Source organism: Vibrio sp. YYF0003, assembly GCF_036350715.1.
In the GTDB taxonomy this organism is placed as follows: Bacteria; Pseudomonadota; Gammaproteobacteria; order Enterobacterales; family Vibrionaceae; genus Vibrio; species Vibrio natriegens.
In genome coordinates this window covers 172,548-230,218 of the sequence record NZ_JAZDWA010000002.1, presented here as the reverse complement: position 1 = coordinate 230,218, position 57,671 = coordinate 172,548, and the positions used below count along the sequence as shown (strand labels likewise).

Below are 57,671 nucleotides of genomic sequence, written 5' to 3'. Positions count from 1 at the left end.
GTCTCGAATCAGAAAAAATTTTACGGGCAAAAGTCATCATTCCTTACCATACTGTTTTTAAAAGATTCGTCCGAATTTCAACAGCATTTATAAGGGTTACAACTCTGCAACAATTGTTTTCAATTTCATGGCCTTGTAGTGGCCAATTATCAACCAAATAATGGATATTGCAAGAATTGAGCGCGAGTTATGATTTTAGACGTGGCTAGAATTCTTTATAATGTCGGACACACTAATTGACTGGTATCCCAGTAAAAATTTCACAAGTGAATCTTGGATAATATATGAACAACGACTTTGAGAACGATTTCAACCTTGGAGGAAGTGTAGAGCGAGCTTTGTCTGGCAACTACGAGCTGAAAGCCGGGGCGGTTTTTAGCGAAGCATGGCGCGCCACCATTCAACACTTTTTGTCATTTTCTCCTGCGATTATCGTCTTGCTTTTGGTTCAGGTAGGCATTTTCTATATCGCATTGCAGCTACAACTGGGTGACCCAAGTGTCATTTTGGATGCAATACAAAACCCAGATTCTTTTTCAACCGACATTGTGTCTGCTGTTTATATCGCAAACTTTAGCTATGAAGTGATCAGCGCTCCGATTTACGCAGGCATCAGTTTAATGGCAATGAGTCACGTAGCAGGGCTAAAAACAAAACTTCGTCACGTGGGTAAAGGGTTACAATTTACGGTACCGGTTATTCTGGCAACGTTAATGAGTCTGACTCTTCAAGGGCTCGTGGGAATGCTTCTGGCTCCGTTATCGTTATACCTTTCTCTGGCATTCAGTCACTCTATCTTACTTATTTGTGAGAAACGCGTGCCGCCAATGCAATCGTTATTACTCTCACTAAGAGCAGTAAACAAAAAGATTTTCGTCGTTGCCATCCTGTACCTTGGCGTGATGTTCATGTTTATTATCGCAGCCATGTTCTACGGCATCGGGCTTATTTTGGTGCTGCCATTCTTCTTCCACATGAAGGGCATACTTTACCGTGAGATGTTTGGTATCAAGCTTAAGATAGTCGCGAAAGAGAAAAACAATGATAATGATCACGACGGCAAATCTCAGGTCTTCGACGCGTAAAGTATCATTTCAATGACAATCAATGGCGGCTTACAAATAGTCGCCATTTTTATATCAACACCAAACCCATGTGAAATGGCCTATCAGAAGCACAAGCTACGATTCAACTTGAATAAGAATCTGCGTGGGGAACCTCTCGTTTTGTTACTAATCACGTAACTTAACGCGGTAAAGGTGTTATAAGAATGCTCAGCATTGCTCAAACCAATATTGAGCACGAACACAATGACACAAACTAAAATAAATCAACGGTTCAAATGAAAAAGTTAAGCCTAAGTCTACTGGGTACAGCGGCGCTAATGTTAGCGGCCCCTGCAACACAAGCTCAAGAATACATGTTTACCTATTCGAAGCTTTACACTCAGTTAAAGAATAACAACAAGGAAGGCCACGACGATGTAAAAGTCGGCGTATTTTTCGTTAACGCAGATACTAAGCAGCTGTGTAACATTGAAAAAGCCTGGATGGAAAAAGAAGAGCACTACGAAGAATTCGTTATTCCAGCCTCCAAAGAACTTCCGCTTCCAATCGATAAAAACCTTAAATCGGCGAATCCTTTGGTCTTCGTTCAGACTCCTATAGACACTCGCTGCGATTACTCATTGGTTGTTATGACGAAAGAACCATTACAGGGTAACGTATCCTATGAACAGTTAGCGCCATTAATGCCTCAGATGCAAAGCATGTTAGAAGACTTAGGCGGCATGTTTGCTGGCTGGTTTACACCTGATGTGCAAGGCGTGACGATGGAATTCAGCAATGGCCTGGATAGCACGATTTTATTCTCTAACGGAACAGAAAAGCCAATTTTAAATGGCAAAGTACAAGTTGCTTTGAGCGAGATCGGTGAGGGTGGGACGATGACGCTGCCAGAGCCAACCATGCGAGTTCTGCCTTATCTACCCAAGGCGAAATAAGCCGCATCCATCTTATCGAAGAGCCGCTACAGCGGCTTTTTTCGTTTTAGGATAAACAAAACAATGGATTTATCCGTTCTCAATTAAGACAAATATTTAATCCTAAGTAAAAAGACCGTATAATCCACGCCCCATAGAAAACCACCTTAGGAAGTCCTACCGTCGATTTTATCGGCGATGTGAGAGCTCGCAATGAACCAGAAAGATACAAGAAAAGAAACCCTTGAATTCAACAAGCTTCAGAAACGCCTGAGAAGAAATGTTGGAAATGCCATTACCGAATACAACATGATTGAAGAAGGTGATGTTGTCATGGCATGTATAAGTGGTGGTAAAGATTCATTTGCGATGCTGGATATCCTGCTGAATCTTCAAAAAGCTGCTCCAATTAAGTTTGAAGTGGTTGCAGTAAACCTCGACCAGAAACAGCCAGGCTTCCCAGAACATATTCTTCCAGAGTATTTCGAAACGCTTGATATCCCTTACTACATCGTAGACAAGGATACTTACTCGGTTGTAAAAGAAAAAGTGCCAGAAGGTAAGACGACGTGTGGCCTGTGTTCACGTCTGCGTCGCGGTACACTTTATTCTTTTGCTGAGAAAATAGGTGCGACTAAGCTTGCTCTAGGTCACCACATGGACGACATCGTTGAAACCATGTTCCTAAACATGTTCCATGGTTCGCGTCTAAAGGCAATGCCTCCAAAGCTGCGTTCGGATGATGGTCGAAATGTGGTTATCCGTCCACTGACGTACTGCCGTGAAAAAGATTTAATCAAATACGCAGAGCACAAAGATTTCCCAATCATTCCTTGTAACTTGTGTGGTTCTCAAGAGAACTTGCAGCGCCAATCGATCAAAGCAATGTTGATTGAATGGGATAAGAAGACTCCTGGACGCGTCGAAGCGATTTTCAAATCAATTCAGAACGTAAGCCCAAGCCAATTGGCTGATAAAGAGTTGTTTGACTTTGTTAACCTTCCACTCGATCGCGAAGGTAACCGTGAAGAGTACGAGTTCAATGAAGCGGTAGTCTCTTCAACGAACATTGATGAATCTATGTTCATTGATGTGACAAACATCTGATTGAAATAAATTAAGAAAAGGAAGGCCGCAGTGCCTTCCTTTTTTAGTTTTGTACCCGATGAATAAAAATCCTCCTAAATGGGGGATTTTTGATAGCTATTGAATGGCTAGATTAAGTCGCCTCGTTTGGATCCAGTGGGCTGATGTAACCTTTTGGTTTCAATGCGAGAACATCACAGTTGATCTTATCAATCACATGCTCAGCCGTATTACCAATAAAGACGGCTGAAAGCCCTGTACGACCAGTCGTACCCAAAATAACCATCGCCGCATTTAAACGCTCTGCAGCTGCAGGGATAACATCTTCAGGCAATCCTTGCTCAACGATTGTTTGCTCTTCATTCAGCCCATGTTTTTGTCGAAGGGCTTTCATCGCGGTTAGGTGATGGCCACGAACAGCATCTGTGTACGTTGTTGGGTCAAATTCTGGTAGCTCGATGGTGATATTCGCTGGCGTCACCGGATACGCGTTAACAAGGAACGGTTCGGCATTCAAACGGCCGGACATCTCTTTCAAACGTTCAACCATCGAGTCATTTAAGTCAATGTGCGTTTCGTTTTCAGAGCCAATGTGAACAGAAGCCAGAATATTAGCGTGCTCCGGCCAGTCCGCATTTTTGATAAGCAGTACCGGGATAGGGCACTTACGCAGCAAATGCCAGTCTGTAGGTGTGAAAATCACAGACTCTAAGACATCATGTTTTCGAGTGCCCTTAATCAACAGATCGTGACTGCCTGCAAACACTTCACCTATGATGGCTTCGTAAGGGCGATTGTGCCAAACCACACACACGTCAAAGTCAAAGCTGTCGTCTAAATATGGCTGAGCAATTTTACGCATCCACTGCTCACGCTGATGGATAACGCCACGGCGCATCGCATCTCGTTCATCCACCGATAACATTGAAGTCATGTCATACGAAAAATCATAGATGGATAAAAAGAAAGTAATTCGGCTTCTTGATACGCTTTTTTGAGCTAATTGAACTGCTCTTGCGAGTGCCGGCTGATCATCACTATTGATGTTAGCAACAACTAGAATCTTACTGTATATACTCATATCTAAGCCCACTTTTATTGCAAGACCAATTACTGAATATAAAGTAAATCAGTATATTGGAGTACTCACTGTATATTTTTAATGTAGCTCAGTTTGAAGAAGATTTTGAGGACTTTTGAAGGGATTTTGCGAGAAACATGATGTGGCTCAGCTAAAAGCCACATCAAGTAATAGGAGAGGTTACTCTGTTGTGACGCCTGCAAGTTCCATTAGCGCATCGTGATCTAAGATAGTGATATATTTACCTTTTACACTTAAGATCTCAGATTTTTGGAAACGTCCCAACAGACGGCTGATCGTTTCAACGGTCAGACCAAGGTAGTTACCAATATCACCACGAGTCATCGTTAGGCGGAACTCTCTAGGACTAAAGCCACGTTGAGAAAAGCGTGTTGATAGGTTGTACAGGAATGCAGCCAGACGCTCTTCAGCGTTCTTCTTAGAAAGCAGCAGGATCATCTCCTGATCGCCTTTGATTTCGTTACTCATCAAACGCATAATTTGCTGACGTAGTTTAGGCATCTTACCTGACAAGTCGTCTAGAATTTCGTATGGAATTTCACAAACCATCGACGTTTCTAACGCTTGGGCAAAACTTGGGTGGCAGTCACCAGTAATCGCGTCAAAGCCCACGAGGTCACCAGCTAAGTGAAACGCCGTGATTTGCTCGTCACCTTGTTCAGTGATTGTATAGCTCTTGATTGTGCCAGAACGGATAGCGTACAAAGACTTAAGCTCATCGCCCGCTTTGAATAGCTCTTGGCCTTTTTGAATCGGCTTTTTACGCTCAATGATTTGGTCAAGCTGATCAAGTTCAGATTCATTCAGAGTGAATGGGATACACAACTGACTGATGCTACAATCTTGGCAGTGAATTGCACAACCACCTGATTGGACACGCTTTGTTGCAGGTTTTTCAGAAATCATAACAACCTTTCACTATTTGATATACATCAATATTTTAGCACTGCTTAATCCTAAAGGATAGCAAAAATATTGTGGGTATAGACTTTCAAGTTATATGAAACCAAGCATTTGCATGGCACCCGCCGCAGTATACGTTCCATAACTAATAAGAATTAATGCAGAGATGTTTCTAAATATTAATGATTTTTGTAGTTTCTGAAAGTAGCTTGCCCCGTAACTCACAGCAAGCATCGAAGGAAGGGTCCCCACGCCAAAGGCGAGCATGATCAAACCACCGTTTACTGCACTTCCGGAAACAGCCGACCACGTCAATGCCGAATAAACCAAGCCACATGGTAGCCATCCCCAAACAAAACCGAACGGCAGTGCATGAATTGCGCTTTTTAACGGAAGCAGACTCTTGCCAGCAGGAGATATAAACTTCCAAAGGCTCTGACCGAGTTTTTCCACCACGAGTAGACCTTGCCACCACTTAGCCACATAAAGAGCGACTAAAATCATAAATATTGCTGCGACTAAGCGAAGCCAAGCAAGAGAATGCGCTAACCCGCTTAGTTCACTCAATCCAGAAATAGCGCCACCAATAAGTGCGCCAAACAAGGCGTAGCTGGATAGTCGGCCCATGTTGTAGAACAGTGGAATGAGGGGGGAACTTTTGTCTTGTGACGAGCCCAGTGAGAGGAGAGAGGCAATGCCACCACACATGCCCATACAGTGACCGGACCCAACGAGTCCGATCATTAATGCTCCAATAAAATCAGGATTCATAGAGAAAGTTACGATTTCTTATTGTCTGATTTGTCTTCTTCATCAAGAAGAATGTTGTGACCTTGACGCTCGAGATCTTCAAACTGATCACTGCGGACAGCCCAAAGGAAAATAGCGACAGCAACGCATACCAGAACAATGGCAATGGGAATTAAGATATATATGCTTTCCATGTTAGCTTTCTCTATTTATTTCTCTTTTAGAAGTCGCAACGAGTTGGATACCACGATAATTGAGCTTGCAGACATCCCGACAACGGCAACATACGGTGCAACTAATCCCGCAACCGCCAGCGGCAAAATTAACAGGTTGTAGCCCAAAGACCAAGCCAAGTTTTCTCGGATGATTTTTCTTGTACGAAGCGCAAGCAAACGAGCTTCTAATAATTTCTCCAGATTATCACCCAGTAGCGTCATATCAGCGGATGCTTTTGCTACGTCTGTACCACCGCCCATCGCTACCGACAGGTGAGCGCCAGCCAGTGTCGGCGCATCGTTGATACCATCACCAACCATCATGGTAATGTCATCACTATCGAGGCTCTTAAGATACGCGAGTTTGTCTTCTGGTTTTGCAGATGCGATCACATGGTCGATACCGATTTCATCCGCAACAGGCTGAGCATTTTGTATTGAATCGCCAGTAAGTAATGTGGTCTTGATACCTGCTTCGGCAAAACGCTGGATAAAGGCCTGACTTTCTTCACGAATTGGATCACGATAATAAAACGTCGCGGCATGTTCTCCGTTGACCGACAAATACACTGCGTTACTTTCATCACAGCCTTCATTGACGACAAACGCGGCGCTGCCGATTTTCACGTCTTTACCGTTCCATAAGCCTTCGATACCAGAGCCAATAACGTTTTTCACCTCTGACACAACCACATCTTCGTTCGCGTACTGCGCAAATGAACGGGCAATAGGGTGGTTAGCATGAGCTTCCAGTGCAGCGGCTAGTGCGAGACTTTCAGACTCGGAAATTTCACCAAAAACACTCGTACGGCTGATTTCGATATCACCTTTTGTCAGGGTTCCAGTTTTATCGACGACAAGGTGATTCACTTTGCATAATGTTTCAAAAACGTGGCCCTTACGCAGTAAAATACCGAAGTTACCCATTCTTGACGTCGCACAAGTCAACGCTGTTGGTGTTGCCAAAGACAGTGCACAAGGGCAGGTCGCTACCAACACTGACAGCATGATCCAGAACGCATCATCAGGTTTTGTTTGGTGCCAATACAACCATGTACCTGCCGAAATAATCAGTATCGCGCCAACAAAGTAACGGGCTACCACATCTGCGATTTCTGCAATTTTTGGCTTCGAATGCTGAGCTTCATCTTGCAGGCGTACAATGTTTGAAATGACGGAGTCCGCTTTAGAGCTCGTCACTTCAAGTTCAAACGATTCGTCGCCATTAAGCGTTCCCGCAAAAACAGCATCGCCTTCTTTCTTAACCACATGAACTGACTCACCGGTTAGCATGGATTCATCGATATGAATGCGGCCAGAAATGACTTTACCGTCAGCCGGAATATGCTCACCAGGCAGAACGCGAATGCGATCACCAATTTTCAGTGTCTTTACTGGAATTTGCCCGCCCTCTAAGGTCGTCGCAATAGCTGGAATCAACTTAAGCAGGTTACCACTTGCCGCTGCTGCTTTACGACGAGCACGCATCTCCAGGAAACGCCCTACAAGAAGGAAGAAAGTAAACATCGAAATCGATTCGAAAAAGACTTCTCCTTGCTCGGTAAACGTGGCGACCAGGCTGGCGACATAGGCAAAAATGAGGGCGATCGAGACGGGCACATCCATACCCAATGTACGTCCTTTGATGCTTCGCCAGGCATTGAGATAGAAAGGAAGTGCAGAGTAGAGAAGCACAGGTGTGGCGAATATCAGGCTGACCCAGCGAAAGTAGTTTTTAAACTCTGGTTCCAGGTCACCAAAAACTTCCAGATACAACGCCACTGCGAGCATCATGACCTGCATGGTAGCGAGGCCTGCAATGCCTAAGCGGTAAAGGTATTGCTTCATCATTTGATGATAAGAGGCTTCTTGAACGTCCGCTTCAAATGGTGCGGCCTTATAGCCCAACTTATGAATCGCGGCAAGCAACTCACTCAAACGAACTTGCGTTTTATCCCAAGCAAGTAAAGCGCGGTTTGTCGTTGTATTAACGCGAATAGAAACCAAACCTTTGGTGTTGGAGACTTGTTTTTCGATCAACCATGCACAAGCTGCGCAAGAGACACCATCTAGGGAGAGTGTCACTTCAGAAACATTGTCGTGATTACGAACAAACTCAGACTGGACATCTTCATTATCGTAGTGAATCAGCGCTTGAAGTTGCTCTGGTACGAGATCTGCTTTTTCAGCTGGCGCTGTACGGTACTGGTAATAGGAGACGAGACCACTATCAATGATCGTTTGTGCCACTGTCTGACAACCAGGGCAGCACATATCACGGACTTCACCAAGTATTTCTACCTTAAAATCCGTGTTGGCTGGTACATCTTCACCGCAGTGATAACAGGATTTACACATAGGATTACTTCATCAAAACAGTGTCAGCGGCAGGAAACTCAACTTTACCTTGAATCATCCATTGCTTGTCGTGTGGTTGTAGCTCAATGAACCAAGGACCAAGGATATCTTCGTCTGGTGTTAATCGGTAATTGCCAGAAGCGTCCGCAGTAATTAACTTCGAAAAGTCGCGATCAGGAAGTGTGCGATGAGTAAAGGTGGCGGTTAAAGCTGGGTAGTGCGCCAACTCGCCTTTATCAAAGTGAATAACAACCGTGTTGCTATTAGACGAAATATGCGCGTTAAGATTCAGGTCACGAGCGACATTCATTTTACTGATGTCGATGTTAATCCCTTTACCTTTTTTATAGTAATCCTCGGCAACTAAAGAAACAGAGTTATTTGAGAAGATAACCACTGTCACGATTGTCCAGCCAATAACAATAAGAGGAAGGATAATCAGGAACCACGGCCAAAATTGTTTATACCAAGGCTTTACCATAAAAAAGTTCTCAACAGCTAAATGAAAAAATAGGAGGCTTTAAATTTAAAGGAAAGACAGCCCCTATGAAAGGGGCTGTTATTGTAATGTTACTGAATATCTTGGTTATTTACTCTCGGAGTTGCTTAAGCTCCAGACATATGATGCAACCAACTGGATCTTGTCTTCACCTAGAATATCTTTCCAGGCAGGCATGACACCAGAACGGCCATTCATAACAGTTTCAGTAACTGCTGCACGTGAATCACCAAACAACCAGTCTTGGTCAGTCAGGTCAGGCGCACCCACTGCTGGGTTACCTTTACCATCTGTACCGTGACACGCCGCACATACAACAAAGCGTGCTTTACCTGCTGCTGCTTCACGAGCATTCACTTTACGACCAGAAAGGCTAAGCGCGTAGCTAACCACTTCTTGAACGCCTTCTTCACCAAGCGCATCTTTCCATGCTGGCATTTGGCCAACACGACCATGCATGATGGTAGTTACGATTGCTTGCGGTTCACCGCCATACAGCCATGCGTTATCAGTCAGGTTAGGGAAACCTTGCTGACCACGTGCATCTGAGCCATGACATTGTGAACAGTTTTGTAAGAACAAACGTTGACCAACTTTAAGCGCTTCAGGATCGTTAGCAATTTCCGGAACAGGGCGTAAGCCGTTTTCGTTGTGTGCTAGCTTACGGAAAGCTTCACCAAAGTAAGCATCCGCGTCATCAAGCTCTTTAGCGTATTGGTTAAGTTGTTTGTTCTCTTGTGCCGCAGCGATGGCTTGTTTTGATTCCTCAAGTGAACGTACTTCTTGAGCCGAGCTCTCCCAGTTCAAAAAGCCTTTAAAGCTTCCTAAACCCGGGAACAGAGCAAGGTACACCGCAGAAAACACGAAAGTACTCACAAAAAGGTAAGTCCACCACTTAGGTAGCGGGTTGTTTAGCTCGCGAATACCATCGTACTCGTGGCCCATGTCAGCCCCTTCCTCGACGCCCATTTTATCTTTGGCGCACCAAGTCAGGAGGATTGCACAGCCTACTAGCGTACCGATAGTAATCACGATAATCCAGAGACTCCAGAATGTAGTCATTACTTCTTCACTCCTTGGTTATGTGGGGTCGCTTGTTCTTCGTCAGCAAAGACCAGGTAAGCATCTTCTTCGAAACGCGATTTACGTTTCTTACTAAATGCCCACCATACAATGCCGATAAAACTGGCGAAGAGCACAACGGTATAAACACTATGAATCGTACCGAAATCCATACGTCCCCCTTACTTCATTGCATGACCAAGAGACTGAAGGTAAGCGATGATTGCATCCATCTCTGTTTTACCTTCTACTTCTTTAGCCGCATTCGCGATCTGTTCATCTGTATATGGAACACCGAACTGATCACGGAACAACTCAAGTTTCTTCTGTGTCAAACTGCCGTCTAAGACGTTTTCAGCTAACCATGGGAAACCAGGCATGTTTGATTCTGGAACAAGTTCACGTGGATCAATTAGGTGAACACGGTGCCACTCGTCAGAATAACGACCACCTACACGAGCCAGATCTGGACCAGTACGCTTAGAGCCCCAAAGGAAAGGGTGTTCCCAAACGCTTTCACCCGCAACAGAGTAGTGACCGTAACGCTCAGTTTCTGAACGGAAAGGACGTACCATCTGGCTGTGACAAACGCTACAACCTTCACGGATGTATAGATCACGGCCTTCCATTTCAAGAGGCGTATAAGCGCGTAGGTTTTCTACAGGCTCAGTAGTTTGTTTTTGGAAAATCAGAGGCGTGATTTCAACAAGCGCGCCCCAACTGATAGCAAAAACAATAAAAATAGCCAACAAACCGACATTACGTTCTAGGAATTCATGGCGATTATTAGAATTATTACTCATTCTTTAAATCTCCTTATGCCGGATGTGGGATAGCCTTAAGGCTCTCTTTAGGTGCAGTCACTGTTTTGTACGTGTTGTATGCCATTAGAATCATACCTGATAGGAAGATTAAACCACCTAGGAAACGTACAAAATAGAATGGGTATGACGCTTGTACCGACTCAACAAAGCTGTAAGTCAGAGTACCGTCAGAGTTAACTGCGCGCCACATTAGGCCTTGCATAACACCAGAGATCCACATCGCTACGATGTATAGAACCGTACCGATTGTTGCTAACCAGAAATGCACGTTAACCAAACCAACAGAGTACATACGCTCTTGGCCGAACAAGCGAGGTACCAAGTGGTAAACCGAACCGATAGACACCATAGCAACCCAGCCCAAAGCACCAGAGTGAACGTGACCAATGGTCCAGTCGGTGTAGTGAGAAAGTGCGTTTACTGTCTTGATTGCCATCATCGGGCCTTCGAAGGTAGACATACCGTAGAAAGACAACGACACAATTAGGAAACGTAGGATAGGGTCATAACGAAGTTTATGCCAAGCACCAGACAGCGTCATGATACCGTTGATCATACCACCCCAAGATGGAGCAAATAGAACCAATGACATCACCATACCCAAAGACTGAGTCCAGTCAGGTAGCGCAGTATAGTGAAGGTGGTGAGGACCAGCCCAAATGTATAGAGAGATCAATGCCCAGAAGTGAACGATAGATAAACGGTAAGAATAAACAGGACGTTCAGCTTGTTTAGGGACGAAGTAGTACATCATACCTAGGAAACCAGCGGTCAGTAGGAAACCTACCGCATTGTGTCCATACCACCATTGAACCATCGCATCCACTGCTCCAGAATAAATCGAGTACGATTTAGTCAAGGAAACAGGAACTGCCATGCTGTTCACGATGTGAAGTACTGCTACGGTGATGATAAACGCGCCGAAGAACCAGTTCGCCACATAAATGTGGGAGGTCTTACGTTTTACCAATGTTCCGAAGAACACCACTGCGTACGAAACCCATACAATCGCGATTGCGATATCAATAGGCCATTCTAGCTCAGCGTACTCTTTAGAGGTGGTCATCCCCTGTGGTAGAGTAATTGCTGCGGCTAAGATGATTAATTGCCAACCCCAAAAGGTGAAGGCAACGAGTGGGCCACCAAAAAGACGTGTTTGACAAGTACGCTGAACAACATAATAAGATGTTGCGAACAGAGCACTGGTACCAAACGCAAAAATTACCGCATTAGTATGCAGCGGACGTAAACGACTGTACGTCAACCACGGCGTATCAAAGTTTAGCTGTGGCCAAACTAATTGAGCGGCAATCAAAACACCAACAGCCATACCAACTATGCCCCATAAAATGGTCACAAGGGTAAATTGGCGAACGACTGTATAGTTGTAGTTTTGTTCAAGCTGCTTTACTTGGCTCATTATGCATGCTTCCAATTTCTAATTAACTACACTTTTACTTCCAACACGACTTGCGTCGTAACACCACCCAAGTAAACTCTAGAATTCAAGTGTTATCATCACTTTATTTCCATTGCTGACTTTAATAAAAAGTGGCATTTTCAGCTCGACACTATACTTGAATTAACAATTCAATGACAGGGTAGTAACCTTAATGAAGCTCGGGAACACATTTTTTATTTAAAAAGTTTGAAGTTTGTAACAAGGATATTGGTATTTATGCCGGCACAAAAGTTAACAAAGGCGAGACTCGCACAAATCTTAATCATGCTCAGTGTTTTAGTTGGCGCATTTTTATGGCGAACCTTTACCCACGAGACGCCCAAAAGCATCGACTGCTCACAAAAAGAGCGATGTGAATTAACAATATCGGGGGAAAGAATCACAATTAATCGTGACTCAAAGGGAATTTCAATCGAAACGCTAGAAAGTAGCACTCTGAAAATTGATCTAGATCAATCAGGTGAATTTATTAATGTAAAGGACATTAATCAAAATATTGAATGGAAGTCTATTTCACCAAGCAAAGTTATTAAGCTCAGCGTAAATCAAAATATTGTCTTAGTGCATTTATAAATTGGAGATCAGCCGCGATAATTGGAATTTGTTTAAGAAAATTAAACCTTCTTACTTAGTGAAAATCGGTAGGAGTGGTATAACAACAGAGTCATGAACAATATTAAAAGCGTATGCAGTGCCAATCAGTTTTTACTCATATCACAGATGAACATTCAGCCGTTAAAAAGCTGCGTTCTGAGTTGACTCAAAAGAACCCAGCATACGTCATCTGTTATTACACAGAAGAGTATGACTCTGAGCTAATACGTACAGCTCTACTCAAGAATTTTCCTGATACGCCTTTCCATGGAGCCAGTTCTTGCCAAGCGGTAATGACAGACCAAGGTTTTCATTCCGGGCCAGTTATCGCCGCATTGGCTATTTACGATCACGGCCCACATGCATACGGTACTGGCATTTCTCACTGCACTCAAAACGAAGGCGTCATGCACGCGTTGGATATGGCACTTGAAGATGCCGATCGAGTAGGGGAAATACCTGACTTAATCCTTCTCCACGCGACGCCTGGCAGAGAAGAATCAATCATCGAATCTATCGATCAAAGGTTTGGCACATTAGTACCGATTATTGGTGGTTCGGCAGCCGATAATAATATTAAAGGAAACTGGTCCATTATTACTGCGCAAGGCCAACAACAATCAGGCGTGAGTCTCACTCTATTCTATTCCTCACAACATGTAGATATCGCTTTTAGTGCTGGACACACCTCGACCAACATCAAAGGTATTGCCACCAAAACCGCAGGACGCTGTCTGTTAGAAATTGACGGTGAGCCTGCGCTAGAGCGCTATAGACAATGGACCAATCACCAGCAAAATCAAACAGGTAAGGACAACCTGCTATTCACTAACTCCAGCGCATACCCAATCGGAAGAGTCGCAGGTCATTTGTACGATCGGCCTTACTACAAACTATCTCACCCAATAAGAGAAACCGCCGATGGAGGCATCGAACTCTTTACCGATATTGACGAAGGAGAAGAGATCACTTTAATGAAAGGGAGTCGGGAACACTTGCTTGCCAGAGCGGCAAAAGTTGTGAATATCGCCTTCAACCAAAAACTAGAAGAATCTCGTAAAATTGGCGTCATCAACATCTTTTGCGCAGGGCCCATGTTGCACTTGAAGCAAGACATGAACAGCGTTTGTGAACAAATCAACCAAGAACTGGAACACCTGCCATTTATATGCCCATTTACCTTTGGCGAACAAGGAAGATTTATTGGTGGCGAAAATGGACATGGGAACCTAATGATCTCATCAGCGATATTCCATAAGCCTTATGAAAGATAAATATTTAGAGACCTACCAGCAAGAAGCTTTGCAGGAAGCATTGGTTGAGTTACAACAAGCCAAGCATAGAGAAAAATTGCTCGCTGACGAGAACAAAGCCATTCTTTCGGCTATATCAGCCATGAGCGAAGCCAAAACCCGCAATGAAATCTTCTCTGGCTTAAATACGGTCTTAAAAAAATACATTAACTTTGAAGACTTTATCGTTATTACTCGTGACGATAACAGGCAATCATTCAAAACGTTAATATCAACGAACAGCGTATTCGATACGGTTAATTGGTTACACGGTAACACCATGGAGCGGGCGCTAAATGGTGAATGTATATTACTGTTCGAACCATTAAGGTTGGGCGAGTTCTCTAACTTAAATATATTCGTCAAGAACCACGTGAACTCTGTCATTCTGACTGGCATTCGCTCTGAAGTAACTCAAAATATAATCCTATTAATTGGAGCACAAAAAGGGCACTTCAGTATTGAAAACAAAGAAACACTTCGACGCTTTCGCCCTCTAATAGAGCGAGCGGTAATAGACATCGAGACCAAAGAGAAGTTACAACGTATCGTTGATGTACGTACAACAGAGCTAGCTAAAGCACGCGAAGAAGCTGAACTCGCAAACCAATCTAAGTCCGAGTTTCTGGCCATGATGAGCCATGAAATCCGAACGCCGCTTAATTCCGTTCTGGGTATGCTCGATATATTAAGGCAATCAACATTATCCAACGAGCAGTTCGAAGCGCTGTGTCAAATGGAGAGCTCTGCGGAACTGCTTCTCGCAATCATAAGTGACATCCTGGATCTCTCTAAAATCGAGTCGGGTAGCTTTCAGTTACATGAACAGTGGACCAATTTAAGTGACGCTGTGACTTTTGTCATTTCCCAGCAAAAACAAATAGCTATTAGCAAAAACCTCAACTTCAATCTTGATTGCCGCATACCGCAAGACAAACAGTATTGGATTGATTCGACCAGGTTATCTCAGGTTTTATTTAATCTTATCGGTAACGCGATTAAATTCACCGACAGCGGTACAGTGAGCGTTTCGGTTTTGGAACAGAAAGACGAGCTAATAATTTCCGTCTCTGACACGGGCATTGGTATATCAAAAGCCAAACAAGCTCGTTTATTCACGGCTTTTCATCAAGGCGACAGATCGATAACCAGACGTTTCGGAGGAACAGGATTAGGCCTGGCTATCACCAAACATTTAGTAGAGATGATGCGCGGAACCATCATAGTTGATAGTAAAGAACACGTGGGCTCGTCATTCACAATAAAGATTCCGGTATTGACTAGGCTTCATCAAAATCGTCCTGTAAAAATTGAAGCAAACAGCCCAGTCAAAGCATTAAATTTACTTGTGGTTGAAGATACGCATTCAAACCAGCTCGTGATTAAATTAATTCTCAACAAGTTAGGACATAACGTTCACATCTCAAGCCATGGTGAAGAAGCACTAGCATTTCTGGAAGATAACAGCGACTCAATCGACATTATACTTATGGATGTATCGATGCCAGTCATGGACGGCATTACCGCAACGCGCTTGATCCGAGAGAAAGGCATCACGATTCCAATCATCGCATTAACAGCACACGCTTTAGAAAGTGACCGTGACAAATGCTTAGAAGCCGGTATGGACAGCTTCATTTCCAAACCAGTCCGTAGACAAGACATCTATGAAGCCATTCAAGTGTTTGTAGAAAATGATTAGCCTTAATATAGATCTTAACAATCGATAGATTATTAAGATCTATATTAAGTATTTTATGGTAAATAGCCATTATGTTTAATGAAAGCCTCAAAACCCTGGATGAAATTGAAATAAGAGAGGGATAGGAGGTTAAATCAGTCTAGATTTGGCGTAGCGTTATGCACCATTTAACATAATATACATAATGCGCACTAAAGGGTTAAAAGATTAACATTGCTCGTGTCAGCTCAATTACACCGTATTTTGCTTTTTCTTCTTTAACAGGTTTTATCCATTGTCTTGTCCGGCAGTACTTCAACGTCACCACAACGGCCAATTTTTGAAAACCGATCATTAACTTTAAATCTAATCCGTCGATTAAGTTCCAACGATGACTCTTTCGTTTTGTTCAACACCATGCGCGTTGGCTCGGCATCTTGCTTATTCATCTTGTTCATTCAAGTAACCGAACAGCTGGATTGATTTTCTATTACTTGCCTCCAGTATTCTGAGCTAACGAGATCCTTGAACCAAAGTTCGATTGGTTTCTCAGTTCAAGTTGGCGTTCTTAAAGTTCTGATACTAATTCGCCTGAATATTCCAATTAAGCCATCTTTGAGATTGAACTTCTTACGCTCTGATTTTATAGCGTTCTCATTGTGTAGATACGCTCTCAACATTTCTGACTTGCCGAATTGCTGGCGTTCAGTGAAATGTTGTCTGCTTATTCTCATGAACTCAAAGCGCTTTAACTTTAATCCGGCGTTATTGACGGCGTCACTTGCACCAAGTTCCTGCTGCGTATAGCTCTTGGTGTTTTTCAAGTGTCGCCTTCATTTCTATTGGGAGCTTACTATCAGGATGTGCGTGCGCGATTTGTTTGTAGACAGTTCCCGTTTCTAACTAGTGTGTCATGTGGCAGTCGTTGCAGCACCAATAACAACCATTTGACTGGTCATATTTTTTCTTCGCTTCAATGACTGCTTCAGCGCAATTATCAAATAAGCCTAAATAAGTCTTGGATTGGATTCTATCAAAATGAGGACAACCCGAGTTATGGACTTCATGGTCACCACTATTATGGACCTCGTGGTCGCTATTATCTTGAGCTATATCGTTTACGTAATATGCTAGTTTCATTGTCTAGCCCATCTTGTTAAATGTGATATTAAAGATAAATATAGCTGAAAAAACCAGACTGAGAATACACGTCATATTCAGATACCACATCTACCTGAGTCTTGTGGATATCTCATTGACTTTAAGTTACGCGGTCACTAAAACTTAGGTTTACTAGGATGTTTATTGACGACTTGTGGAGTTAATCGCATGACTTCCCTACTCTTTTTTGTGCTTCAGAGCCCAAGTGGCGTTGGGTTGTTTACCCGATGGCCGTCGTTAGTCTAGGTTTAAAATCGGAGAGAAACGAGCCATTGTTACCACACCGTCGTGAGTTCAGCCCGAAGGAATTGGAAAGCTTTGCGTGACGAACATCTTTAGTTTGGCGAAATGTATGGTCACATCAGCCAACCTAAGGTCTATCCTAAAAAAGAAAACGTCTTACCGTTTCGTGGCGGTCGTCGAATGAAAGCCGCCAAATGGGTGCCGACTAAACTGAAATAAGTTTAATCATCGCTTTTTGATAGTTCGAGTTTAGCTGCTGCATGCAGTTTATTCATAGCCCCCCTTGCTTGGTTAAGTAGCCCACTAAATTCATCTTGGTTGCGTAAAGAGGCAAACTTTAGTACTGCATGTAAAGTTTCGTCAGCTATCACTTTTAAGTTTTCTTCTGAAATCAATGTGACATTAATATGGGAACGGGTTAGTTCCCTGCAAACAAGCGTGTCCGGTGTTGTCGTATTATATATATGCTGCTGTATTAACGACTCAGATTGCGCGAGGAACTCAATATAAACTTGTTTTTTTTCTTGTTGTTGTTGGTAGAAGCGTTCCTTTTTCAATTTTGAGTTTTCATGTTTTTGATTGCTTTTTAGCCCGATATAACCAAAGATTGCACCAATAAATGCACCCAAACCTATTTTGACTACAGTATCAGCGAGAGCGTACGCATCCACACTAATAGAACTTTCTACTACTCCAGACATAATGTCTCCATGAATTTTAATAAATGAAAAGTATCAATTACTGCAGATTCCATACGGACGTTTGTCGACGATCACAACCCAATTTCAAGTAATCTGATTTGGCACCAAGCGCAGCGGCGATGAGTTTGGTGTTAAGCTTTTTGAGCTCAGTATGTAAATTATCTGAAAAACAATAACCTACCGGAGACTTACAGTATAAAGCCTCATGAGAATAATCATTCCTAACCCTTGCCAACGTCCCTGATTTTATCCACTCTGGAACTGTAGTATCGTATTTATCAACTAAAAACTTCGGCCTTTCAGAATGCTTGGTATATTTATCTGAACTCTCACAAAGTTTGTAAAGACCATCTAATACCTTATATTGCGCATCAAATATATCCCACTCGAAAATGTAGTATTGACTACATAAAAACCAGTGCATTACTGTAAACATTTGCTTGCGTATGCATGGATTTTTATCATAAAACATACTTAACAATTCCAAGCAACGGACATAATCAGCACCGGCTAGGTAAACTCCCGTCTGTATTGCTTCTTCGTAAGGCATGCGTGTAAGTTGATATTGGCCTTCTGGAGTTAGGTACTGACCATTAAAAAACCCCAAACCTAAGATAATAAATCTAGCTTTCTCGTCTGTCTGGTTGCTTTGGGTAAATTCTAACCTATGCGTTGCGATGGTTTTTATATAGCGTTGTGGTAACGCAACAGAACTAGCATCCCTCTCAAAGTGAAACTTTTGTTGGCTTTCTAGTGCTGGATATATATAGCCATGGCTAGTTGGAGCATCTGTTTGTAGCCACTTTAGAGTTTCATGGATAGACTCGAGTGGAGTTATTTTAATTTCATTTGTTTTATAGCTATTTTTGTTATTAAAAAATCCAAAATTCATTGCATCAACTCTCCCAACCTGTTTAGTCCTTTATAACATTTATACACTTCGGGCGTGCGAAATAGTAATGAACGAACTTGGAATGTTAATACTTGAACTAAATAAAAAGCCGAACCCCATCGCTAAGGTTCGGCTTTGTTTTTGGCTTCGTGCCTGAAAGAGAAAACACTATATGGATGTTGAAGCCAGTCGAGGTCAATCGACATGCCCACGGTATCGGCTCCCTACTCGCTTTTTGTTTACAATGCTCCATACGCCCTACTTTTATCTTGTACGCCACCAGCTATAACAAGCACTTTTCGTGGCCTATCCAAAATGCCGTGCGTAGTGAATCTATAAAGCTGGCTTGTTAGCCCATCACACATTGGCTGATGTGTTTATTAAAAGTGACCAGATCAAAAGATCCTTTAATCTCAAACAGCACTTTACCAACCTCGCTGAGGTAAAGCTCGATCTCACAATCCAGATCCAATGTGCCGGACGTTTCAACAGAGAACGCGTTTACCTTGCTATACGGCAACGATGTATAGTCCACTTTTGAGCCAGTAATCCCCTGAACGTTCGCAGCAATAACTCGTTTGTTGGTGAAAACCACTTGATCGCGGATGCTTTTGAAAGCGGCAATGATTTCTTCGCCATCAATCAGAAACTTGTAGAAATCTTCTCTCACCTTCGATTCTTCAATCGGTTTTAGCTTAAACACCGATGAGTTTTCAAAATCGATCATGACTATCTCCTATTCAGGTATGCGTTTTTGAGCCAGTTGCCCTCGTGTATCCATCTCACCAACGTCTTTCCAGCCATGTTTACGATAGAACGCAACACCTTGGCTATTGGCTGGTAAATACCTTAACTGGACATACTGGCATTTGGCAGATTTTAATTGTGAAAATATGAAGTCTTGCAACTCGCTACCCAAACCTTGGCCACGAAACTCCGGTTTTAAGTAAAAAAGGTTTATATAGCCATATTTTACGCCTTCATCGTCAATCAAGTCTTTCCTAAACTCGATTTGACCAATGGTTTCATCGTTCTTGATTGCATGATAAAAACCAGCGTCCGGCAAAGACGCTAATCTCTCAAACCACGCTGTCGTCTCTTCAGTATTAAAGCCATCAAGACTGCCATAACTGACGGCATAAGCATCTCTACGAAAGGCTATACATAAATCTAATTGCTGTTCGATGTTTACGGGAACAAATTCCATTTCTCGCTCCGTGATTGGTCAGGTTCTTAAGGTAGATAGTGAATGGCTAATGGTAATACTCTATGGGCAAGCCCAAGCTTGAGATGAGCGCATGGCAGTCGAAAGACACTAAAATTGTTTTTCCATGCGTAACAGCTTCCACGACTCGCCGTTAAAGTATCTGGTACCGGATTCAACCGTTAACGTCTTAAAACCCAGAGATTCATAACATTTCCTGGCCGCCGTATTATGTTCAAAGACCGCTAAACTCAGTATTTCGGCAGACAAATCATTTCTTGCCTTATCAATCACTAGCGTCATCATCTTCTTTGCGAGCCCTTGCCCACGAAACTCTTCGCTTATAAAAACGCGACAGATCCGATAATGATCTTCTGTTACTTTGTACAGTTCGATAAATCCGACATGGCCATTGTTCATGGTGACAAGATAAGGGTGCACTTCAGCTTGAGCACAGTGTCGTTTGATTTGTGTTTGAGTCAATGGAAAAGTGTATGCTGGTCCGCCCCATAAGTAATTCAACTCATCGGTCTTAATCCATTCCACCAGCTGTTTAAAATGGGATTGTTTAAACTCGGTTAACTTCATACTTCCCCAGAAAATCCAAAGCGTTATCGTTAATCAACAGGTAGAATAATACAGCTTGCTAGCATTCGTCACAAACTTCGCGTTTATAAACCGTTTGAGACTCATCAAGACAGTCACGCATTTCATTTGGTGCTTTTTGATAATCAGCTCCAAAACTAAAAGCCGAACCCCATCGCTAAGGTTCGGCTTTAGTGTTGGCTTCATATTTGAGTAGTCAATACGACTCAAATGTGTAAGCCAGTCGAGACCAATCGACTTGTCTATGTTATGAGCAGCTGGCACCTTGTGTAAACCGTCATTTTTAGGGTTACGAAGTATGTCGCAAGGTTTCTTATACGCTTTCATTATTGCTGTTAAGCTTTAGAGCCAGCACATAATGATTCCGTTTTGTTTTTTACTGAACACGACAAATTAGCTAGGCTGAGCTAGACCCATTAAGGAATTACACTTTATGTCCGTCTCTCTTTCGATGACTTTAGCAACATCTATTGGGTTATATTTGCCAATAGCATCAAACCTGATCAACTTGTGATGCCCTTCTAAAGCTGAATTCACATAGTGGTCGCGTTCTTGACGCCTTTTCTGTCTGTGGGATGAATCATCCAATTCTATAACCGCGAGAACCTTGGTATTTCTGTCTGTAATGACGTAATCCATACGCTTAGCCCAGGTTCGAGAATTATCCTTAAAGTTAATCGGCTGTACTAGCGCCATCAATGAAACCTGACAATGTATGACGTAGTCCGAAGGTAATATTTCTTGTAGAACATTATAGAAGTTTCGCTCGGTCTTAGAGCTTAGGTAGGCATGCTTTTTGTGTGGAACACTCATGCATTTGGTTTGAGGTGCATCCATAGCACTACTGCTAGCTGAACCAATAAAAGGCTTAACCTGCTCTTTGCGTTGTTTCTTGCTTGCTTTCTTGGACGAGAAAACAATCAACACTAGGAATAAAATAATTACTATAACGATTTCAAACACTCTATAAATCCTTTTACTAAAACGAAATTAAAAAAATCATTGCTCGATAAGAACTTGAATGCCATTAAGGGCGGCTCAGAAAGAGTGAGAGTGTCACTAACATTTCATTCAAATCACTGGCTAGTTCGTCGTAATGTGGAGTCGGATATACTTCTCAGGAACCTTGTATCTAAAGCGCTGACCGATTTTTAAATTGGATTTCACGTATCGACACACAACCCGGTCACCTGTCCCTGATACTCGCTTAATGGATGCTTTACTTCCCTTGTGTTCCATTTCTATCATGACATCGCAATAGCCCTGATAATCATCGAACTGTTTAGTGACTTTTCGCTGAAGTTTATTTTTAATCTTTTTCGCTACCGGATTGGTTTGTGAATCATCCGCAAACGTCGGAGAGCTAAAAAGTACAAAGGCTAATAACGTGACAACGTAGCGCATAAAGAACCCCATATAAACAATTGATAGATTTGGGGTTATGTTAGTTTTCTACGTTTTAAATACAAAAATGGGACGCTATTTTGCGCCCCATTTAACGTGAAGAAGTAATTGATATGTAGACTAAGCGCGCTTTTTGCCTTTGGCTGTTTTAAAGCCTTGATGAGGGAAAACATTTCGAATTCGTTGTTGGGTTTTCTTCGGTACCGCTTTAGAAAAGACCAATCGCATACCGGTACGCTGATTATAAACTTTCATCTCTCCAGTGAACGGGCTATGTTCGCTAATGTCTTCTAAGTTGTGTTTAAAAGACGGCGGCATGTGGCCTTTTACTTTCGTGATATGGCCATCGTCAAACGACACCTTAAGCACTGGTCGGTCAACAGCAATCAGCCAAAAGATAACAACAGCAGCAATCAATATTACGTATAACATTTAATACTCCTTAACTGGATAGCAGCTTACTTAAGTCTTCTTTAATTGACGTTACCTTCTGGCTTGCTTTTTCACTTCTTGACGCTTCGGAAAGCAGATACTCAATCGCGTCAGAAAGTGTACAGCCTAGTTCGTTCGCTCGGCTGGACAGCTTTTCCCAAACCCGGTAATCCAAATCGATGGACTTCTTCTTAGTATGAACTTGTTCAGCATTGAAATGGCGTTTGCGTTTTGCACGAATTGCTTGCTTTAGCTTATTCTCAAGCTCTTCTGACATGTGGTTATCTATCCATGCCAGTACTTGTGTAGGTTCGTGCTCAAGACGTCGTAGCTCAGCGACTGCGGCATCTGCTTCACTGGAGTCAATGTGACGCGTTATCGCCTCTCCATCTTTCCATTTCTTGATCAGATAGTTCCACTTCCACCCACATTCCAAATTTTCAAGTTGCTGATATTTCATCCTTTCCGACCCATATTTCTCACCTAGTGACAGCGTAACCCAGTTATTTAAGATCAGCAAACAAATCTCTAAGAAGTATCGATGCTGATCACTCATTTGTCTAAGTCTTAAGCAAGCTAATAGGTACTGTATTGTTATTGTAGAAATTGGGACTAGGGAGTTATTGGCGGTTTCGCTATAATGGCGCCAAATTAAATGATGATGAATTTTAATGAACCAACTTAACTGGCAAGACGTTACGCCTTCGTTCGATGAATACGAAGCATTATTGAAGTCCGCTTCGACATTACCAAAGAAGACATTTGTTGATCTACAACCTCGAATGTCCGCCACAATCTCTCGCTTCACAAAACTTGGTGGCCTTACCCGTATCCTACTGATTAATTGCGTTGATAATTCAATATACCGTGGATTTATCAGTAAGGCGGTCGAACAAAGTGCATCTTCGCCAGTGGTGACAACCGAATCGCTCGACGCGAAACATTTGTTTGATCGTTACAGTATCGCTGAGAATGGCGAAGTGACGTTAGAACAGGGACTCATTGCTCAAGCGGATGGCGGTTACCTCATGGTTCCTGCCAATTTGATTCTGGCAAACCCTGGCTACTGGCCAAGTATTAAAGCGGCCATTCAAAAGCAACCATTTGCTGCAATGAACATGAGCCCTACGCGCGTTGCAGTGCCTGCCGTTACTTCAAACACATACGACGTAAAGCTCATTGTAACGGGTGACAGAAGCCAGTTAGCAGAACTTGAATATGTCGATGAGGATTTCTCATCAGGCCTTTGTATGTATACCGAGGTTGAAGAAGACATCCACTTATCTCAGGACAATTTATCTTCCTATCTGGGTTTTGTGAATTGGGTGTGTGCGGAGTACAACCTGCCAAGTTTGGATAAAGACGCTTATCGAAGACTTATGCTCGCTGGTATGCGTGAAATGGAAGACCAGCATTATCTTCCCCTCGGAGTAATGTGGCATTGTCAGCTTTTAACCCTTGCCAGCCAACACTGTGATTCAGAAGTGATTGACTTCAAGGCGATAGACAATGCGATTGACGATAAATACTACCGTGAATCTTACCTACCGCAACGTGCCGTATACGACATACTTGATGGTCAGGTGATCATTGAAACAACCGGTGAGCAAGTTGGTCAGATTAATGGCTTAACGGTTATTGATATGGCGGGTCACCCGGTGTCTTATGGCGAGCCTGCGCGTATTTCCTGTGTGATTCACTTTGGTGACGGTGATGTCTCGGACGTTGAGCGCAAAGCTGAACTCGGCGGCAACTTACACGCCAAAGGTATGATGATCATGCAGGCGTTTTTGAGTTCTGCGCTAAACTTTGATGAACCATTACCCTACGCCGCTTCTATTGTGTTTGAACAGTCTTATAGTGAAGTTGATGGTGATAGCGCCTCGCTTGCTGAACTATGCTGTTTAGTAAGTGCACTGTCTGAATGTGCGGTGGACCAACAGATCGCCGTCACGGGTGCTGTGGACCAATTTGGTCGGGTGCAAGCCGTTGGTGGTCTGAATGAAAAAATCGAAGGCTTCTATCAGGTTTGTAAGCATCAAGGCTTTACCGGGCGTCAGGGTGTGATTCTACCTGAGACGAATCTTAAACACTTAGCCTTACATAAAAGCGTCATAGAAAGCATTCAGAATGGAGAGTTCAACATTTGGTCAGTATCGACTGTCGATGAAGCCATTCCTATCTTGATGGGTAAACCATTCCGTGGCGAAGACGACAGCATTATTGGAAAAATTGCTGAACGTATTGAAAACTTTGAAAGACATGAACACACGGAAGGATTTGTGCAGCGTATCAAAAACTGGTTTGTTTAGTACTGATCGGAGTTGTTTAGCGTACACGTGTTCACTAAGATGCATCTGTCAAAAATTGGAGTGATTGATAATGCAAAACAAACGTGATTCTTATAATCGTGATGATCTTCTAGCTTCGAGCCAAGGTGAGCTTTTCGGCCCAGGTCGCCCACAACTACCTGCGCCAAACATGCTTATGATGGATCGTATTACCAAAATGTCAGAAACGGAAGGTGACTTTGGTAAAGGCTTAATTCTAGCGGAATTGGATATTACTCCAGATCTTTGGTTCTTTGATTGCCACTTCCCTGGTGACCCGGTAATGCCAGGTTGTCTTGGCCTAGATGCTATGTGGCAGCTTGTTGGCTTCTACCTAGGCTGGATTGGCGGTGAAGGTAAAGGCCGTGCTCTGGGTGTAGGTGAAGTGAAATTCACAGGTCAGATCCTGCCAACAGCGAAAAAAGTAACCTACGAAATCCACATGAAGCGCGTCGTAAACCGTAAGCTTGTTATGGGTCTAGCGGATGGCCGTGTATTAGTAGACGGTAAAGAAATCTACGTAGCGAAAGATCTTAAAGTTGGTTTGTTCCAGGACACTTCTAGCTTCTAAGCTAAGATTTTCTGCTATTTCTTAAAGGGCTCCGGATGGAGCCTTTTTTGTATCTCATGCTTTTTGTTGCACTTCGCGATACCCATCCCTGTCAATTTTCTTTTGCTCAGAATGCAGAAAAGGCTCTTTTAAGAGCCCTTTCAAATCCTTCTATTGTATGTGGGAGTTATTATTTATAGAGACCAGAGTTTTTTTCATCTCTGGCATCACGCCAACCACCTAACCAATACGACCGAGCATCAACTTGTTGATATGGGCAAGCCTCTTGGGACCTTCCATTCAACCCAGCTTTATAGCCTTGAGATTGAGCTCGTTCTAGGCGATCACGCTTTTGTCTCTTCATAGGTAATTCCTCATACAGATCCATTTGAAAAATTGCTTCTGTTTTTGTGAAACTTTAATGGAGTTTTTATGACTCCAACTACAAGAATCGATCAACTTTGGAATTTTCTCAAGGCATAAAAAAAGCACAGACTCAAATCTGTGAGTCTGTGCTTGTATTAAAATTTTTTAACTATTTTCTACGGAACCCAAACAAGCCAAGCATGGTCAAAGCTAACCAACCAAGTCCGGCACCTTCGCGTGTCGCACTTTCTTCTTCCACGTTTCGAGAAACGATGTCGTCCTGTGTTTGATCAGGAATAGGCATTAGTTTAACCGCAACGACTTCTTCAGTAACATCACAAGAAGCATTGTGCGCTGCAGAGTTATAGCCGCCAGAACACTTCAATGCAGTAGCTGATATCACACCTGCATCGTTAATGTCTGTTGCATCGATGATACGGAACTGGTTGTTCGCGTCAGAGTAGTCACCACCGTTAGTCAGTGAATCTAGAAGCCATGCCTTACCACCGAATAGTGATTCAGCACGTTCGCTTGCTGCACCGTCTGCGCTATATGGGAAAATGAATCCGCGCTTACGACGTGGTTTACCGTCATCTTCACGCGTAGAGTCAGCGTCTATCTGGCCAACAATTTCGTTGTAAGCGTTGATGCCACCCATTTTACCGCCAGCACCATTAAAGAAGATGCCAGAAGTTGGGTACACTGCGCTTAGTGAGTCAGAACGAACATCAGGTACGATAAACAAACGATTAGGATAAGCACCCGCCGTCGGGATACTGCGTTTTGCCTCACCGATACCAACAAAGTTTGAGTTAACGGCTGTCAGACGTGAGTTCGAGTGAATGGTATCACCGTCTTCTCTCTGACGTGCGCCAGTTACCACTTTGTTCGACCAAGTAACGTTTTCGATCGATGTTTCAGACTCTAGCGTGCCCACAAACACGGTCGCGTTCATGTAGTTGTTGTCAGAATATGTGTTGTAACCAACGCCATAGACAGTCGTTCCTTCAACGATGAAATCACGCATGCTACCTTGTGCCAGACGATTGTTGTCGCTTGACGTATTACTTGGCCACGATAGCTCTGAAACATTACCGTTCTGGTCCCAGATAGCAGCTTTAGAGGTATGGTGAGTACCATTATTGTTGCTTGCTGTACGCGAAACACTACCCGATGTGAAAGTACCATCAGTTTTCCACGCATGGCTTTCAACAACAGCCGCTTGATCTTCTTCGGTAACGATATTTGGAGTAACCGGAGCAACCACTGTATTACGCGTTTCCAGCGTAGATGAATCATCTGCACTGATTACACTTTGGTTACCAACTGCTTCACCGGTTGACGTTAAGCTATTGATAACGTTGTTGTACTCATTTGTGTACGCCGCGCTATCATCTTCGACAAATGCCAAAGCATTTGAGGTAAAGTCTTTGTAGCGTTCGTTCTCCCAAGGCACAATGTTTACCGCAGACCATGTCTCGCAGGTGTTGTAGCCAAGGTTGTAATAACAGTAACTTTCAAAATCATCACGATCGTCTACGTAAGCAAATCGAGAGTCCATTCCAAATGGTACTTCTTCTCGGTAGCTAATACCGTCTACAGCCTGACCTGCCGATAATGGCGTTGTACGGCTCTCTAGGGCCAGCTTAAATTGATCTTCTGTACAGTTTGCTGTTGAATCAAAACACCCTAGAGCAAATGGAGAGCCTGTAGAGGCGTCCTCAACATCACCTTGCTGAATCGCGACACCATAAGCGCTTTGATAGTCACCGTTGGAACCATGATCTTCAGGTGAAACTTCGATAACTTGATACAATGCAGCGTTTGCACTCATTGATGAACCTACCATCATCGCGATGGCGGTTAGTTTGAATTTGTGACTACAATTCATTGAATTCTTAACTATCCTGTTGCATTGCTTCGAGTTCTTCCCATCTCTCGAATGCGATTTCCAACTCCTGCTCAAGAGCAGCAAGCTGTTCCAATACCGGTTGAGTTTGTTCTACAGATTTAGCGAAAAATTCCGGATCATTCACTTGTTCTTGCAGCGTCTCAATATCCGACTCTAATTGTTCTAGTTTAGCTGGAAGAGCTTCTAGTTCTCTTTGCAGCTTATATGATAATTTCTTCGAGTTGTTCTTAGGCTGAGGTGTTTTGGGAGTTTCCTCAACCACTTTTTCTTTACTCGCTGCTTTTTCAGCCGACTGACGAGCGGCCAGTACCTGCTCACGTTGCTGTCTTGCATCGTGATAACCACCAACAAATTCTTCGATGACTCCATTTCCTTCGAAGATCCAACTTGTTGTCACCGTATTATCAACAAACTCACGGTCGTGGCTTACTAACAGTAACGTACCCTGATAGTTGGCAAGCATTTCTTCTAAAAGTTCCAACGTTTCGATATCCAAATCGTTGGTTGGTTCGTCAAGAATAAGTAAGTTGTTTGGTTTCAGCAAGATACGCGCTAATAATAGTCGGTTTTTTTCACCGCCGGAAAGCGCTTTAACTGGTGTTCTTGCTCGTTTTGGTGCAAATAAGAAATCTTGCAGGTAACTCAGAGCATGGCGCTGACGACCACCAACCATAACTTCTTGCTTACCATCAGCCAGGTTATCAATCACAGATTTCTCTGGGTCTAATACCTCACGGTACTGGTCAAAGTATGCAACTTCAAGCTTAGTACCACAATGCAGACGTCCTGACTGTGCTTCTAACTGGCCTAAAAGTAACTTAAGTACCGTACTCTTACCGCAGCCGTTTGGACCAATTAGTGCGATTCGATCGCCACGCATAATATTGAAGCTGAAGTTATCAACAATTTTTTTGCCTTCATAAGCAAAGGATACGTTTTCAGCTTCAAAGACAATTTTACCGGAGCGAGAGGCATCATCGATATTCAGATTAACTTTACCCTGCACATCGCGGCGGTCACGGCGCTCTTCACGAAGTTTCTTCAGTGCGCGCACACGGCCTTCATTACGAGTACGACGTGCTTTAATGCCCTGACGAATCCATACCTCTTCTTGAGCAAGTTTCTTGTCGAATTCTGCATTCTGCATATCTTCAACACGAAGCATCTCTTCTTTTTCTGTCAGGTAGCCTTCGTAATCACCCGGAAATGAAGCAAGCTGACCTCGGTCGAGATCCACGATGCGTGTTGCCATCGACTTAATGAAAGCACGGTCGTGAGAAATAAAGATGATCGAACCTTTAAAGTCTTTCAGGAAGTTCTCTAGCCACTCGATAGTTGTTACATCAAGGTGGTTAGTTGGTTCGTCCAGAAGCAGTACATCAGGATCACACACAAGTGCACGCGCCAGTGCTGCTTTACGCTGCCAACCACCAGATAAATCCGTCAGCTTTGTTTCCGGGCTCAGTTTCAGCGCACTTAAAACATTGTTAACGCGATCATCAAAGCGCCATGCATTGGAATGATCAAGTTGCTCCTGAACCTTAGATAAGCGATTAATGTGCTTTTCACTTGGGTCCTGAGCGACAAGATCTAGAAGATCGTGATAGATCTTTAGCTGTTCACCGACTTCGGCTAAGCCGCCCGATACGTATTCGTAAACGGTGCCTTCCTGGTTACGTGGTGGATCTTGCTCTAAACGAGAGACGACGACGTCTTGAGTGATCTGGATTTTTCCGTCATCCAGTACAATGTCGCCAGCAAGCACTTTCATCAACGTGGACTTACCGGCACCATTTCGCCCAACTAAACACACTCGTTCGTTTTCTTGTAAGGCAAATTCTGCATGGTCGAGTAACGGATGATCGCCAAATGCCAACTGCGCATTATGAATGGTAAGTAATGCCATTATTTTCCAACCAATTTGTAAGTTGCTCTGAGTCAAACGGCCAGTTCAGCTCAGAATCTTGATATTTGAGTACGGGTATCGTGACGCCGTAACGAGAAAATAGTTCATCATCGAACGCTATGTCGACGATATCAGTCTGTTCCGCCAGACCGACCTCAGTTATTAGAGAGAATGCCATCTCACAAAGATGGCAACCCTCTGTGCTATACAATGTCAGCACTTCAAAATCCTTTTTTACTCTGCGTGTGTAACCAACCAGCAGTTATGAATGTGTTTGTTACGAGCAAAATCCAGCGGTAGCGTTTGAGAAGAGATGTTTTGAGCCTTCAGACCCAATTCAGCCAACGCTTCTTCATCCATCTTGAAATGACGCTTGTTGTTTGAGAACACGATAGTGCCTTCACTTCTCAGCAGACGCTTCAAATTTTTCATCAATTTAATGTGGTCACGTTGAACATCGAACGACGTTTCCATACGCTTAGAGTTCGAGAACGTCGGTGGATCAATAAAGATAAGATCGTACTCGCCCTTTGCATTTTCTAACCACTGCAGACAATCCGCTTGCTCATAGCGATGCTGGCGCCCTACACAACCGTTAAGCTGCATATTGTCTTTCGCCCAGTTCAGGTAGGTGTTAGACATATCAACCGTCGTGGTTGAACGAGCACCACCGACGGCTGCGTGAACCGTAGCGCTACCTGTATAAGCAAACAGGTTTAAGAAATCTTTCCCTTTTGCCATTTCACCGATGCGACGACGAGTGATTTTATGATCAAGGAAAAGACCCGTATCAAGATAGTCGTGAAGATTTACGATCAGCTTCACACCATACTCATGAACTTCCAACGTTTCAGAGACTTGTCCCAGTTTCTGGTATTGATTACGGCCTTTTTGCTTCTCACGAACTTTAAGTACAACTTTGTTCGCTTCCACACCCGTTACCTGAATAGTTGCACGGATGATGTCGGTTAAACGACGTTTGGCTTTTTCTTCTGGGATGTTCTTAGGTGCAGCGTACTCTTGAATAACGATTTGATCGCCATATACATCAATCGCGACATTGTATTCAGGAAGATCGGCATCGTAGATTCGGTAGCAGTCTAGCTCTTCATTACGAGCCCACTTACCAATCTTACCCATGTTCTTCTTCAGGCGGTTAGAGAAGTCAGGTGCGATTTGTACATTGGTATCCGCGCCTTTCACTTCATCAACACTGCGTTCTGCAATACTGTAATTCTTCTGGTGACACTGTAACGCACCATTGTTTAACTTGAACTGTTTATCCGCACGCATGCGAAGGCAGCTAAGCAATTCATCAGAGCTAGAGAAAATCGACGCTTTGCAGCCACCGAACTCAGATTTAAGCTGCCCACCAAATGCGGTGTATAGCGCAATCAAGCCAGGCTCTGTACCTAAACGCTCACCATATGGAGGGTTAGAAACAATAACGCCATGCTCAAACCCTGCTGGACGAGTGATGGTTGCCGCGTCACCTTGTGCAAATTCGATCAGCTCTTCAACACCTGCTCTGCGAGCGTTATCTTGGGCGACTTTCAATACCTTAGGGTCGTTATCAAAGCCGAAAAACTTTGCGTCAACTTTTTTGACACCACGACGTGCCTGAACATTGGCCTCAGATTTAATCTCTGCCCACAGCTCAGGCTCGAAGTCTTCTAGCGATTCAAAGCCCCATTGCTTACGCTTAACACCAGGCGCCATATTGGCTGCCATCATCGCGGCTTCGATAAGTAGCGTGCCTGAACCACACATTGGGTCGAGTAAAGGCTGATGGCCATCCCAACCACAACGCATGATGATCGCAGAAGCTAATGTTTCACGAAGAGGTGCACGGCCTGATTCCGGACGGTAGCCACGCTGATGAAGTCCACTACCCACCATATCCACACCAAGCAGTGCTTTGTCTTTGTGCAAGCGAACGTGAACACGGATATCCGGACGCTCTTTGCTGATGTTTGGACGAGGTAATCCTTTCTTTTCAAAGCAATCAACGATGCCATCTTTTACTTTCATCGCACCGTATTGGCTATTGCGGATTTCACGGTTTGTGCCGTTAAAGTCAACAACGAAACGCTTTGAACTATGGAATTGGTTCACCCAGTTAATGGCCATTGTAGAAAGGTACAAGTCCATATCATCGTTACAGGTGAATTCAGATAAAACACGTACAAATCGAGACGCCAAACGGCTCCACAAACAACAGCGATAAACTTGTTCGTTTGTCGCTTTAAATTTTACGCCTGCCTGTACTGGTTTCGCATTTTCGATGCCTAGTTTAGTCAGTTCTTCAACAAGCAAATTTTCCATGCCATTTGAAGTTACCGCGAGATATTGATTCATAGTGTTCTTTCGCTGATAAAAAATGGCTTCAATTATACCTGACTTTACGATCAATGCCTCGTTTTTAAAGGTATTTTCCCTTCCGTTAGCACAAACACTCACCAGTTAAGTGATCTGAAAGTTCCTACATTTTGCATTTTAATCAACTTTCACGTCGTCCTCCTTTTAACCAAGATGCTATTCACACAGAGATAGTGAATACTTATTTACATCAATTTTGGTCTATACCAAAACTAAAATATGGTTGTTATTTAATTACATTTTTCTGATATAGGGGAATAAATAGGTAAATGTTAAGCGCCGAGTTGCCTAACATTAAGAGAAACTAAGTTAAAGAAAGTGGAATAAAAGTGACCTACCTCATGATTAAGTGCGCGAAAAATGTACAGTTGCAGAGGTATTTATGTGAAAAGAGTGAAGTGTTCGGATAAAAAAAATCGACCTGAAGCGGTCGATTAAGGCAAACAAAGGAACGAAATAAAGAAATTAAATCAGGTTATCCAACCATGGCTATGGGTGCCATCACAAACAGGTGGCTTGCACACGCCATACGGTCGTGCATCACTTTAATCGGTTGGCCAAATGGCAGAGACTTGCTTCCATCAAGAACAAACTCTTCTTGTCCCACGTAAAGGCACAAGCTAGAGGTTTCTCCAGGCTCAAGTACAATGAAGACACCTTCAGAGTATTGGTTCGTCAGGAAGACCATATCCCCCTCTTCTGGCTCATATCCAGAAGACTGAGCATCGAAAAACCAACTTTTAGGTTGTACTGGCTTATGGAAGCGTTTAGCAGCTACGCAGTATAGGGTTAGCTCTGCTTGACGGTATTCACTGATATCGAGACAGCGAATACGTTCATTAAAGGTCTGAAACGCACTAGCATCATCGACAGTAAATTCGTTGTTTGAGAAGGCGCAGTTGACTAACAGCTTTCGGGATAGATTGGTTTGGAAAATCATTTCCTCCCCTAAATCCAGCATTAAACAAGCTTTATGCTCGTCATAATACCAATTCCATTTGTCGCTGGGTTTAAGCATTGTTCCGTTCTCTCTTGACTAGTTAAATCAGTGGTAAAGAGGTAAGACGCTTAATTACCTACTCATGATTTTTAAATTCTACAAATGAACGGACAAAAAAAAAGAGGAAACAAGATCCTCTTTTTTTGTAATAACTAATGTAAACTCAGCGAGTTGTTAAATTATTTTAAAGATTTTTAACAATATCGCGTACTAAACCTGGACCGTGGTAAATAAAACCTGTATAGACTTGGACCAACTGTGCTCCGGCCATCATCTTCTCTTTTGCCGCAACATAAGAATCGATACCACCCACACCAATGATCGGAAGTTTGTCGCCAAGCGCTTCGTGAAGTTTACGAACCACCTCAGTAGAACGGGACTGTACCGGACGGCCACTTAAGCCACCCGCTTCATTCGCGTGTTTCATACCTTCAACAACGGTTCTATCCAATGTTGTGTTCGTCGCAATCACACCATCGATGTTGTTTTTAATTAGTGATTCGCAAATCTGAACGATTTCGTCATCACTCAAGTCTGGTGCGATCTTCAGTGCCAACGGTACGTATTTATCGTGCTTTTCTGCTAGCTCAGATTGTTTTGCTTTCAACTCAGCAAGCAACTCATCCAATGCCTCGCCGTATTGAAGCGAACGTAATCCTGGCGTGTTTGGAGAAGAGATATTCACCGCAATGTAACCTGCGTATTCGTATACTTTTTCCATACAAATCAGGTAGTCTTCTGCCCCTTTCTCAATCGGCGTATCTTTGTTTTTGCCGATATTGATACCAAGTACACAGTCGAACTTTGCTTTCTTCACATTCTCAACCAAGTGATCAACACCTAGGTTGTTAAAGCCCATACGGTTGATGATGCCCTCTGCTTCCACTAGACGGAACAGACGTGGTTTATCATTACCAGGTTGCGGACGTGGTGTTACGGTACCGACTTCAACGAAACCAAAACCCATCGCATCAAACGCTTCAATACATTCGCCGTTTTTGTCTAAACCAGCAGCGAGACCGACAGGGTTACGGAACGTTAGCCCCATGCACTCTACTGGACGATTTGGTAATTGTTGACGATAGAAAAGATCGAGAGGTGTGCCGTTAAAGCGTTGGAAATTCTTAATTGCAAGATCATGTGCCTTTTCGGCATCAAGTTGAAAAAAGCCAGTTCTGGCTAGACGGTAAAGCATTGTGCCTCCGAAAGAAAAAAGCCCCGTGTAAACGGGTCAATATTATTTACTGTTTTTAATCGTAATTCAATGAAAATGAACGAATTAAGTAAAATCATATTTCTCAAAATTAATTATCATTTAAAAACAGCCATTTAAAATCATTATTTGAGTGCAAAAATCATAATTATTTATGAAAAAGCAATCGATTTCAGTACATATAAAGTTAAAACAATAGTGACAGCGTCACTTAAATCTCAGTAAGGCCTAGTATTCAGGTACAAAAAAGCCCCGTATCTCTACGAGGCTTTGTCTAAAACGCTAACTCTCCTACTCGCTTGGTGAGCAGTTTAAGTTAAGCAATACCAATTCACGTAGCGCAACCGAGAATTTTGCAAACTCATGGACAGAGCCAACTTTAAACTCGTTTAGGATACTTTCCCAACGTTGCAGTGAAGGCTCATTGGATTCGAGCCAATTATCAAGCGCTGCCATCACATCAAACTCTTCTGATGCGCAGTTGCAATTTAGTACCTGAGCGGTTAGCTGACGTTGCTGCCAATCTAAGTCTTCACGGAACGCTGCTCGAGCTAACGCTTGCCAGTTGTTGTCTACAGCTTGGTTGTTGATTTGCTTCAAGAACCAGTGCAGAGACAGACGATCCCCTAAGTTGAAGTACAACTTAGACGCTTGCTCAACCGTTTTGCCTGTTTCACTTGCCACTGCAGAAATATCCAGTGCAGATTGCAAACTTGATAAGCGAGCAACTTGATGGGCCAGTTTCTCTTCAACCCCTCTGTCCATCCAAACTTGTGCGAGTTCGTTGTGTTCTTCAACTTCTGACTCAACCAGCATGCTATCTAGCGTTTCGCTGATAACGTTCACATCTTGTTTGTAAAGATTGATCAATTCGCCCACGGTGTATTTGCCGCTACGATTACGCAGTAGCCAACGAGCGATTCGGCGTAGAGCACGACGAACATAGAACATGATTTCGTATTGTGCTTGCGCTGTCGCTACGTTATCCAACTCACGAGTCTGTTTTAGAATCGATTCTAGTTCGAAGATTTCACGTGCTGCACTGTATGCATTTGCGATATCAACAACACTTGCACCCGTCTCTTCTTGCAAGCGAGTGACGAAGTTACAGCCCATCTCGTTAACCATTTGGTTCGCCAGCGCTGTCGCGATAATTTCTGCACGTAGCGGGTGGTTGACCATCTGATCTTTATAGTTACGGCGTAACTCACTTGGGAAGTACGCAACTAGCTGCTTCGCATGGAACTCGTCATTTGCGATTTCGTCCGTAACAAGCTGCTGCTTCAATACCATTTTACCGTAAGCAACCAGAACAGAAAGCTCTGGACGTGTCAGACCCAAGCCCTGCTTTTCACGCTCTAGAAGCGTTTCGTCATCAGGGATGTATTCAAGCGCACGATCCAGGAACCCTGCTTTCTCCATAGTATGGATGAAGCGAATCTGTTCTTTAACGATACCAACACCCTGCTGCTCAGTAACAGAGATTGACTCTGATTGGCAGTAAGCATCATCAAGAACGATTTCACCGACTTCATCTTCCATCGACTCTAGGATTTGGTTACGTTGTTTAACAGTCAGATCACCGTTTGAAACCAAACCATTCAGGAAGATCTTGATGTTGACTTCGTTATCCGAACAGTCAACACCACCTACGTTATCAACGAAGTCGGTGTTCACGCGGCCACCGTTAAGTGCGTATTCGATACGACCTTGTTGAGTCATACCCAAGTTACCGCCTTCACCTACAACCTTCGCTCTCAGATCACGACCGTCGATACGTAGCATGTCGTTTGCACGGTCGCCAACGTCAGTATGCGTCTCGTTAGAAGCTTTAACGTACGTACCGATACCACCATTCCATAGAAGATCCACTTTCATTTTCAGGATCATCTTAATCAGATCGTTTGGTGCCATAGAAGCTTTCTTAGTACCCAACATTTTCTGAATTTCAGGTGTTAACTGGATCGATTTCGCACGGCGAGAGAAGATGCCACCACCTTCGGAGATCAACTCTTTATTGTAATCTTCCCAGCTTGATCTTGGCAGATTAAACAAGCGGTTACGCTCTTCCCAGCTTGACGCTGAATCTGGATTTGGATCAATGAAGATGTGCATGTGGTTAAACGCAGCTTGTAGACGAATGTGCTTAGATAGCAGCATACCGTTACCAAACACGTCCCCTGCCATGTCACCAACACCGATAGCAGTAAAGTCAGTGGTTTGACAATCAATGCCCATTTCACGGAAGTGACGTTTTACTGACTCCCAGCCACCTTTTGCTGTGATACCCATTGCTTTGTGGTCGTAACCGTTTGAACCACCAGAAGCGAATGCATCACCCAGCCAGAAGTTGTATTCGTCAGAGACTGAGTTCGCTAAGTCTGAGAATGTTGCAGTGCCTTTATCTGCAGCAACAACCAAATATGGGTCGTCTTCATCGTGACGTACAACATTTTGCGGATGCGCTACTTCGCCTTCAATGATGTTGTCTGATACATCAAGCAACGCGCGAATAAAGCGTTTGTAACAACGTTGACCTTCCGCGAAGATCTCATCACGTGTAGTCAGAGATGGTTGACGTTTACAAACGAAACCACCTTTCGCACCAACAGGAACGATAACAGTGTTCTTAACTTGTTGAGCTTTAACCAGGCCAAGAATCTCTGTACGGAAATCTTCTTGGCGATCTGACCAGCGCAAGCCACCACGTGCTACTTTACCACCACGCAAGTGAACACCTTCGATGTCCGGTGCGTAAACGAAGATCTCAAATGCCGGTACCGGTTGTGGAATCTCTGGGATTTCACTCGGTTTCATCTTCAATGACAACCAAGGCTTAGGCAGTTTGTTCTCGTCAGTTTGGTAGTAGTTGGTGCGTAGCGTCGCCATGATCATTTCCATGTAACGACGGATGATACGATCGTCATCCAAGCTTTCTACACGATCCAATTGCTCAGTCAGTTTCTTGATAAGATCATTCTGACCTTTCTCGCTACCTTTGTGCTTAGGATCGAAACGCTTGGTAAACAGGTTCACTAGACCTGTTGCTAAATCTGGGTAGTGGCTTAGCGTATCTTCAATGTATTGCTGACTGAATGGGAAGCCAACTTGACGCATGTAGCGCGCGTAAGCACGAAGAATTGAGATTTCACGACCAGTCAGTGAAGCACCTAGTACCAATCGGTTAAAGCCATCACTTTCTAGATTACCAGACCAAATCGCTGCAAATGCTTGTTGGAAACGATCTCTCGCTTCACGAAGATCAACCGTTTTCTCGCTCTTATGCAGCATTGAGAAATCAAGGATCCAGAATGTCTGACCGTTGGTTTTCTCGATCTCATACGGAGATTCACCGATCACGCGTAGACCCAAGTTTTCTAACATTGGCATTACGTCAGAAAGGTGGATCGGCTCGTCTCGGTGGTAAAGTTTCAAACGCACTGCTTTTGAATCTGCCGCTTCTTCTTGAGGACGGTAGAACAACATGCCTAGTTTGTTGTCGTCGCTTAATGCTTCCAAACGTTCAATATCTGCAACTGCAGAGCTAGGCATCATATCTTCTTTGTATGAACGCGGGAATGAACTCATGTACTCTTTTGAAAGTGGAAGACCTTTGCTTTCACCAAAGTTAGCGATGATGGATTCTTTAAGTCTGTCGTCCCAAGAGGTGGAAACTTCCATTAGGTTTTGCTCGATCTTTTTCACGTCTACGTCAATGTTGTTATTGTCTACACGAACAATGTAATGCGTTCTGGCCAAAGGACTTTCTGAGAAGTAAGTTGTGAATTCAACTTCTTGCTCGCAGCCAAAGTATTGTTTGAAAATACGTTGAGTCTGGCGACGCAATTCTGTGTTGTAACGGTCTTTTGTTACGTAGACCATGCAGCTAAAGAAACGGCCAAACGGGTCTTTACGTACAAACAGACGAATCAAGTCGCGATCTTGCATTTGCACCACGCCCATGCCGACTTCCAGCAACTCTTCTTCGTTTGCTTGAAGCAGCTCATCACGTGGGTAGTTTTCTAAAATATTGTGCAGTGCTTTGTATGAGTATGATCCGTGACGGTAACCACTTGCAGTTAGGATACGATCGACTTTTTCACGAATCAGAGGAATGCTTTGAACCGCTTGGTTGTATACCGCCGACGTGTAAAGGCCAGTGAAGCGGTGCTCACCAATCACTTTGCCATTTTCATCAAACTTCTTGATGCCAATATAGTCAGTGTAAGCAGGACGGTGAATACGACATGGTCGGTTGCCTTTTGTCATGATCAGCGCGTATGGCTTTTTCGCTTCTAGTCTTGCTGAATCAGACAGTTCGGACAGTTTCACGCTGCGAACTCGTTTGTCGTCCGCAAACAGACCCAGGCCTTTCTCTTTCACAGGGTTTAGTTCTGTATCACCATTGTTTTCAACAAGGTCATATTCTTTGTAACCCATGAAGGTGAAGTTGTGCTCACCTAGCCAACGCAAAAATGCAATGGTCTCATCCATACGATCCTTTTGGATCGTTACGCGTTCTTTATTCTGCTCAAGTTGATCAGTAACGACTTTCAGCTTGTCGACCATCTTTTTCCAGTCGCTTACCACAAGGCGCGTATCAGAAAGGATGTCTAATAGCTCAGCTTTAAGTGCCTGCATCTCTTCTTTACTGGTAAGACGGTCAACTTCGATATGGAACAAAGACTGAAGGACACCACCTTCACCGTTTACATCGATAACGTGGCCCTTCTCATCTCGTTGAAGTTGAGTTGGATTGTTCAACATAAGATGAGACACCAAATCTAGACGAGCTAAGGCCATCTTGATTGAGTCCACTAAGAACGGGCTATCTGGAACAACAACTTCTACGATTGTGTGAGTCGATTGCCAACCTTGACGGCTGACGGTCGGGTTGAAGACTTGTACAGAAACATCTTCAGGTTTTTTTTCGTTGATATGATGCCAAAGGCTAATTACGGCACCATAGAGATCGGATTCATTTCGCTGGACCAGGTCGTCATCGGAAATATTACTAAATAAGTGTTGAGCAAGTTTTGTTACAAGCGTCTGGTGAGAAAGCTCGAGTTTGTCTTGAATCAGTTGGTAAACTTTTTCAAGAAGAACCGGCACTACATTTTCACGCGCGGTCATATTCACACTCCACAGAATAATTGTTGTTTTGTAGGGGGACTTAGCAAAGGGATAACTTCCCTGAAACTAAGCATTGGTAATGCATACGACCCATTGTAAAAGGATAATTACAAATGTTTAACAACTATTAGTAGTGGTATGAGGTGAAATGTCTGATTCTGTGACTAAGATACCTATTTAAACATCTAGAAATATCTTACCTCACAGAGTTTCCAACTTAATAAACTTGTTATTTTGGTCAGTTGTTAGCCTAAACTGCCCTCTAATGCCCAATTGAGTAAGAAATGGTCTGAATTTAGCCGCTGATAACTGAAGTCTTAAACCGTTGTGAGTCACAACTTGGATCGTGTTTGAAACACCAGAATAATGTGAACGAAATGTCTGATATGGAATGTTGAGTGAGAAATAGTAGTACTTCATTAGGTAAAACGTTAATAAAAAAGGGTGGTCACTCAGACCACCCTATTCGTTTGATGACTATTCGTCTAGTGCCTTGGTGACTTTTTCAAACAAGTCTTTGGCAAGATTATCCATCGCTTTAAGTTTTTCAAGTTCTGCACGAATCAGCGCCTGGCGACTTTCATCGTATTTACGGAACTTAAGTAGCGGATCAATCAGACGAGATGCCACTTGCGGGTTGGTGTCATTCAACTGACGCAGAATCTCACCCGCAAACAGATATCCTGAACCTGACTTATCATGGAAATGCACTGGGTTTGCACTCAAGAACGAACCGATCAAGCTACGAATACGGTTCGGGTTTTTCAAACTGAATGCTTCGTGTGACATGGTTGCTTTTACTTTTTCAAGTGCATCTTCAGCTGGGTTGCTGCCTTGCAGTACAAACCACTTGTCCATAACCAAACCATCGTGTTTCCACTTCTCGCTGTAATCCGCCATCAACGTTTCACGACATTCAAGCTGTGCATTATTGGCAGCCGTCATCGCAGCAATCGTATCTGTCATGTTGTTTGCAGATGCATATTGCTCCTGAACAAGTTGGTTGCCATTTTCAGTATGCGCAAGGAATTGAAGGCACTGATTGCGCAACGCACGCTTACCAATAGCATCATGCTCGATAGAGTAATCCGCCTGCTTCAATGTATGGTAGGTTGCACTTAGTTCATCTTCTAACTCTTTAGAAAGTGACAGTGTAATGCTATTGAGTACGGTATCAACCGCATCGATATCAATCTGTTGGTACCAACCGGTAATTTCATTGATAGAAGGCAATGATAACACCTGTGCGATGAACGCTGGTTCCAGGTTGGCATCAAGCAATACGCCACGGAACGCATCAATCAACTCTTCAGAAAGTTTGACTTCCTCGCCCGCTTGAACGTTCACGACGTTTTGACGGATGTATTTCGCCAGCAACATTTGGCTTGCATCCCAGCGTGCAAAATCGTTCGTGGCATGTTTCATCAGGAAGATCAGTTCTTCATCGCTGTAACCATATTCCAGTTTTACTGGTGCGGAGAACTCGCGTAGCAATGATGGTACTGGTTTAACATCGACATTTTCAAACACGAAAGTCTGTTTGTCTTGTTTGATGTCTAGAACATTGTGAACAGACTCACCATTGATAATCAATGGAATTACCTGACCTTTGTCGTCGTACAATTCAATATCAAATGGAATATGCAGCGCTTGTTTTTCCGATTGGTCATGCGTTGACTCGGTAAACTGCTCAACGGTTAGCGCGTAAGTTTTCGCGTCAGCATTGTACTCGCTGTTCACGCGCAATGTTGGTGTACCCGACTGGCTGTACCATAAGCGGAATTGTTGTAGGTCAACGCCTGTAGCATCTTCCATCGCCGATACAAAATCTTCACATGTTGCAGCTGTGCCATCATGACGCTCAAAGTAAAGCTTCATGCCTTTTTGGAAACCTTCCTCGCCTAGCAATGTGTGATACATGCGAATGACTTCACTGCCTTTCTCATAAACAGTGAGCGTGTAAAAGTTATTCATTTCGATAACTTTATCTGGACGAATTGGGTGCGACATCGGGCTCGAATCTTCAGCAAACTGAGGACCACGAATAATACGAACATTATCGATACGGTTAACCGCGCGAGAGCCAAGATCTGACGAAAATTCCTGATCACGGAAAACTGTTAAGCCTTCTTTTAGACTTAACTGGAACCAATCGCGACAAGTCACGCGGTTACCCGTCCAGTTATGGAAGTACTCATGACCAATTACGGCTTCAATTCCCAGATAATCGCGGTCAGTTGCCGTTTGGTCGTTGGCTAGAACGAACTTAGAGTTAAAGATGTTCAGACCTTTATTTTCCATCGCGCCCATATTGAAGAAATCCACAGCCACGATCATGTAAATGTCTAGGTCATACTCCAGGCCAAAGCGTTCTTCGTCCCACTTCATTGAATTGATCAGTGACGTCATGGCGTGCGGCGCACGATCCAAGTTACCTTTATCAACAAAGATCTCTAGCTCGACATTGCGACCAGACATTGTGGTGTAGTTGTCACGCAGTACATCAAAATCACCAGCAACCAGTGCAAATAAGTACGCTGGTTTCGGGTGTGGGTCCTGCCATTGTACCCAGTGGCGGCCATTTTCTGCGTCACCTTCTGCAATACGGTTACCGTTGCTCAACAAGTAAGGGTATGTCCCTTTATCGGCAATTACTTTCGTCGTGTATTTTGCCAATACGTCTGGGCGATCCAGGTAGTACGTGATGCGACGGAAACCTTCGGCTTCACACTGTGTACAGAAAGCACCACCAGATTTGTATAAACCTTCAAGTGCCGTATTCGCTTCAGGATCAATCTTAGTAATGATCTCAAGTTCAAATTCAGCTGGTAGATCAGAAAGAACCAGAGAGGCTTCTTTCACTTCATGATGAGCCCAGTCTTCTCCATTCACTTTGACAGAACGAAGCTCCAGCCCTTCGCCATCTAACTCCAATGTTGTGAGTTCACCTTTTTGAATGACTTTCGATACCGCAGTAACGATAGTGTCGTTATCGAATAGATCAAACGTGAGATCAATGTCGGTAATAGTATGAGATGGCGCTTGATAATCTTTACGATATTTAGCTTGAGGAGCTTGGGACATGTCCATAAATCCTTGTCTGTCGAAGAATAAAAAACCACTTCTTTAATGACTAAAATATCGAAGTGGTATCACTATATAAGCTATTAGTAGTGCTTGTGGTATCAAAATACAAGCCTTTACACCAAAAAATAGAGCTAATAGTGTACTAGCTCTACTTTATGGTTAACATTTATACAACATTACTTGCATTCACTAGGGTTACATCACGGTGAAGAATTATAGATAGTTGTTATTGTGTAACTCTATTTAAAACCGCGTACATATCACCATTTGAGTCTTCTATCGTCAATTCGTTTTTGTTGAGTTTATAAGTGGTTCCATGCTCGCCGTTTTCATACAAAAGAACTAAGTACTCATCCTCGGTATAAAAGACACCCTGTTTCACTGATTCTTTCCCGGCCTCATTAGAAACGCGGAATAGAAAAACGAAATCGGGTTGGAGAATCAAGTCCATGTGGCTGATCTTACTTGCGGCAAGGCCATCTCCAGAGACGTGAGAGCTAGACCAAATGCCTGCCAGCGCATTCGATAGACCCTTGGTGAAGGTGACACCATTAAGATCAAGCGTGTTGTGGTTATTCCGGTACGCATAGATTTGGGGCTCATCCGTATTCAGGCCAAGAACAATCGTATCTTCGTTGACATTGTACATCCCTTCCCAATGATCAACGGAATAGTCCTTTTTCTGGATATCAATAGAGAACATATAGTCAGAACCCAAAGACAGTTTGATGGCGCGAAAGTTTTCCGCAGACTCTCCTGAGTTCTGATTCAGCAAATACCAATCCCCGATTAAAAACGGGGTGTCAAAGTGACTTAATTCTTCTTCACGAGCGTTGTCGGCGCTGTACGCGCTAAAGCAAAAAAAACTAAGTAAAATAAAGAACCATTTCATATCGGCATCCTTATCGTTTTCTTTTAGCTTAGGCTTTAGTCATCTGTTTCGCGAAATATTTGAGATTCATCACGTAAATTGTTAGTACAAAAAAAGCGCATATTTATCTCAATATGGCTGGGAAATGAAGATAAAAAGATAGAAAAAAAGAGCGAGTCATAAGGACTCGCTCTTGTAGTATTGAATGTTTAGTCGTTATGACTGATCAGTTGGTTTCAACATATCAATCATAATTGAGACAGATTCATCGAGATAAACGTCTGGGGCTTCGTAGTCTTTAGGCACATCATCTAACGACTTAAATGCCTTTTTGCCTAGTAATGCCTGACGTTCATTGATGCGCTCCAGACGAAGCTTGTCTTCAGAATCTTGCTCCGCTTTGCGCACTTTTTCATTGAGCGACAAAAAGTTGTTGTCTTTATCTTGACGATATTTCTCAATGTCTTCGTTGATGAATCGGAATTCCATTTCATCCGCGATGCGCTTGTTATGCAGCTTTGTTAAACTCGCTACCAACGTATCGTTGTCCGGATACATTGTGTAACTCGCTTTATCGATGCTATCCCAAGGTAGCGCATTCTCTTCGACACTTTCACCGGTTTCAGAAGCTTCGATTGGCGTTGGATAAGCAATATCCGGCGCTACCCCACGATTCTGAGTACTACCACCATCAATACGGTAGAACTTCTGAATTGTGTATTGAACATATCCTAGCTCTTTATCAAAAAGGTCATAGATATGGTTCAACGAGCGGTGCTGCTGGACAGTCCCCTTACCAAACGAGTTCTCACCAAGAATGATAGCGCGGTTATAATCTTGCATCGCTGCGGCAAAGATTTCCGAAGCAGACGCACTATAACGGTTAATCAGCACCGTTAAAGGACCATCGTAACTGATTTGTCCATCAGTATCCGCATTGACCTTGATTCGACCATAGCTATCGCGAACTTGTACGACCGGACCTTCTTTGATGAACAGTCCCGTCAGAGCCGTTGCTTCTGTTAAAGCACCGCCACCGTTGTTACGCAAGTCGACAATCACGCCGTCGACATTCTTGGTTTTAAATTCCGCCAGCAATTTGTCCGTATCGTTAGACAAACCGACGTAAAAACTCGGTACTTCCAAAACGCCAATTTTCTTGCCGTTCTTCTCGATCACTTCTGACTTAACAGCTCGGTCTTCCAAGCGTACTTTGTCACGAACAATTGTGACAATGTAACTCTTGGCTCCAGCGCCTTCTGGCAATATCTGAAGGTTAACCTTGGTACCTTTTGGCCCTTTGATTAACTGAACCACATCGTCTAGACGCCAGCCAATAATGTCGACAATCTCTTCGCCATCTTGACCAACCCCAATAATGCGGTCACCTTCACCAAGCTGTTTGCTCTTTGAAGCTGGGCCGCCAACCACGAGTGAACGAATAACAGTGTAATCATCCGTCATTTGCAAAACGGCACCAATACCTTCCAGTGAAAGGTTCATTTCTGACTGGAACTGTTCTGCGTTGCGTGGAGAAAGGTAGCTAGTATGAGGATCGACTTGTCTTGCGAAGGCATTCATGTAGAGCTGGAATGCGTCTTCGTTATTGGTTTGAGTGATTCGCTTCATTGCGTTGTTATAACGCTTCTCTAAAACTTCTTTTATCTCTGGCCACTCTTTGCCAGTCAGTTTCAGATTGAGCGCGTCATACTTAACACGTTTTCGCCATAACTCATTAATTTCCGACTCATTTTTTGGCCATGCTGCTTCTGAACGATCAAGTTCGATTTCGTCATCGTTATCAAATTTGATTTCGTTGTCGAGCAAGGTCAACGCATAAGCAAAACGCTCGAAACGTTTTTGCATAGACAGATTATAGACATCGAATGCGATCTGGTTATTGCCAGCTTTAAGCTGATCATCCAGCTCTACAGACCAATCTTTGAAGGCGTCTATATCAGCTTGAGTGAAAATATTTCGATTATAATCAAGCATTTCTACATAGCGTTCAAAAATCGCTTTAGAGAAATCGTCATCGAGACTGAAATGCTTGTAATGAGAGCGGGTGAATCGAGAGGTGACTCTCTTGCTGGCCGTTTCGTGCTGAACTTCAGGAGTGAGCACCGGCAAGTCATCTTTGTGTAGTTTGGCTTCTAGAGCCTGAGCTGATGCTGCTAGCAATAAGCTAGCAGCGATCAGGGTCACTTTTGAACGGCAATTCATGCGTAGGAGTATCTCCCTTATGCGCGCAAGTGCTCCGCTTTTACAACCATTTGTAGGCCGTTAGCAAGTTGAACACGTACATCATCCTTATTGATTTCAACAATGGTCGCTGCCATGTTACCTTTGCCCATGTTCACATTTACTGCGTTGCCTACGGTGATTTCGTCAGCGTTTAGCGCGCGTGTTTCTACAGGCTGAGTTGGTTTCTGTGCTTTAGGTTTATTAGTACGACGAGGCTGTTGAGGCTTTTTAGCCGCAGGTTTTGCTTTCGCCTTACCCTCTTCACGAGCTTTCTGTGCTTGTTCTTTACGACGAGCTTGAACTTTCGCTTTGCTTTCTGCAAGTGTTGCTTTAGCGTGTTCTACGTGTTCTTCTTCTAGCTCACCACATGGGTTGCCGTCTAAATCTACACGTACCGCACCTGGTTTTACACCATGTAGGTAACGCCATGATGAAGTGTACTGTCTTAACGCTGCACGAAGCTGAGTTTTGCTTACTTTTTCGTCTTCATTTAGACGTTCCGCAAGATCTTGAAAAATACCAATTTTCAGAGGTTTTGCTTCACCTTCTAAAGTAAAGCACTTAGGGAAACATTCAGCAATATATGCGATAACTTCTTTGCTGTTTTTTAACTTTTCAGTCATGAGGGTTCCTGGTTTGAGCGGCTTTCCGCAGAGCATTAAGAAAAAATATTCTCGTATTATAGTGAGATGCCAACGAAAAACCACACTCGTGGACGAATTTATGCGTTGTTCGCGTGTGAATTAAGCAGCTTTTCTACTTCAGACATAAAATGAGTAAGCCCTGCTTCATCCGTTTCATTGAATCGGCCAATACTTGGGCTATCGATATCTAACACTCCGGCTACTTTTCCGTTAATCGTAAACGGAATCACAATTTCAGAATTACTTGCCGCATCACAAGCAATATGGCCTTCAAACGCATGTACGTCGTATACTCTTTGTATGGTGTTAGTTTTTGCTGCGGTACCACAGACTCCACGCCCCATCGGGATGCGAACACAAGCTGGCTTACCTTGGAACGGACCTAGAACCAGTTCGTCCCCTTTAGTAAGGTAAAAGCCTGCCCAGTTGAGATCTTCTAGTTCCATAAACAGAAGTGAGCTCAGGTTTGCCAAGTTGGCAATAAAATCTGGCTCTGACTCAATGAGTGCTGCGGCTTGCTTGGTTAGTCTTTGATACTGTTCTATGTTCATATTAACTTCCTACTAATTTATAACGCTTCCATTCTTATGGGTTAACGCTAAAATGCTGACCTACTTTATAATAGGACTTATTCTCAATTACAATGATTAAGAAAGATGACACTATTAGCCGTTCTTGGTTGATAACACAAGTAAAAAAGCACAAGTCCAAGCTAATTCTAGCGAACTTGATTGCTGTTTTGGCAACTTTGATTAGTGTTCCAATCCCTCTTCTTATGCCACTGATGGTGGATGAAGTCTTATTGGATCAACCCGCCAATGGCATAGCTGCAATGAATGCTGTTCTTCCAGCAGCGTGGCACACGCCTACTGGCTATATTTTCTTTACGCTGTTTTTGGTCGTGCTTATGCGCGCAGCCAGTCAAGCGCTCAACATCGTTCAAAGCCGTCAATTCACGCTGGTATCGAAGACGATTACCTTCGAAATGCGCAGCAAGATGATCGACAAACTAGGCCGAATCAGTATTCGCCAATACGAGACGAAAGGCAGTGGCGGTATCAACGCTCACTTGATCACTGATATTGAAACCATTGACCAGTTCATCGGCTCTACTCTGGCGAAGTTTGTCGTTAGTTTACTGACCGTTATAGGAACTGCAATCGTTCTTCTTTGGCTAGACTGGCGATTGGGTTTATTTATCTTGTTGGTTAACCCGGTCGTTATCTATTTCTCTCGTAAACTCGGCAGTATGGTCAAGCACCTGAAGCGCAAAGAAAACCACTCATTTGAGCTATTTCAAACGCGCCTGGTCGAAACGTTAGATGGTATTTATCAGCTTCGTGCCGCCAATAAAGAGAGAGAATTTCTTCAGCAACTGAAAAACAGTGCCGATCAAGTTCGTGTCGATGCAGATAAATACGCCTGGCAATCTGAAGCGGCAGGTCGTGTATCTTTCTTACTGTTCTTAATTGGTTTTGAGTTATTCCGCGCAGTGGCCATGTTGATGGTGCTGTTTAGTGACCTGACCATTGGCCAAATTTTTGCGGTGTTTGGCTATTTGTGGTTTATGTTGTCCCCTGTTCAGGAGTTACTTGGTATCCAGTTCTCCTGGTACAGTGCCAAAGCAGCATTAAAGCGCATTAACGATCTGCTTCTGCTGGAAGAAGAACATCGACCGCCGTCAAAAGTGAACCCTTTCACCGATGATCGCGAAGTGGATGTGAAAGTAGAGAACGTCAATTTCTCTTACAACAGTGAGCACAATGTGCTGGACAACCTCTCTTTGCATATTCCTGCAGGTAAGAAAGTGGCTTTGGTCGGCGCAAGTGGCGGTGGTAAGTCGACATTGATTCAGCTACTGATTGGCGTATATCAGCAAAATTCCGGACACGTTCGTTACAATGATGAGCTCACGCAGGATATAGGCTTTGACGTGATTCGTGATAAAATTGCCGTGGTATTACAGCAACCTATATTATTTAACGATACCTTAAGGCATAATCTGACTCTCGGTGGTAACTTCGATGAAATGTCATTATGGCGTGCGTTAGATGTCGCTCAGCTACAAGATGTCATTTCTCAGTTAAACCACGGGTTAGATACACAAATTGGCCGCAATGGTATTCGATTATCAGGCGGACAACGTCAGCGCCTAGCGATAGCCAGAATGGTATTGAGTAACCCTCAATTTGTTATTTTGGATGAAGCAACGTCTGCGTTAGATACAGCTACAGAAGCTGCTCTGCACAAGGCGTTGACAGAATTCTTGCGGGGCCGGACAACCTTAATTGTCGCGCATCGTCTGTCTGCTGTGAAACAAGCCGATTTGATCTATGTGCTTGAAGATGGAAAAGTAACACAAACCGGGACCCATGGAGAGTTAGTTGAGCAGGAAGGCTTATATCAAACCTTATATGGTGGCATTCAGTCCCACGCTTAAAACATTCTGTTCAGAGAGGTCGTTGTGATGGCCTCTCTGTCTAAGCACGCCATGAAACCTAACCGAGTCCGCCTGTGTCAGGGTTGCGAACTTCCAGTCGATATTGTCGAGTTACCACAAGGTAGACATGCCTACTGCCCTCGTTGCGGTACACAATTGTATCGTGGTGGACAGCACAGTTTGTCGGGCAATTTAGCCATCGCTGTGACGTGTATTCTGTTATTTATTCCGTCCCACTTTTTTAATTTCATCAGTATCAGACTGTTTGGCGTTATGATTCCGGCAACCTTACCGTCGGGAATGATTACTTTGATGGAAGAAGGCTTCGTGCTTCTCTCCCTATTGATCCTGTTCTGTAGCTCAATAGCACCACTTACCGTTTGTGTTTCTGTCGTCACGGCCCATATTTCAATCCATAAGCGTTGGTTTAATGGGCTGCGTGTTTCTCTTTGGCTGATCCAGCACCTTAAACATTGGGTAATGCTGGATGTATTTTTGGTCAGTATCGCCGTAGCCTGCTTCAAACTACAGGATTATTCGGACATTTTTGTTGGTCCGGGTTTAATTGGCCTTGGCTTATTGCAGATATTTACTGTACTTCTGGTTTCCCGAATCAGCGTGCGTCGCTACTGGGAAGTGTGGCAACCAGAGGCCACTTACCAGTTTGAACACAAAGATGTGCATTGTCATGAATGTCACTTGTCGCAACCTGAGAATGACTCATGTCACCGTTGCCAGCACGAGCTTTACCATCGTAAGCCGCATTCAATTCAAAAAACATGGGCTTACCTGATTGCCGCAACCGTAGCGATTTTCCCGGCTAACCTGATCCCTATTTCAATTTTGATAACCAATGGCCAGCGCCTTGAAGACACTATTTTTTCCGGCGTTGCGTCATTGATAAACAGCGGTATGTACGGCATTGCGGCAATTATTTTTGTCGCCAGTATTGTTGTGCCCGTGGTCAAAATTCTCAGCCTTGCCTACATCATGCTGTGCATCAAATTCAGACGTACGGTGTTCAGGCGACAAAGAATGATGATTTACTTCGCAGTAAAATGGATCGGTAAGTGGTCTGTCATGGATTTGTTTGTTATTTCTATCATGATGACCTTGATCGATCGTGGTCAGATACTCGACTTCACACCGGGGCTTGGCGCTGTAGCCTTCGGTTTAGTCGTGGTGTTTACTATGCTAGCAGCAGACAGTATCGACCCAAGGTTAATCTGGGACCAGCCCCAAAAACAATCAGAAAAAGAGTCAATGAATGAGTGATCAGAACAGTTCTCAAACGTCATACGTGCCAGACATTAAGAGGAGTAAAGGCATATCTCCCCTATGGCTGCTGCCGATTTTGACAATGGTTTTAGCCGGCTGGCTGGTGGTGAAATCGATTCACGATGCTGGTCAGCGCATTCAGATCTACTTTTCCGATGCAGCAGGCTTAGTGGCAGGAAGAACCACCATCCGTTATCAAGGTATGGAAATCGGTATGGTTCGCGACATTAACCTGACCGAAGATTTGGGCAGCATCTATGTTGATGCCGACATCTACCCTGAAGCCATCAAACTGCTGAATGAGAACACTCGTTTTTGGCTTGTGAAACCAACCGCCAGCCTCAGTGGTATCTCCGGCTTGGACGCGCTCGTTTCCGGTAACTACATTTCTATTCAACCAGGCGACAGTGACGAGTTAGAAACCGTTTTTCATGCCCTCGACACTGTTCCCACGGACCTACGTGTGACTCAAGGTTTGAACATCAAACTGACAAGCCGAGATTTGGGTGGCGTCTCGATTGGGTCTCAAATCGTTTATAAGAAGATCCCTATTGGCGCGGTATATAGCTATCAGTTGGATGATGATGCTAAATCCATCACCATTCAGGCAAACATTCAGGAACAATACCGCCACATTATTAACGATCGCAGTCGTTTCTGGAACGTAAGCGGCATTGGAGCAAACATTGGCTTTGGTGGTGTCGACGTTCGCTTAGAGAGTATGAGTGCCCTTATTGGTGGCGCTATCGCCGTGGATTCGCCTGATGACGGTGAACCTGTCGGTGAAAATACTCAGTTCCGTTTATATAAAGATTTGAAAACCGCGGGACGAGGAATTGCCGTTAAAATTGTACTACCCGATGACAACAAAGTGAGTGCTGAAGGTGCTCCTATCATGTATCGTGGCCTCGAAATTGGTCAGGTGACCGACCTGAACCTTTCTGAAGGCCGTGAAGTCATCATCGCCTCGGCGGCTGTACAGCCAGCATTCAGTGACATGCTGACAACTGGAACTCGATTTGTTCTGGAAGAGGCTAAGGTTTCCCTTTCCGGCGTCGAAAATATCGCCAACCTGGTGCGCGGTAACTACCTAACGATTGTTCCCGGTGAAGGCGAACGCTCTCGTCAGTTCACCGCTATCCGTAAAAATGTATTCAATCAGCAACAAGAAAAATCGATAGCGATTAGGCTAACTTCTGATAATTCATTTGGCTTGGACAGTGGCGCAAATGTGCTCTACAAAGGCATTGTAGTTGGCTCAATTATTAAAGTTGGGTTAGTCGAGGAAGGCCAGCAAGCGCAACATGAAGTCTATATGGATGTACTCATTGACCATGAGTACAAGCACTTGCTCAAATCGAACAACCGATTCTACGTCACAGGCAGTGCTTCGGCTGAGCTGACCGAGTCTGGGCTAAGCGTTACCGTACCACCTGCCAAACAGCTACTGACAGGCTCTATCAGTTTTGTCAGCGCAGGCGCAGCGAGTATTCAGAACGAATATCAACTGTTCCAAAGTGAATCGTTAGCAGAACTGGCGCAAAACAACCGCCGCGGCTCTCAAATTCTTACCCTATTTGCTCCTGAATTACCTTCGGTTTCAAAAGGCAGTCCTCTACTCTACCGCAATCTACCGGTGGGTAGCGTCTCGGATTTTCATTTGGTTGATGGCGGCGTGGTTATACAGGTGAGCATTGAAAATCGATTTGCTCACCTTTTGACCTCTCAAACGGTTTTCTGGAACCGCTCAGGTATTGAGATTGATGCATCCCTAGCAGGCGTGAGTGTTAAAGCCCATCCTTTAAAATCGCTCATCCAAGGTGGCATCGCCTTTGATTCTGTTCCCGGCGTTGAAAACAAAATCGGTGACCGCTGGAAGCTCTATGAGGATCAAAAAACCGCACGCAAATTCGGTCGTGTTATATCTCTGACAACCGATGGCACTCAAGAAGTGGTGAAAGGCATGCCTATCACTTACCAAGGTGTGACTGTGGGTGAAGTGACCCTTGTTGTGCCAGACTTCAGACGCAATTTGGTCGAAGTAACGGCGCGTATTTTACCTGAGTACGTATCTGACATTGCCGTCGAAGGTTCTCGCTTTTGGCTTACTGAGCCAGAAATTGGCCTTGGCGGGGTGAAAAACCTCGGCGCGTTGGTTTCGAAATCCATCAGTGTGAAACCTGGTAAAGGTAACGGTGCTTTTAGTTTCAAATTAGAGAAACAGTTTGACCAAGTCCATGGTGTGATGTTCACGCTTCAAAGTGAACAACGCGGTTCAGTACAAGCTGGAACGCCAATTTTGTATCGTCAAATGGAAGTTGGTCAGGTGACCGATGTTCGCTTGGGCGAGTTCGCCGATCGCATTGTCACAACAATCAAACTAAAACCGGAGTATGCCTACCTAGTGCGCCAGAACAGTGTGTTCTGGAATGTATCCGGCGTCGATGTCTCGATAGGTCTTACTGGTGCCAATATCAAAGCGGGAACCATTGATAGTATTGTGCGTGGCGGAATCGCCTTTTCGACACCGGAACAATCGCAAATTCTGCCTGCTGCTAAAAATGGCCAAACCTTCTTCCTCTACCCTCAGGCAGAAGAGAGTTGGCTGCAATGGCGAACAGCAATTCCTAAGCCATAGCTAACATTCCTATGCTACAGTTTTAAGGCAATAAAAGAGCAGCACTGGCTGCTCTTTTTTAATCCCCCACGTTTGGTGGCTATTCGTTTCTGCGCGACTTTCGTATATTATTTGCGGCAAATTCTGCAAACGAGATTCCACATTGCATCCTAATGTATACATCCCAGACGCGTTTCTGGAAAAAATCCAAACCATCCTACCTACTGGCCTTAACATGGAAGACTTTGTTTCTTCCTGTCAAAAGCCATTACGTAAAAGTATTCGCGTCAACACACTAAAGATAAGTGTCGAAGCGTTTATCCAACGAGCAGAAGAAAAAGGCTGGAAACTTTCACCTGTACCTTGGTGCGAGAGTGGTTTTTGGATTGACGCAGATGAGTCACAAGTACCATTAGGAAATACTGCAGAGCACATGTCTGGATTATTCTACATTCAGGAAGCTAGCTCAATGATGCCCGTGTCTGCCCTATTCATGAACGACGAGGCTTATCATGCTGTTCTTGATACCGCAGCGGCTCCGGGATCAAAAACGACACAGATCGCAGCGCTAATGAACAATGAAGGCGTCCTCGTTGCGAATGAGTACGCTGCAAGCCGTGTAAAAGTTCTGCATGCAAACATTGAACGTTGCGGTGTCCGTAACGCCGCGCTCAGTAACTTTGATGGCCGAGTATTCGGAGGCTGGCTACCAGAACAATTCGATGCGGTTTTACTGGATGCACCGTGCTCTGGCGAAGGTACTGTTCGTAAAGACGAAGACGCAATGAAAAACTGGTCACAACAATCGGTTTTAGACATTGCGGATACACAGAAAGATCTCATTGAAAGTGCCTTTCACGCGTTGAAACCTGGTGGTGTCCTGGTTTATTCCACCTGCACTTTAAGCACAGAAGAAAACCAGCAAGTCTGTCATCATTTAAAAGACACGTTTGGTGACGCTGTTGAGTTTGAAAGTCTGGAAAATTTGTTTGAAGATGCCAAAGCCGCCCTTACTGAAGATGGCTTTTTGCATATCTTCCCTCAGGTTTACGACTGTGAAGGCTTCTTCGTCGCACGTATTCGTAAGCACGCTTCGGTGGAAGCGCCAAAGGTGAAAAAACGGATGGGTAAATTCCCATTTACCAAAGCATCGAAAAAAGAGTCTGCTGAGATTGCTAATCAGCTTCACAAAGCATTGGACGTTGAGCTTCCAGATGACGGTGCGGTTTGGCTACGCGATAAAGACGTTTGGCTATTCCCTAATGCACTTGAGCCAATGATTGGTGAGCTGCGTTTCTCCCGGATGGGGATAAAAATCGCTGAAGCACACAAAAACGGTTACCGTTGGCAGCATCAGGTTGCGACCGCTCTGGCCACAGGTAAAGAAACCAATGCTATCGAGCTGACAATAGATGAAGCTCGCGAGTGGTATATGGGACGTGACGTACGCCCACAAAACATTCCTGACGGGGCAAAGACTGGCAAAGGCGAAGTGTTTGTCAAATATCAGGGAGCCATTATTGGCTTAGGTAAATGGGTCAGCAATCGTATTAAAAACGGCCTACCCAGAGAATTAGTACGAGATAAAAACTTATTTTAATATTTTTTATCTCGTCACAACTAAACGAAAAATAAAAGAAAAGCCATCGTAAACACGATGGCTTTTTTTATTAAGAGTATTAATGCACTGCCACGCTCTAGCGTTCCGAGTGGCCTGTACTAAACTAAATATATTAACTCAGAGCATTATTACTGCATCTTATATAGCTGCACAAACAAACACTCAAAAATAAGCGATTAAAAAGGTTTTAGCGTAGGCTCCTCGGAGCCATTTCCCCTAGGCCCAAAAAATGGAAGCGTTTGGGCCGCTTTTTTTCTCTCATTTCGAAAAGTTATATTTTAAGTACCTTGCCGTCTCGCTATGCCAGGCGAATACCGTCTTTTTCGATAACGATTTTACCTTGCTTGTACAGACCACCAATGGTTTTTTTGTACGTGCCTTTACTGGTGCGAAATGCTTCAAAAATCGCTTCTGGAGAAGATTTATCATTAAGAGGGAGAAAACCGCCCTTCTTCTCTAACTGCTCAATGATCTTGCAAGAAAGGTCATCCATCTTAGCGACACCGACTTTTTGTAACGCCAGATCAATTTTGCCGTCTTCTCGGATTTGCTTAATAAAACCTTTCAGCTTTTTGCCAATATACAGTTTGCCGAAAACATCTGAAGGGAAAATCATACCCCAGTGTTTACCGTTTACGATCGCTTTGTAACCAAGCTGACTGCGTTCAGCAATGATCAAATCGACTTGCTCGTTTATTTCGTAGTTAGCGGGTGTTTTATCCAACCACTTATTGAACTTCGTCGTACCAACAATTCGACCCGACGCTTTATCGGTGTACACGTAAACTAAGATCGTTTGACCAGCAGAAAAACGCGTGCGCTGCTCGCTAAATGGAATGAGCAAATCTTTATCTTTGATACCCCAATTAACAAAAGCACCTGTCTTGTTGACACCTTCGATCTTCATCAGGCCCCATTCGCCCACTTGAGCGACTGGTGTTTCAATGGTCGCAGCCAGTTGGCTTTCTGAATCAAAGTATAAAAATACGTCGATTTTATCACCAATTTCTGTGCCCTCTGGGACATGCTTGTTTGGCAGCAAAACAGAACCGTAATCATCACCATCCAGAAATACGCCAAAATCCGCCTTTTTAATGACTTCTAGGCTGTTAATTTGACCAATTTTAATCATTGATTTTGTCTCTTTTTAAATTTACGTGGAATTATACCTAAACTAACAAGAAAATCAGAGAGAAAAGCATATCGCTCTGTTATGCTGTTATTGTCTACCCCAATCATTCTCTTAGCAATCTGGTACTTATATGAACCGCACAATTTTCGGGGTAAGAATGCTTTAGCAAAGTCAGGAGCTTTTTTTGGTCACCGTTGATAAACAAGATTCAATCACATTAAAAATCAGCCATGAGCTAGCAAAAAGTAAAAGTGTCGACCTTGATATTTACTTCTTTGTCCCTGGTGAGCTTGGCTTAAGTGCCGACATCATCAGTGAATCAGAATTCTATTACACCTCTATCACACAACAGCGCTCCTACTACAGTAAGGAGATTCTACTTCCTTTGGTTCACAGCCGACTGGCTAAGCGAGGACGCCTCTCGAATCAACAGTACCGTGTCAGTTTGAGTTTGTTCGCTTATCAATACGTCATCGCCTTAGACAAAGCCGTTGCCAGTTTGAACAAGCTAGAAAGTAACTCCGTCACGGAAGATGAAGTTGATGAAGTTATCGAATTGGCTATCGCGATTTTAAAACGCCTTCGTCGTGGTATTCCTTTTGAGGAGAACCTCAAACGTTATTACGTTAACATCGACAACTATTTGTCGTGGTACACAGAGCAAAAATTCTTGTCACTCGTCGCTCATTTGCCGCGAGAAGGCGATTACAGCACGATCAAGAAGCGTTTGATTACCCTGTGTGAAAAAGAGCAAGCGCATCGTAAGTTAAATAAATATAACTCACCCAAAGTCACCGATGAAGTGACGCGACTCTCCAATAAAATGCGCCTGTTGAGACGTCTTATCGAACACCCAGTTGTCCTGCGTGAACAAACGGTTTCAATGGGGAAAAACGTTAAACGTGCGATAAAAGGCATCGCAACCGGTTTGGTGATGGTTGTCGTAACGTCAACTGTGATCCTCGCGCGTGATTATCTGGGCGAAATTTCAGCATCCTTCATTATCGCCATGTCCTTCATCTATGCCCTACGCGAAATTTTTAAAGATGATCTTCGCGATGCCATGTGGCGCTGGATACGTAAAGGAAAGCCCAAATGGCGTAAGAAATACATTGACCCAACCACTAAGAAAGTCGTTGGGAAAAAGTTAGAGTGGCTTGACTATAGAACGCTTTCTAGCCTGCCGGACAAGATTCAACAGATACGTAAAAAACGCGTCGTTCAGCGAGAAGAACAGATTCTTCACTATCAGGAAAAGACGGAAATGGCGACATCGATGTTTTTAAGTGGCTATGAGCAAACGCGACAAACCCTAAACATTAGCTTAAGACCCATTATTCGATTAATGGACAAAGGGTCAAACCGCGTGTACCACCTAAATGAAGGGCAAGTCACCAAAGAATCGGTTGAGAAACGTCACCTCATCAATGTGATCGTCAAAGAAAACAACCACACTGATGAACCCGTGTACTACCGTTGGAAAGTGGTATTGAACCGGTCAAAGATAGTGTCGATTGAGAAAATCGAATTGAGCTAACGAAAATAGTTAACGATTAAGCAGCCTTCTTTTTTTGTTGTGCTGCTTTTTTAATAGAAAGCGTCAGGTAAAACTCTGCCATTGGCTCATCGCCATGAAGAGACGGACAAAGTGCCGTAATTTTTACATCACGATTGATACGCTCACCAGTCTCCAGCGTGTAGTCCAGCATCTCGTCGATTAAAGGACCATCATCACAGATAAAATGAACATCAGCTTCTGGTCGTTTTAAAAACTCCGCCTTCACGCCTTTAAAGGCCAAAGAAATCGGCTCACCTTTCTCCTGAGCTTTACTCATCGCCAAAAAAGCCCCCGCCACATCCGCGCCAACCGCTAACGCACCGAAATACATGCTGTTAAGGTGGTTTTTGGTTCTTTTACGCAGAGGAATTTTCACTTCAACATGCTTATCGTCGATATCTATGATTTTTGGACGACAAAGCCAGATTAATGGAACTTTAGTGAAACCGAATACTTTCAAGTAAAGGTTTGCGCGACGTACTGCAGATAACATTTTGGTCTCCTTACCAACCTAACTCAGTCAGTTAATCAAACGCTCGTTTTAATGTCAAAAAGTTGTTAACAAAACTTGATCTACCTACTAAATTATTCGTCATAAACACATTAAAAAGTGACAGCGTCACCCAGACAGACTATCGTTTCTACACAGGCTAATTTCACCTGACTTTATCGATAATTAAAGTATTGAGAGCGCTTGATGTTTTTGCCACTGTGTTCAACACCGCCGTGGCTGGTGGTGAATCGTTACGTAACTATCTCGTGATAGTATGCTTTCAGGTTGTTATAAAAGAGTAACAACCTTATAAGCGTTTCACGCTATTTGGGATTTAGAGGCGAAGAATCCCGTGAAACAGTTTATTCCTGCCAGTAATTCCGTTATCTTTACCCCTTCGCAACAGAGAATAAAGCTATAAGATGCCTATAAAAACAGATGAATT

The 57,671-nt window shown here is 43.6% G+C and carries 50 protein-coding genes and 1 pseudogene (1 of these 51 only partly in view); 15 read left to right on the top strand and 36 right to left on the bottom strand.

Annotated elements, in window-relative coordinates; translation table 11 throughout:
• Positions 1-284 precede the first annotated feature (284 nt).
• From V1U08_RS07530 to ttcA, 3 genes are all read left to right on the top strand, one after another.
• On the top strand, positions 285-1,085 hold the full coding sequence (locus V1U08_RS07530; protein WP_065296836.1) for a hypothetical protein: 801 nt from the start codon (positions 285-287) through the stop codon (positions 1,083-1,085).
• A gap of 257 nt (positions 1,086-1,342) precedes the next feature.
• Positions 1,343-2,002, top strand: coding sequence for a DUF2987 domain-containing protein (locus V1U08_RS07525; RefSeq protein ID WP_118118548.1), 660 nt, complete (start codon positions 1,343-1,345; stop codon positions 2,000-2,002).
• Positions 2,003-2,194: 192 nt separating this feature from the next.
• Positions 2,195-3,088: a tRNA 2-thiocytidine(32) synthetase TtcA gene (gene ttcA / locus V1U08_RS07520; protein WP_020333282.1), complete on the top strand. Its 894-nt coding sequence runs from the start codon at positions 2,195-2,197 to the stop codon at positions 3,086-3,088.
• A 112-nt stretch (positions 3,089-3,200) separates the two neighbouring features.
• Here the strand turns inward: ttcA and uspE are convergent, their stop codons facing one another.
• From uspE to ccoN, 10 genes are all read right to left on the bottom strand, one after another.
• Positions 3,201-4,148, bottom strand: a complete 948-nt coding sequence (uspE, locus tag V1U08_RS07515; protein ID WP_014231833.1) for a universal stress protein UspE — start codon at positions 4,146-4,148, stop codon at positions 3,201-3,203.
• Positions 4,149-4,328: 180 nt separating this feature from the next.
• Positions 4,329-5,075 carry an FNR family transcription factor gene (locus V1U08_RS07510; protein ID WP_014231834.1) on the bottom strand — a complete coding sequence of 249 codons (747 nt, stop codon included), beginning with the start codon at positions 5,073-5,075 and terminating at the stop codon, positions 4,329-4,331.
• 90 nt (positions 5,076-5,165) lie between these two features.
• A complete protein-coding gene (locus tag V1U08_RS07505; RefSeq protein ID WP_065296839.1) occupies positions 5,166-5,843 on the bottom strand; it encodes a sulfite exporter TauE/SafE family protein in 678 nt (225 codons plus the stop codon).
• 8 nt (positions 5,844-5,851) lie between these two features.
• Positions 5,852-6,016 (bottom strand): cbb3-type cytochrome oxidase assembly protein CcoS, encoded by a 165-nt coding sequence (gene ccoS / locus V1U08_RS07500; protein WP_014231836.1) that lies wholly within the window; start codon positions 6,014-6,016, stop codon positions 5,852-5,854.
• A gap of 15 nt (positions 6,017-6,031) precedes the next feature.
• Positions 6,032-8,395: a heavy metal translocating P-type ATPase gene (locus tag V1U08_RS07495; RefSeq protein ID WP_330470327.1), complete on the bottom strand. Its 2,364-nt coding sequence runs from the start codon at positions 8,393-8,395 to the stop codon at positions 6,032-6,034.
• 4 nt (positions 8,396-8,399) lie between these two features.
• Positions 8,400-8,876: a FixH family protein gene (locus V1U08_RS07490; protein ID WP_014231838.1), complete on the bottom strand. Its 477-nt coding sequence runs from the start codon at positions 8,874-8,876 to the stop codon at positions 8,400-8,402.
• Positions 8,877-8,981: 105 nt separating this feature from the next.
• A complete protein-coding gene (ccoP, locus tag V1U08_RS07485) occupies positions 8,982-9,956 on the bottom strand; it encodes a cytochrome-c oxidase, cbb3-type subunit III (RefSeq protein WP_014231839.1) in 975 nt (324 codons plus the stop codon).
• Positions 9,956-10,129: a cbb3-type cytochrome oxidase subunit 3 gene (locus V1U08_RS07480; RefSeq protein ID WP_014231840.1), complete on the bottom strand. Its 174-nt coding sequence runs from the start codon at positions 10,127-10,129 to the stop codon at positions 9,956-9,958. Before V1U08_RS07480 ends, ccoP begins: the two co-directional genes overlap by 1 nt.
• Before the next feature lie 9 nt (positions 10,130-10,138).
• Entirely contained in the window at positions 10,139-10,759 is a 621-nt protein-coding gene (gene ccoO, locus V1U08_RS07475; RefSeq protein WP_020333286.1) for a cytochrome-c oxidase, cbb3-type subunit II, read from the bottom strand.
• Between the two features lie 13 nt (positions 10,760-10,772).
• Positions 10,773-12,200 (bottom strand): cytochrome-c oxidase, cbb3-type subunit I, encoded by a 1,428-nt coding sequence (ccoN, locus tag V1U08_RS07470; protein ID WP_020333287.1) that lies wholly within the window; start codon positions 12,198-12,200, stop codon positions 10,773-10,775.
• 258 nt (positions 12,201-12,458) lie between these two features.
• On the opposite strand from ccoN, the gene V1U08_RS07465 reads away from it, so the two are divergent.
• From V1U08_RS07465 to V1U08_RS07455, 3 genes are all read left to right on the top strand, one after another.
• Complete coding sequence (locus tag V1U08_RS07465) at positions 12,459-12,815, top strand: hypothetical protein (RefSeq protein WP_014231843.1); 357 nt, start codon at positions 12,459-12,461, stop codon at positions 12,813-12,815.
• A gap of 113 nt (positions 12,816-12,928) precedes the next feature.
• Positions 12,929-14,110, top strand: a complete 1,182-nt coding sequence (locus tag V1U08_RS07460; protein WP_243974002.1) for an FIST signal transduction protein — start codon at positions 12,929-12,931, stop codon at positions 14,108-14,110.
• Positions 14,100-15,830, top strand: a complete 1,731-nt coding sequence (locus V1U08_RS07455) for an ATP-binding protein (protein ID WP_330470326.1) — start codon at positions 14,100-14,102, stop codon at positions 15,828-15,830. Before V1U08_RS07460 ends, V1U08_RS07455 begins: the two co-directional genes overlap by 11 nt.
• A 257-nt stretch (positions 15,831-16,087) precedes the next feature.
• On the opposite strand, the gene V1U08_RS07450 is transcribed toward V1U08_RS07455, so the two are convergent.
• Positions 16,088-16,267 carry a hypothetical protein gene (locus V1U08_RS07450; protein WP_330470325.1) on the bottom strand — a complete coding sequence of 60 codons (180 nt, stop codon included), beginning with the start codon at positions 16,265-16,267 and terminating at the stop codon, positions 16,088-16,090.
• 944 nt (positions 16,268-17,211) lie between these two features.
• On the opposite strand from V1U08_RS07450, the pseudogene V1U08_RS07445 reads away from it, so the two are divergent.
• Positions 17,212-17,432 (top strand): annotated as a pseudogene (locus V1U08_RS07445) (DUF3653 domain-containing protein); the annotation flags it as partial.
• Between the two features lie 2 nt (positions 17,433-17,434).
• On the opposite strand, the gene V1U08_RS07440 reads toward V1U08_RS07445, so the two are convergent.
• The 9 genes from V1U08_RS07440 to matP all read right to left on the bottom strand — a co-directional run bounded on the left by V1U08_RS07440 (position 17,435) and on the right by matP (position 22,912).
• Complete coding sequence (locus V1U08_RS07440; protein ID WP_330470324.1) at positions 17,435-17,914, bottom strand: hypothetical protein; 480 nt, start codon at positions 17,912-17,914, stop codon at positions 17,435-17,437.
• 37 nt (positions 17,915-17,951) lie between these two features.
• Complete coding sequence (locus tag V1U08_RS07435) at positions 17,952-18,806, bottom strand: hypothetical protein (protein WP_330470323.1); 855 nt, start codon at positions 18,804-18,806, stop codon at positions 17,952-17,954.
• Between the two features lie 349 nt (positions 18,807-19,155).
• Positions 19,156-19,533: a PH domain-containing protein gene (locus V1U08_RS07430; protein WP_014231871.1), complete on the bottom strand. Its 378-nt coding sequence runs from the start codon at positions 19,531-19,533 to the stop codon at positions 19,156-19,158.
• 9 nt (positions 19,534-19,542) lie between these two features.
• A complete protein-coding gene (locus V1U08_RS07425; protein WP_330470322.1) occupies positions 19,543-20,013 on the bottom strand; it encodes a GNAT family N-acetyltransferase in 471 nt (156 codons plus the stop codon).
• A gap of 108 nt (positions 20,014-20,121) precedes the next feature.
• Positions 20,122-20,598 carry a GNAT family N-acetyltransferase gene (locus tag V1U08_RS07420; RefSeq protein WP_330470321.1) on the bottom strand — a complete coding sequence of 159 codons (477 nt, stop codon included), beginning with the start codon at positions 20,596-20,598 and terminating at the stop codon, positions 20,122-20,124.
• A gap of 411 nt (positions 20,599-21,009) precedes the next feature.
• Positions 21,010-21,579, bottom strand: coding sequence for a DUF2726 domain-containing protein (locus tag V1U08_RS07415; protein WP_330470320.1), 570 nt, complete (start codon positions 21,577-21,579; stop codon positions 21,010-21,012).
• Between the two features lie 120 nt (positions 21,580-21,699).
• A complete protein-coding gene (locus tag V1U08_RS07410; protein WP_020333300.1) occupies positions 21,700-22,020 on the bottom strand; it encodes a hypothetical protein in 321 nt (106 codons plus the stop codon).
• 120 nt (positions 22,021-22,140) lie between these two features.
• Complete coding sequence (locus tag V1U08_RS07405; protein ID WP_065296848.1) at positions 22,141-22,452, bottom strand: DUF3634 family protein; 312 nt, start codon at positions 22,450-22,452, stop codon at positions 22,141-22,143.
• Between the two features lie 10 nt (positions 22,453-22,462).
• Positions 22,463-22,912 (bottom strand): macrodomain Ter protein MatP, encoded by a 450-nt coding sequence (matP, locus tag V1U08_RS07400; protein ID WP_014231878.1) that lies wholly within the window; start codon positions 22,910-22,912, stop codon positions 22,463-22,465.
• A 211-nt stretch (positions 22,913-23,123) separates the two neighbouring features.
• Between matP and V1U08_RS07395 the strand changes: the two genes are divergently transcribed.
• Both V1U08_RS07395 and fabA read left to right on the top strand, forming a co-directional pair.
• The gene (locus V1U08_RS07395; protein ID WP_330470319.1) at positions 23,124-24,764 is read left to right on the top strand and encodes a Lon protease family protein; all 1,641 of its coding nucleotides are present in this window, start codon (positions 23,124-23,126) and stop codon (positions 24,762-24,764) included.
• A gap of 70 nt (positions 24,765-24,834) precedes the next feature.
• Positions 24,835-25,353 carry a bifunctional 3-hydroxydecanoyl-ACP dehydratase/trans-2-decenoyl-ACP isomerase gene (gene fabA / locus V1U08_RS07390; RefSeq protein ID WP_014231880.1) on the top strand — a complete coding sequence of 173 codons (519 nt, stop codon included), beginning with the start codon at positions 24,835-24,837 and terminating at the stop codon, positions 25,351-25,353.
• 169 nt (positions 25,354-25,522) lie between these two features.
• Here fabA and rmf read toward each other — a convergent pair whose 3' ends face one another.
• From rmf to V1U08_RS07320, 14 genes are all read right to left on the bottom strand, one after another.
• Positions 25,523-25,696, bottom strand: coding sequence for a ribosome modulation factor (rmf, locus tag V1U08_RS07385; RefSeq protein ID WP_014231881.1), 174 nt, complete (start codon positions 25,694-25,696; stop codon positions 25,523-25,525).
• Between the two features lie 171 nt (positions 25,697-25,867).
• Positions 25,868-27,589, bottom strand: a complete 1,722-nt coding sequence (locus tag V1U08_RS07380) for a DUF3466 family protein (RefSeq protein WP_330470318.1) — start codon at positions 27,587-27,589, stop codon at positions 25,868-25,870.
• A gap of 7 nt (positions 27,590-27,596) precedes the next feature.
• Positions 27,597-29,516: an ABC transporter ATP-binding protein gene (locus V1U08_RS07375; RefSeq protein WP_014231883.1), complete on the bottom strand. Its 1,920-nt coding sequence runs from the start codon at positions 29,514-29,516 to the stop codon at positions 27,597-27,599.
• A complete protein-coding gene (locus tag V1U08_RS07370; protein ID WP_014231884.1) occupies positions 29,494-29,736 on the bottom strand; it encodes a glutaredoxin family protein in 243 nt (80 codons plus the stop codon). The genes V1U08_RS07375 and V1U08_RS07370 overlap by 23 nt, the downstream gene beginning before the upstream one ends.
• A 14-nt stretch (positions 29,737-29,750) precedes the next feature.
• Positions 29,751-31,874 carry a bifunctional 23S rRNA (guanine(2069)-N(7))-methyltransferase RlmK/23S rRNA (guanine(2445)-N(2))-methyltransferase RlmL gene (rlmKL, locus tag V1U08_RS07365; RefSeq protein WP_330470317.1) on the bottom strand — a complete coding sequence of 708 codons (2,124 nt, stop codon included), beginning with the start codon at positions 31,872-31,874 and terminating at the stop codon, positions 29,751-29,753.
• Positions 31,875-32,370: 496 nt separating this feature from the next.
• Positions 32,371-32,913, bottom strand: a complete 543-nt coding sequence (locus tag V1U08_RS07360) for a cell division protein ZapC (protein WP_330470316.1) — start codon at positions 32,911-32,913, stop codon at positions 32,371-32,373.
• A gap of 166 nt (positions 32,914-33,079) precedes the next feature.
• Positions 33,080-34,090 carry a quinone-dependent dihydroorotate dehydrogenase gene (pyrD, locus tag V1U08_RS07355; protein ID WP_014231887.1) on the bottom strand — a complete coding sequence of 337 codons (1,011 nt, stop codon included), beginning with the start codon at positions 34,088-34,090 and terminating at the stop codon, positions 33,080-33,082.
• 309 nt (positions 34,091-34,399) lie between these two features.
• Positions 34,400-39,241, bottom strand: a complete 4,842-nt coding sequence (locus tag V1U08_RS07350; RefSeq protein WP_330470315.1) for an NAD-glutamate dehydrogenase — start codon at positions 39,239-39,241, stop codon at positions 34,400-34,402.
• A 201-nt stretch (positions 39,242-39,442) separates the two neighbouring features.
• On the bottom strand, positions 39,443-39,661 hold the full coding sequence (locus V1U08_RS07345; protein ID WP_014231889.1) for a DUF2835 domain-containing protein: 219 nt from the start codon (positions 39,659-39,661) through the stop codon (positions 39,443-39,445).
• 57 nt (positions 39,662-39,718) lie between these two features.
• Complete coding sequence (pepN, locus tag V1U08_RS07340; protein ID WP_330470314.1) at positions 39,719-42,325, bottom strand: aminopeptidase N; 2,607 nt, start codon at positions 42,323-42,325, stop codon at positions 39,719-39,721.
• Between the two features lie 229 nt (positions 42,326-42,554).
• A complete protein-coding gene (locus V1U08_RS07335) occupies positions 42,555-43,220 on the bottom strand; it encodes a hypothetical protein (RefSeq protein ID WP_014231891.1) in 666 nt (221 codons plus the stop codon).
• Positions 43,221-43,415: 195 nt separating this feature from the next.
• On the bottom strand, positions 43,416-45,422 hold the full coding sequence (gene prc / locus V1U08_RS07330) for a carboxy terminal-processing peptidase (protein ID WP_065296856.1): 2,007 nt from the start codon (positions 45,420-45,422) through the stop codon (positions 43,416-43,418).
• Between the two features lie 17 nt (positions 45,423-45,439).
• Positions 45,440-46,066, bottom strand: a complete 627-nt coding sequence (gene proQ, locus V1U08_RS07325; RefSeq protein ID WP_014231893.1) for an RNA chaperone ProQ — start codon at positions 46,064-46,066, stop codon at positions 45,440-45,442.
• A 98-nt stretch (positions 46,067-46,164) separates the two neighbouring features.
• Positions 46,165-46,638 carry a GAF domain-containing protein gene (locus V1U08_RS07320; RefSeq protein WP_014231894.1) on the bottom strand — a complete coding sequence of 158 codons (474 nt, stop codon included), beginning with the start codon at positions 46,636-46,638 and terminating at the stop codon, positions 46,165-46,167.
• A gap of 92 nt (positions 46,639-46,730) precedes the next feature.
• Here V1U08_RS07320 and V1U08_RS07315 point away from each other — a divergent pair, with 92 nt between their 5' ends.
• The 4 genes from V1U08_RS07315 to rsmF all read left to right on the top strand — a co-directional run bounded on the left by V1U08_RS07315 (position 46,731) and on the right by rsmF (position 54,022).
• A complete protein-coding gene (locus V1U08_RS07315; RefSeq protein WP_020333305.1) occupies positions 46,731-48,527 on the top strand; it encodes an ABC transporter ATP-binding protein in 1,797 nt (598 codons plus the stop codon).
• 27 nt (positions 48,528-48,554) lie between these two features.
• Positions 48,555-49,802, top strand: a complete 1,248-nt coding sequence (locus V1U08_RS07310) for a paraquat-inducible protein A (RefSeq protein ID WP_020333306.1) — start codon at positions 48,555-48,557, stop codon at positions 49,800-49,802.
• Positions 49,795-52,443, top strand: coding sequence for an MlaD family protein (locus V1U08_RS07305; RefSeq protein ID WP_329351675.1), 2,649 nt, complete (start codon positions 49,795-49,797; stop codon positions 52,441-52,443). Before V1U08_RS07310 ends, V1U08_RS07305 begins: the two co-directional genes overlap by 8 nt.
• Positions 52,444-52,585: 142 nt before the next feature.
• Positions 52,586-54,022: a 16S rRNA (cytosine(1407)-C(5))-methyltransferase RsmF gene (rsmF, locus tag V1U08_RS07300; RefSeq protein ID WP_330470313.1), complete on the top strand. Its 1,437-nt coding sequence runs from the start codon at positions 52,586-52,588 to the stop codon at positions 54,020-54,022.
• 319 nt (positions 54,023-54,341) lie between these two features.
• Here the strand turns inward: rsmF and V1U08_RS07295 are convergent, their stop codons facing one another.
• Positions 54,342-55,175, bottom strand: a complete 834-nt coding sequence (locus V1U08_RS07295; protein ID WP_014231899.1) for a CvfB family protein — start codon at positions 55,173-55,175, stop codon at positions 54,342-54,344.
• 184 nt (positions 55,176-55,359) lie between these two features.
• Here V1U08_RS07295 and V1U08_RS07290 point away from each other — a divergent pair, with 184 nt between their 5' ends.
• Positions 55,360-56,712 (top strand): hypothetical protein, encoded by a 1,353-nt coding sequence (locus V1U08_RS07290; protein ID WP_065296859.1) that lies wholly within the window; start codon positions 55,360-55,362, stop codon positions 56,710-56,712.
• Positions 56,713-56,728: 16 nt separating this feature from the next.
• Here the strand turns inward: V1U08_RS07290 and V1U08_RS07285 are convergent, their stop codons facing one another.
• Positions 56,729-57,226 (bottom strand): PaaI family thioesterase, encoded by a 498-nt coding sequence (locus tag V1U08_RS07285; protein ID WP_014231901.1) that lies wholly within the window; start codon positions 57,224-57,226, stop codon positions 56,729-56,731.
• 422 nt (positions 57,227-57,648) lie between these two features.
• Between V1U08_RS07285 and V1U08_RS07280 the strand changes: the two genes are divergently transcribed.
• On the top strand, positions 57,649-57,671 hold the beginning of the coding sequence (locus tag V1U08_RS07280; protein WP_020333311.1) for a 3-deoxy-7-phosphoheptulonate synthase. Its footprint extends 1,030 nt past the window's final position; the window shows 23 of its 1,053 coding nt (coding positions 1-23); the start codon lies at positions 57,649-57,651; the stop codon falls past the right edge of the window.

Bases quoted from the DNA above. Each gene is read 5' to 3' on its own strand.
- V1U08_RS07495 (WP_330470327.1), bottom strand. From the start codon at position 8,395: ATGTGTAAATCCTGTTATCACTGCGGTGAAGATGTACCAGCCAACACG.
- V1U08_RS07455 (WP_330470326.1), top strand. From the start codon at position 14,100: ATGAAAGATAAATATTTAGAGACCTACCAGCAAGAAGCTTTGCAGGAA.
- V1U08_RS07375 (WP_014231883.1), bottom strand. From the start codon at position 29,516: ATGGCATTACTTACCATTCATAATGCGCAGTTGGCATTTGGCGATCAT.
- pyrD (WP_014231887.1), bottom strand. From the start codon at position 34,090: ATGCTTTACCGTCTAGCCAGAACTGGCTTTTTTCAACTTGATGCCGAA.
- V1U08_RS07510 (WP_014231834.1), bottom strand. From the start codon at position 5,075: ATGATTTCTGAAAAACCTGCAACAAAGCGTGTCCAATCAGGTGGTTGT.
- ccoS (WP_014231836.1), bottom strand. From the start codon at position 6,016: ATGGAAAGCATATATATCTTAATTCCCATTGCCATTGTTCTGGTATGC.
- V1U08_RS07320 (WP_014231894.1), bottom strand. From the start codon at position 46,638: ATGAACATAGAACAGTATCAAAGACTAACCAAGCAAGCCGCAGCACTC.
- V1U08_RS07295 (WP_014231899.1), bottom strand. From the start codon at position 55,175: ATGATTAAAATTGGTCAAATTAACAGCCTAGAAGTCATTAAAAAGGCG.
- V1U08_RS07425 (WP_330470322.1), bottom strand. From the start codon at position 20,013: ATGGAATTTGTTCCCGTAAACATCGAACAGCAATTAGATTTATGTATA.
- V1U08_RS07350 (WP_330470315.1), bottom strand. From the start codon at position 39,241: ATGACCGCGCGTGAAAATGTAGTGCCGGTTCTTCTTGAAAAAGTTTAC.
- V1U08_RS07315 (WP_020333305.1), top strand. From the start codon at position 46,731: ATGATTAAGAAAGATGACACTATTAGCCGTTCTTGGTTGATAACACAA.
- prc (WP_065296856.1), bottom strand. From the start codon at position 45,422: ATGAATTGCCGTTCAAAAGTGACCCTGATCGCTGCTAGCTTATTGCTA.
- V1U08_RS07530 (WP_065296836.1), top strand. From the start codon at position 285: ATGAACAACGACTTTGAGAACGATTTCAACCTTGGAGGAAGTGTAGAG.
- V1U08_RS07310 (WP_020333306.1), top strand. From the start codon at position 48,555: ATGGCCTCTCTGTCTAAGCACGCCATGAAACCTAACCGAGTCCGCCTG.
- V1U08_RS07430 (WP_014231871.1), bottom strand. From the start codon at position 19,533: ATGATCGATTTTGAAAACTCATCGGTGTTTAAGCTAAAACCGATTGAA.
- V1U08_RS07410 (WP_020333300.1), bottom strand. From the start codon at position 22,020: ATGCGCTACGTTGTCACGTTATTAGCCTTTGTACTTTTTAGCTCTCCG.
- ttcA (WP_020333282.1), top strand. From the start codon at position 2,195: ATGAACCAGAAAGATACAAGAAAAGAAACCCTTGAATTCAACAAGCTT.
- V1U08_RS07395 (WP_330470319.1), top strand. From the start codon at position 23,124: ATGAACCAACTTAACTGGCAAGACGTTACGCCTTCGTTCGATGAATAC.
- proQ (WP_014231893.1), bottom strand. From the start codon at position 46,066: ATGACTGAAAAGTTAAAAAACAGCAAAGAAGTTATCGCATATATTGCT.
- V1U08_RS07360 (WP_330470316.1), bottom strand. From the start codon at position 32,913: ATGCTTAAACCCAGCGACAAATGGAATTGGTATTATGACGAGCATAAA.
- V1U08_RS07420 (WP_330470321.1), bottom strand. From the start codon at position 20,598: ATGAAGTTAACCGAGTTTAAACAATCCCATTTTAAACAGCTGGTGGAA.
- ccoP (WP_014231839.1), bottom strand. From the start codon at position 9,956: ATGACTACATTCTGGAGTCTCTGGATTATCGTGATTACTATCGGTACG.
- V1U08_RS07490 (WP_014231838.1), bottom strand. From the start codon at position 8,876: ATGGTAAAGCCTTGGTATAAACAATTTTGGCCGTGGTTCCTGATTATC.
- V1U08_RS07285 (WP_014231901.1), bottom strand. From the start codon at position 57,226: ATGTTATCTGCAGTACGTCGCGCAAACCTTTACTTGAAAGTATTCGGT.
- V1U08_RS07460 (WP_243974002.1), top strand. From the start codon at position 12,929: ATGCAGTGCCAATCAGTTTTTACTCATATCACAGATGAACATTCAGCC.
- V1U08_RS07505 (WP_065296839.1), bottom strand. From the start codon at position 5,843: ATGAATCCTGATTTTATTGGAGCATTAATGATCGGACTCGTTGGGTCC.
- V1U08_RS07440 (WP_330470324.1), bottom strand. From the start codon at position 17,914: ATGTCTGGAGTAGTAGAAAGTTCTATTAGTGTGGATGCGTACGCTCTC.
- fabA (WP_014231880.1), top strand. From the start codon at position 24,835: ATGCAAAACAAACGTGATTCTTATAATCGTGATGATCTTCTAGCTTCG.
- V1U08_RS07305 (WP_329351675.1), top strand. From the start codon at position 49,795: ATGAGTGATCAGAACAGTTCTCAAACGTCATACGTGCCAGACATTAAG.
- V1U08_RS07335 (WP_014231891.1), bottom strand. From the start codon at position 43,220: ATGAAATGGTTCTTTATTTTACTTAGTTTTTTTTGCTTTAGCGCGTAC.
- V1U08_RS07525 (WP_118118548.1), top strand. From the start codon at position 1,343: ATGAAAAAGTTAAGCCTAAGTCTACTGGGTACAGCGGCGCTAATGTTA.
- V1U08_RS07380 (WP_330470318.1), bottom strand. From the start codon at position 27,589: ATGAATTGTAGTCACAAATTCAAACTAACCGCCATCGCGATGATGGTA.
- rmf (WP_014231881.1), bottom strand. From the start codon at position 25,696: ATGAAGAGACAAAAGCGTGATCGCCTAGAACGAGCTCAATCTCAAGGC.
- pepN (WP_330470314.1), bottom strand. From the start codon at position 42,325: ATGTCCCAAGCTCCTCAAGCTAAATATCGTAAAGATTATCAAGCGCCA.
- ccoO (WP_020333286.1), bottom strand. From the start codon at position 10,759: ATGAGTAATAATTCTAATAATCGCCATGAATTCCTAGAACGTAATGTC.
- uspE (WP_014231833.1), bottom strand. From the start codon at position 4,148: ATGAGTATATACAGTAAGATTCTAGTTGTTGCTAACATCAATAGTGAT.
- ccoN (WP_020333287.1), bottom strand. From the start codon at position 12,200: ATGAGCCAAGTAAAGCAGCTTGAACAAAACTACAACTATACAGTCGTT.
- matP (WP_014231878.1), bottom strand. From the start codon at position 22,912: ATGAAATATCAGCAACTTGAAAATTTGGAATGTGGGTGGAAGTGGAAC.
- V1U08_RS07405 (WP_065296848.1), bottom strand. From the start codon at position 22,452: ATGTTATACGTAATATTGATTGCTGCTGTTGTTATCTTTTGGCTGATT.
- V1U08_RS07480 (WP_014231840.1), bottom strand. From the start codon at position 10,129: ATGGATTTCGGTACGATTCATAGTGTTTATACCGTTGTGCTCTTCGCC.
- V1U08_RS07435 (WP_330470323.1), bottom strand. From the start codon at position 18,806: ATGAATTTTGGATTTTTTAATAACAAAAATAGCTATAAAACAAATGAA.
- V1U08_RS07465 (WP_014231843.1), top strand. From the start codon at position 12,459: ATGCCGGCACAAAAGTTAACAAAGGCGAGACTCGCACAAATCTTAATC.
- V1U08_RS07345 (WP_014231889.1), bottom strand. From the start codon at position 39,661: ATGAAGTACTACTATTTCTCACTCAACATTCCATATCAGACATTTCGT.
- rlmKL (WP_330470317.1), bottom strand. From the start codon at position 31,874: ATGAATCAATATCTCGCGGTAACTTCAAATGGCATGGAAAATTTGCTT.
- V1U08_RS07450 (WP_330470325.1), bottom strand. From the start codon at position 16,267: ATGAACAAGATGAATAAGCAAGATGCCGAGCCAACGCGCATGGTGTTG.